The 56525-nt window shown below is 69.8% G+C and carries 53 protein-coding genes and 4 pseudogenes (2 of these 57 only partly in view); 33 read left to right on the forward strand and 24 right to left on the reverse strand.

The features are described 5' to 3' along the window. From HD596_RS43155 to HD596_RS43195, 9 genes and pseudogenes are all read left to right on the forward strand, one after another. On the forward strand, positions 1-467 hold the 3' portion of the coding sequence (locus tag HD596_RS43155) for a transketolase (RefSeq protein ID WP_221519815.1). The gene continues 445 nt to the left of window position 1, outside the view; only the last 467 of its 912 coding nucleotides appear in the window; its start codon lies beyond the left edge, outside the window; its stop codon occupies positions 465-467. After that, positions 467-1423 (forward strand): transketolase family protein, encoded by a 957-nt coding sequence (locus HD596_RS43160; RefSeq protein ID WP_185075175.1) that lies wholly within the window; start codon positions 467-469, stop codon positions 1421-1423. Before HD596_RS43155 ends, HD596_RS43160 begins: the two co-directional genes overlap by 1 nt. After that, positions 1416-2882, forward strand: a complete 1467-nt coding sequence (locus HD596_RS43165; protein WP_185075176.1) for an FGGY family carbohydrate kinase — start codon at positions 1416-1418, stop codon at positions 2880-2882. The genes HD596_RS43160 and HD596_RS43165 overlap by 8 nt, the downstream gene beginning before the upstream one ends. Continuing rightward, positions 2879-3526 (forward strand): DUF2291 family protein, encoded by a 648-nt coding sequence (locus HD596_RS43170; RefSeq protein ID WP_185075177.1) that lies wholly within the window; start codon positions 2879-2881, stop codon positions 3524-3526. The genes HD596_RS43165 and HD596_RS43170 overlap by 4 nt, the downstream gene beginning before the upstream one ends. Next, a complete protein-coding gene (locus tag HD596_RS43175) occupies positions 3523-5052 on the forward strand; it encodes a sugar ABC transporter ATP-binding protein (protein WP_185075178.1) in 1530 nt (509 codons plus the stop codon). Before HD596_RS43170 ends, HD596_RS43175 begins: the two co-directional genes overlap by 4 nt. Beyond that, positions 5049-6146, forward strand: coding sequence for an ABC transporter permease (locus HD596_RS43180; RefSeq protein ID WP_185075179.1), 1098 nt, complete (start codon positions 5049-5051; stop codon positions 6144-6146). Before HD596_RS43175 ends, HD596_RS43180 begins: the two co-directional genes overlap by 4 nt. Positions 6147-6163: 17 nt before the next feature. Next, on the forward strand, positions 6164-7174 hold the full coding sequence (locus HD596_RS43185; RefSeq protein WP_185075180.1) for a D-ribose ABC transporter substrate-binding protein: 1011 nt from the start codon (positions 6164-6166) through the stop codon (positions 7172-7174). A 42-nt stretch (positions 7175-7216) separates the two neighbouring features. Next, complete coding sequence (locus tag HD596_RS43190) at positions 7217-8800, forward strand: DUF1593 domain-containing protein (RefSeq protein WP_185075181.1); 1584 nt, start codon at positions 7217-7219, stop codon at positions 8798-8800. A gap of 288 nt (positions 8801-9088) precedes the next feature. Continuing rightward, positions 9089-9586: pseudogene (locus tag HD596_RS43195) on the forward strand (MFS transporter); the annotation flags it as partial. A gap of 210 nt (positions 9587-9796) precedes the next feature. Here HD596_RS43195 and HD596_RS43200 read toward each other — a convergent pair. The 5 genes from HD596_RS43200 to HD596_RS43220 form a co-directional block, all read right to left on the reverse strand. Next, the gene (locus HD596_RS43200; protein ID WP_221519817.1) at positions 9797-10885 is read right to left on the reverse strand and encodes an MBL fold metallo-hydrolase; all 1089 of its coding nucleotides are present in this window, start codon (positions 10883-10885) and stop codon (positions 9797-9799) included. Positions 10886-10967: 82 nt separating this feature from the next. Further along, complete coding sequence (locus HD596_RS43205; protein ID WP_185075182.1) at positions 10968-11360, reverse strand: universal stress protein; 393 nt, start codon at positions 11358-11360, stop codon at positions 10968-10970. Continuing rightward, the gene (locus HD596_RS43210) at positions 11357-12841 is read right to left on the reverse strand and encodes a tripartite tricarboxylate transporter permease (RefSeq protein WP_185075183.1); all 1485 of its coding nucleotides are present in this window, start codon (positions 12839-12841) and stop codon (positions 11357-11359) included. Before HD596_RS43210 ends, HD596_RS43205 begins: the two co-directional genes overlap by 4 nt. After that, positions 12841-13347, reverse strand: coding sequence for a tripartite tricarboxylate transporter TctB family protein (locus HD596_RS43215; protein ID WP_185075184.1), 507 nt, complete (start codon positions 13345-13347; stop codon positions 12841-12843). Before HD596_RS43215 ends, HD596_RS43210 begins: the two co-directional genes overlap by 1 nt. Then, positions 13344-14360 carry a Bug family tripartite tricarboxylate transporter substrate binding protein gene (locus HD596_RS43220; protein WP_313046324.1) on the reverse strand — a complete coding sequence of 339 codons (1017 nt, stop codon included), beginning with the start codon at positions 14358-14360 and terminating at the stop codon, positions 13344-13346. The genes HD596_RS43215 and HD596_RS43220 overlap by 4 nt, the downstream gene beginning before the upstream one ends. A gap of 97 nt (positions 14361-14457) precedes the next feature. Here HD596_RS43220 and HD596_RS43225 point away from each other — a divergent pair, with 97 nt between their 5' ends. Together HD596_RS43225 and HD596_RS43230 are read left to right on the forward strand one after the other, a co-directional pair. Beyond that, positions 14458-16086: a sensor histidine kinase gene (locus tag HD596_RS43225; protein WP_221519819.1), complete on the forward strand. Its 1629-nt coding sequence runs from the start codon at positions 14458-14460 to the stop codon at positions 16084-16086. Beyond that, a complete protein-coding gene (locus tag HD596_RS43230; protein WP_185075185.1) occupies positions 16083-16760 on the forward strand; it encodes a response regulator in 678 nt (225 codons plus the stop codon). Before HD596_RS43225 ends, HD596_RS43230 begins: the two co-directional genes overlap by 4 nt. Before the next feature lie 8 nt (positions 16761-16768). On the opposite strand, the gene HD596_RS66190 is transcribed toward HD596_RS43230, so the two are convergent. After that, positions 16769-17572, reverse strand: a complete 804-nt coding sequence (locus HD596_RS66190) for a citrate/2-methylcitrate synthase (protein ID WP_185075186.1) — start codon at positions 17570-17572, stop codon at positions 16769-16771. Positions 17573-17830: 258 nt separating this feature from the next. Here HD596_RS66190 and HD596_RS43240 point away from each other — a divergent pair, with 258 nt between their 5' ends. Beyond that, complete coding sequence (locus HD596_RS43240; RefSeq protein ID WP_185075187.1) at positions 17831-18430, forward strand: TetR/AcrR family transcriptional regulator; 600 nt, start codon at positions 17831-17833, stop codon at positions 18428-18430. 19 nt (positions 18431-18449) lie between these two features. Here HD596_RS43240 and HD596_RS43245 read toward each other — a convergent pair whose 3' ends face one another. The 6 genes from HD596_RS43245 to HD596_RS43265 all read right to left on the reverse strand — a co-directional run bounded on the left by HD596_RS43245 (position 18450) and on the right by HD596_RS43265 (position 28540). Next, a complete protein-coding gene (locus tag HD596_RS43245; RefSeq protein WP_221519820.1) occupies positions 18450-19778 on the reverse strand; it encodes an MATE family efflux transporter in 1329 nt (442 codons plus the stop codon). A 28-nt stretch (positions 19779-19806) separates the two neighbouring features. Continuing rightward, positions 19807-20598 carry a phosphotransferase family protein gene (locus tag HD596_RS43250; protein ID WP_221519821.1) on the reverse strand — a complete coding sequence of 264 codons (792 nt, stop codon included), beginning with the start codon at positions 20596-20598 and terminating at the stop codon, positions 19807-19809. A gap of 649 nt (positions 20599-21247) precedes the next feature. Continuing rightward, on the reverse strand, positions 21248-22135 hold the full coding sequence (locus HD596_RS43255; protein WP_185075189.1) for an alpha/beta hydrolase family protein: 888 nt from the start codon (positions 22133-22135) through the stop codon (positions 21248-21250). Positions 22136-22166: 31 nt separating this feature from the next. Then, positions 22167-24287, reverse strand: coding sequence for an alpha-L-rhamnosidase (locus tag HD596_RS43260; RefSeq protein ID WP_221519822.1), 2121 nt, complete (start codon positions 24285-24287; stop codon positions 22167-22169). After that, on the reverse strand, positions 24284-25222 hold the full coding sequence (locus HD596_RS65220; RefSeq protein ID WP_221519823.1) for a glycoside hydrolase family 78 protein: 939 nt from the start codon (positions 25220-25222) through the stop codon (positions 24284-24286). The genes HD596_RS43260 and HD596_RS65220 overlap by 4 nt, the downstream gene beginning before the upstream one ends. A gap of 108 nt (positions 25223-25330) precedes the next feature. After that, a complete protein-coding gene (locus tag HD596_RS43265) occupies positions 25331-28540 on the reverse strand; it encodes an ATP-binding protein (protein ID WP_185075190.1) in 3210 nt (1069 codons plus the stop codon). Positions 28541-28645: 105 nt separating this feature from the next. On the opposite strand from HD596_RS43265, the gene HD596_RS43270 reads away from it, so the two are divergent. The 3 genes from HD596_RS43270 to HD596_RS43280 all read left to right on the forward strand — a co-directional run bounded on the left by HD596_RS43270 (position 28646) and on the right by HD596_RS43280 (position 31147). Next, positions 28646-29287 (forward strand): hemerythrin domain-containing protein, encoded by a 642-nt coding sequence (locus tag HD596_RS43270; RefSeq protein ID WP_185075191.1) that lies wholly within the window; start codon positions 28646-28648, stop codon positions 29285-29287. A 50-nt stretch (positions 29288-29337) separates the two neighbouring features. Continuing rightward, on the forward strand, positions 29338-29748 hold the full coding sequence (locus HD596_RS43275; protein ID WP_185075192.1) for a DUF4267 domain-containing protein: 411 nt from the start codon (positions 29338-29340) through the stop codon (positions 29746-29748). Positions 29749-29836: 88 nt separating this feature from the next. Continuing rightward, the gene (locus HD596_RS43280; protein WP_185075193.1) at positions 29837-31147 is read left to right on the forward strand and encodes an FAD-binding oxidoreductase; all 1311 of its coding nucleotides are present in this window, start codon (positions 29837-29839) and stop codon (positions 31145-31147) included. A gap of 613 nt (positions 31148-31760) precedes the next feature. Here HD596_RS43280 and HD596_RS64195 read toward each other — a convergent pair. After that, on the reverse strand, positions 31761-32396 hold the full coding sequence (locus tag HD596_RS64195) for a VOC family protein (protein WP_313046326.1): 636 nt from the start codon (positions 32394-32396) through the stop codon (positions 31761-31763). Positions 32397-32462: 66 nt separating this feature from the next. Between HD596_RS64195 and HD596_RS62735 the strand changes: the two genes are divergently transcribed. Together HD596_RS62735 and HD596_RS43295 are read left to right on the forward strand one after the other, a co-directional pair. Further along, positions 32463-32780 (forward strand): hypothetical protein, encoded by a 318-nt coding sequence (locus HD596_RS62735; protein ID WP_185075194.1) that lies wholly within the window; start codon positions 32463-32465, stop codon positions 32778-32780. 11 nt (positions 32781-32791) lie between these two features. Further along, a complete protein-coding gene (locus tag HD596_RS43295) occupies positions 32792-32953 on the forward strand; it encodes a hypothetical protein (RefSeq protein WP_185075195.1) in 162 nt (53 codons plus the stop codon). A gap of 272 nt (positions 32954-33225) precedes the next feature. Here HD596_RS43295 and HD596_RS43300 read toward each other — a convergent pair whose 3' ends face one another. Next, the gene (locus tag HD596_RS43300; protein ID WP_185075196.1) at positions 33226-34134 is read right to left on the reverse strand and encodes a LysR family transcriptional regulator; all 909 of its coding nucleotides are present in this window, start codon (positions 34132-34134) and stop codon (positions 33226-33228) included. Between the two features lie 139 nt (positions 34135-34273). Between HD596_RS43300 and HD596_RS43305 the strand changes: the two genes are divergently transcribed. From HD596_RS43305 to HD596_RS43320, 4 genes are all read left to right on the forward strand, one after another. Beyond that, complete coding sequence (locus HD596_RS43305) at positions 34274-35425, forward strand: FAD-dependent monooxygenase (protein ID WP_185075197.1); 1152 nt, start codon at positions 34274-34276, stop codon at positions 35423-35425. A 112-nt stretch (positions 35426-35537) separates the two neighbouring features. Then, positions 35538-35597 carry a hypothetical protein gene (locus tag HD596_RS65875; RefSeq protein ID WP_185079060.1) on the forward strand — a complete coding sequence of 20 codons (60 nt, stop codon included), beginning with the start codon at positions 35538-35540 and terminating at the stop codon, positions 35595-35597. A gap of 13 nt (positions 35598-35610) precedes the next feature. Beyond that, positions 35611-35958: a DoxX family protein gene (locus HD596_RS43315; RefSeq protein WP_185075198.1), complete on the forward strand. Its 348-nt coding sequence runs from the start codon at positions 35611-35613 to the stop codon at positions 35956-35958. 316 nt (positions 35959-36274) lie between these two features. Beyond that, positions 36275-36694 (forward strand): serine integrase family protein, encoded by a 420-nt coding sequence (locus HD596_RS43320; protein WP_185075199.1) that lies wholly within the window; start codon positions 36275-36277, stop codon positions 36692-36694. Positions 36695-36709: 15 nt separating this feature from the next. Here the strand turns inward: HD596_RS43320 and HD596_RS43325 are convergent, their stop codons facing one another. Together HD596_RS43325 and HD596_RS43330 are read right to left on the reverse strand one after the other, a co-directional pair. Continuing rightward, positions 36710-36907: a three-helix bundle dimerization domain-containing protein gene (locus HD596_RS43325; protein ID WP_185075200.1), complete on the reverse strand. Its 198-nt coding sequence runs from the start codon at positions 36905-36907 to the stop codon at positions 36710-36712. A gap of 517 nt (positions 36908-37424) precedes the next feature. After that, entirely contained in the window at positions 37425-37736 is a 312-nt protein-coding gene (locus HD596_RS43330) for an ArsR/SmtB family transcription factor (protein ID WP_313046323.1), read from the reverse strand. Here HD596_RS43330 and HD596_RS43335 point away from each other — a divergent pair. Beyond that, complete coding sequence (locus tag HD596_RS43335) at positions 37726-38883, forward strand: quinone oxidoreductase family protein (protein ID WP_246555283.1); 1158 nt, start codon at positions 37726-37728, stop codon at positions 38881-38883. The genes HD596_RS43330 and HD596_RS43335 overlap by 11 nt on opposite strands. Positions 38884-39074: 191 nt before the next feature. Here the strand turns inward: HD596_RS43335 and HD596_RS43340 are convergent, their stop codons facing one another. From HD596_RS43340 to HD596_RS43350, 4 genes and pseudogenes are all read right to left on the reverse strand, one after another. After that, on the reverse strand, positions 39075-39332 hold the full coding sequence (locus tag HD596_RS43340; protein ID WP_281398313.1) for an ATP-binding protein: 258 nt from the start codon (positions 39330-39332) through the stop codon (positions 39075-39077). Between the two features lie 186 nt (positions 39333-39518). Further along, positions 39519-40982 carry a tyrosine-type recombinase/integrase gene (locus HD596_RS66195; protein WP_185075201.1) on the reverse strand — a complete coding sequence of 488 codons (1464 nt, stop codon included), beginning with the start codon at positions 40980-40982 and terminating at the stop codon, positions 39519-39521. Positions 40983-41047: 65 nt separating this feature from the next. Continuing rightward, positions 41048-41431: pseudogene (locus tag HD596_RS65225) on the reverse strand (Tn3 family transposase); the annotation flags it as partial. An 8-nt stretch (positions 41432-41439) separates the two neighbouring features. Then, positions 41440-43038, reverse strand: a complete 1599-nt coding sequence (locus tag HD596_RS43350; protein ID WP_185075202.1) for a DUF4158 domain-containing protein — start codon at positions 43036-43038, stop codon at positions 41440-41442. A gap of 262 nt (positions 43039-43300) precedes the next feature. Between HD596_RS43350 and HD596_RS65895 the strand changes: the two genes are divergently transcribed. From HD596_RS65895 to HD596_RS43375, 5 genes are all read left to right on the forward strand, one after another. Beyond that, complete coding sequence (locus HD596_RS65895; protein WP_185075203.1) at positions 43301-43513, forward strand: DUF4158 domain-containing protein; 213 nt, start codon at positions 43301-43303, stop codon at positions 43511-43513. A gap of 337 nt (positions 43514-43850) precedes the next feature. Then, positions 43851-44273: a hypothetical protein gene (locus HD596_RS43360; RefSeq protein WP_185075204.1), complete on the forward strand. Its 423-nt coding sequence runs from the start codon at positions 43851-43853 to the stop codon at positions 44271-44273. Positions 44274-44455: 182 nt separating this feature from the next. Beyond that, positions 44456-45604, forward strand: a complete 1149-nt coding sequence (locus HD596_RS43365) for a sensor histidine kinase (protein WP_185075205.1) — start codon at positions 44456-44458, stop codon at positions 45602-45604. Further along, the gene (locus HD596_RS43370; protein WP_185075206.1) at positions 45601-46266 is read left to right on the forward strand and encodes a response regulator transcription factor; all 666 of its coding nucleotides are present in this window, start codon (positions 45601-45603) and stop codon (positions 46264-46266) included. Before HD596_RS43365 ends, HD596_RS43370 begins: the two co-directional genes overlap by 4 nt. A gap of 136 nt (positions 46267-46402) precedes the next feature. Then, positions 46403-47359 (forward strand): tyrosine-type recombinase/integrase, encoded by a 957-nt coding sequence (locus tag HD596_RS43375; protein ID WP_246555292.1) that lies wholly within the window; start codon positions 46403-46405, stop codon positions 47357-47359. A gap of 28 nt (positions 47360-47387) precedes the next feature. On the opposite strand, the gene HD596_RS43380 is transcribed toward HD596_RS43375, so the two are convergent. Continuing rightward, on the reverse strand, positions 47388-47699 hold the full coding sequence (locus tag HD596_RS43380) for a hypothetical protein (RefSeq protein WP_185075207.1): 312 nt from the start codon (positions 47697-47699) through the stop codon (positions 47388-47390). A gap of 181 nt (positions 47700-47880) precedes the next feature. On the opposite strand from HD596_RS43380, the pseudogene HD596_RS62745 reads away from it, so the two are divergent. The 4 genes and pseudogenes from HD596_RS62745 to HD596_RS43390 form a co-directional block, all read left to right on the forward strand. Next, positions 47881-48024: pseudogene (locus HD596_RS62745) on the forward strand (sigma factor); the annotation flags it as partial. A gap of 10 nt (positions 48025-48034) precedes the next feature. Then, a pseudogene (locus tag HD596_RS62750) lies at positions 48035-48259 on the forward strand (hypothetical protein); the annotation flags it as partial. 138 nt (positions 48260-48397) lie between these two features. After that, complete coding sequence (locus HD596_RS43385) at positions 48398-49360, forward strand: hypothetical protein (protein WP_246558556.1); 963 nt, start codon at positions 48398-48400, stop codon at positions 49358-49360. A 596-nt stretch (positions 49361-49956) separates the two neighbouring features. Then, entirely contained in the window at positions 49957-50535 is a 579-nt protein-coding gene (locus HD596_RS43390) for an NADPH-dependent FMN reductase (RefSeq protein ID WP_185075208.1), read from the forward strand. Positions 50536-50582: 47 nt separating this feature from the next. Here HD596_RS43390 and HD596_RS43395 read toward each other — a convergent pair whose 3' ends face one another. Continuing rightward, entirely contained in the window at positions 50583-51893 is a 1311-nt protein-coding gene (locus HD596_RS43395) for an MFS transporter (protein ID WP_185075209.1), read from the reverse strand. Between the two features lie 86 nt (positions 51894-51979). Between HD596_RS43395 and HD596_RS43400 the strand changes: the two genes are divergently transcribed. Together HD596_RS43400 and HD596_RS43405 are read left to right on the forward strand one after the other, a co-directional pair. Continuing rightward, the gene (locus HD596_RS43400; protein WP_185075210.1) at positions 51980-52660 is read left to right on the forward strand and encodes a TetR/AcrR family transcriptional regulator; all 681 of its coding nucleotides are present in this window, start codon (positions 51980-51982) and stop codon (positions 52658-52660) included. A 22-nt stretch (positions 52661-52682) separates the two neighbouring features. Next, positions 52683-53594, forward strand: a complete 912-nt coding sequence (locus HD596_RS43405) for an NADP-dependent oxidoreductase (RefSeq protein ID WP_185075211.1) — start codon at positions 52683-52685, stop codon at positions 53592-53594. 397 nt (positions 53595-53991) lie between these two features. On the opposite strand, the gene HD596_RS43410 is transcribed toward HD596_RS43405, so the two are convergent. Together HD596_RS43410 and HD596_RS43415 are read right to left on the reverse strand one after the other, a co-directional pair. Further along, the gene (locus HD596_RS43410) at positions 53992-55431 is read right to left on the reverse strand and encodes an MFS transporter (protein WP_185075212.1); all 1440 of its coding nucleotides are present in this window, start codon (positions 55429-55431) and stop codon (positions 53992-53994) included. 710 nt (positions 55432-56141) lie between these two features. Further along, on the reverse strand, positions 56142-56525 hold the final stretch of the coding sequence (locus HD596_RS43415; RefSeq protein ID WP_246555294.1) for an NAD(P)H-binding protein. 471 nt of this gene lie beyond the right edge of the window; only the last 384 of its 855 coding nucleotides appear in the window; its start codon lies off the right edge, out of view; its stop codon occupies positions 56142-56144.

Here is a 56525-nt window from a genome sequence, read left to right on the forward strand (position 1 = left end):
GGCACGGGCTGCCGGTGGCGGTCGGGCACGCGCTGTCGGCCAAGCTGGACGTGTCGCTGCGCCGTACGTACGTGCTGGTCGGCGACGGCGAGCTGCAGGAGGGCAGCAACTGGGAGGCCATGATGGCCGCCTCCCAGCACCAGCTCGACCGGCTGACCGTGATCGTGGACCGCAACCGCCTCCAGCAGGGCGCCACCGTCAAGGAGACCAACGACCTCGACCCGCTGCCCGACAAGGCCGCCGCCTTCGGCTTCGCCGTGGTCGAGGTCAACGGGCACGACCACGGCGAGCTGCTGGACGTGCTGTCGTCGGTGCCGTTCCGGCCCGGCAAGCCGACGTTCGTGATCGCCCACACGCACAAGGGACATCCGATCTCGTTCATGAGCAACAACGTCGCCTGGCATCACAAGGTGCCGAACGAATCCGAGTACCACCAGGCGCTCACCGAACTGGAGAAGGAGCGTTGATGCCGTCCACCTCGGTCGCCGACCGGCCGCGTTTCGACTGCCGGGACGCCTACGTGGCGACCCTGTCCGAGCTGGCCCACGCCGACCACCGGATCGTGGGCGTGGTCAACGACTCGGTCGGTTCCAGCAAGCTCACCAGCTTCCGCAAGTCCTTCCCCGACCGGCTGATCAACGTCGGCATCGCCGAGCAGGACATGGTCGGCGTGGCCGCCGGCCTGGCCAACGGCGGGCGGATCCCGTTCGTGTCGGCGGCCTCGTGCTTCCTGACCGCCCGGGCGCTGGAGCAGATCAAGGCCGACGTGGCCTACTCCAACCACAACGTGAAGCTGTGCGGCATGAGCCCCGGCGTGGCCTACGGCGAGCTCGGCGCGACCCACCATTCCATCGAGGACATCGCCTGGCTGCGGGCCATCGACAACCTGACCGTCATCGTGCCGGCCGACCCGATCGAGACCAGCGCCGCGCTGCGCTGGGCCGCCGAGGTGGAGGGGCCGGTGTTCGTCCGGGTGAGCCGCATGAGCGTGCCCCAGGTCAACGCCGACGACTACACCTTCACCCCCGGCAGGGCCGTGACGCTGCGCGACGGCGACGACGTGACGCTGATCGCCAACGGCACCGTGCTGTGGCGGGCGCTGGTCGCCGCCGAACAGCTCGAAGCCGAAGGCGTCTCGGCACGGGTGCTGTCCATGCCGACGGTCAAACCGCTCGACGTGGACGCGGTCGTGGCCGCCGCCCGGGAGACCGCGGGCATCGTCACCGTCGAGGAATCGACCATCGTCGGCGGCCTCGGAGGCGCCGTCGCCGAGACCGTCGTCCAGCACCATCCGGCCCGGGTCACCATCCTCGGCATCCCCGAGTTCGCCCCCACCGGATCGGCCGCGTTCCTGCTCGACCGCTACGGCATGTCCCCCGAGGGCATCGCCGCCTCAGCACGAGACCTGCTCCGCCATGACTAGCCCGCTCATCCTGGCCATCGACCAGGGCACCAGCTCCACCAAAGCCCTTCTCGTGGACGACACCGGCCGGGTCGTCTCCCGCGCGTCCGCGCCGCTCACCGAGACCCAGCCCCGCCCCGGCTGGGTGGAACAGGACCCCGAAGAGCTGTGGCAGAGCGTGCGGCGGGCGGTCGCCGAGTGCGTCAGCACCGAGCAGGCCGCCCGGGTCGCCGGTGTGGGGTTCAGCAACCAGCGCGAGTCGCTGGTGCTGTGGGAGCGCCGCACCGGCGAACCCCTCGGGCCGCTGCTGAGCTGGCAGGACCAGCGCACCGCCGGCCACTGCCACGAGCTGGCCGGCTCCGCCGAGCTGGTGCGTTCGGTGAGCGGCATGCCGCTGGACCCGATGTTCTCCGCGCTCAAGGCCCGCTGGCTGCTCGACGCGTACGATCCGGACCGGCGCCGGGCCCGGGCGGGTGAGCTGTGCCTGGGCACCGTCGACTCCTGGCTGCTGAGCCGCTTCGGCGGCGAGCACCTCATCGAGGTCGGCAACGCCTCGCGCACCCAGCTCCTCGGCGTCCAGGCCGGGGCCTGGGATCCGCGGCTGCTGGAGCTGTTCGGGGTGCCGGCCGAGGTGCTGCCGCGGGTGGTGCCCTCGTGCGGACCGTTCCCCGCCGTCCGCGACCTGGCGCCGCTCCCTGACGGGGTGCCGGTCCTGGCCGTGCTGGGCGACTCGCACGCGGCGATGTTCGCCCACGCCGGCTGGCGGCCCGGCGTGGTCAAGGCCACGTACGGGACCGGTTCGTCAGTGATGGCCATCGGCGCCGGCGGCTCCTCCGCGGGGCTGTGCCGCAGCATCGCCTGGGACGTCGGCGGCGGCCCCGTACCGGCCGTGGAGGGCAACATCCGCGCCACCGGCCGCACCATCACCTGGCTGTCGGAGCTGCTGGACGTGCCCGCCGAGACCCTGCTGGCCGAGGCGGAGGACGCCGACCCCGGCGGGGTGCTCTTCGTGCCCGCGTTCGGCGGGCTCGGCGCCCCCTGGTGGGACCCGGACGCCACCCCCGTCATCACCGGCCTCACCCTGGGCACCCGGCGCGCCCAGCTCGCCGCCGCCGCCCTGGAGGCCGTCGCCTTCCAGGTCGAGGACGTCGTGACCGCCATCGAGCAGGCGGTCGGGCAGGTACGCGTTCTCATGGCGGACGGCGGGCTCACCCGCAGCGCCTGGCTGATGCGGACACAGGCCGACCTCAGCGGGCGCACCGTCGCGCGTTCCGGCGAGCACGACCTGTCCGCGCTGGGCGCGGCCGACGCCGCCGGGCTCGCCGCCAAGCTCTGGACGACCGAGCAGCTGGAGCACCGCCCCAGGCCGGTCGAGGAGTTCCGGCCGGCAGCGGACCACGCCTGGCGCCAGGCCCGGAAAGCCTCCTGGCGCCAGGCCGTCCGCCGGGCCCGGCCTGACGAGGAAAGGAGTATCGCATGACCACGACGGAGCCGGCCCGCCGACGGCGGGTCCCGCCCCGCTGGATCGCCGCGGCGGCCGTGGCCGTGCTGGTCGTGCTCATGGCGGTGGACACCGAATACCGGACCGTCGAGACGGCCGCCGCGGCGGCACCGAAGAAGTTCGACCCGGCCGCCTTCGGCGCGCAGAACTACCAGGCCAAGGTCGTGCCCGCCATCCAGCAGTCCGCCGTCGACCTGCCCGTCCTGCTCAAGGCGCTGGCCGCCGACAAGGACGCGGCCGGGCAGAAGTACGGCAAACGCCCGGGCAGCAGCGGCCCGTACACCTTCGCCGTCAAAGGCACGGGCAAGGCCGGCAAGGCGCGCTCGGGCCTGCTGCCGGTCACCGTCGAGGGCGTGCCGGACGACACCAGGGTGTCGCTGCAGATCGGCCCGGCCATCAACGGCACCGCGCTGCGCGACGCCGCCGGATACATCACCTTCGGCCAGTTCACCAACCAGGTGGAGTACGCCGACGCGGCCACCGCGCTCAACAACGAGCTGCGCGCCAAGCTGCTCAACGGCCTCGACGCGGCGGCGCTGGACGGCAAGGAGATCACCTTCACCGGCGCGTTCACGCTGCTCACCCCGCAGACCGTGACCATCACTCCGGTGGCGATCACATGAGCGGGCCAGTGCTGCGGGCCTGCGCGGTCACCAAGGTCTACGGCGGCACCCACGCGCTCAAAGGGGTCGACTTCGCCGTGGCCAAGGGCAGGGTGACGGCCCTGTTCGGCGAGAACGGCGCCGGCAAGTCGACGCTGATGAAGATCCTGGCCGGGATCGAGCAGCCCACCACCGGCCACGTCGAGCTGGACGGCCGCCAGGCGCGGCTGGTCTCCTCGCGGGACGCGGCCGACCAGGGCATCGCCATCATCCATCAGGAGCTGAGCCTGTGCCCGAACCTCAGCATCACCGACAACCTGTTCCTGGCCCGTGAGCTGCGCACCACGTACGGCGCGGTGGACCGCAGGGCGCAGCGCGAGCGCACGCTCGCCGTCCTGCGCACCCTGGAGGAGGACCTCGACCCGGACACGCCGGTGGCCGACCTGCGGCTCGGCCAGCAGCAGATCGTGGAGATCGCGCGGGCCCTGCTCCAGGACACCAGGGTGCTGATCATGGACGAGCCCACCTCCGCGCTCACCGCGCCCGAGGTGGAGGTGCTGTTCAAGGTCATCCGCGACCTCACGGCACGCGGGGTCGCCGTGGTCTACATCTCCCACCACCTGGACGAGGCGCTGGACATCGCCGACGACGTCGTGGTGCTGCGCGACGGCACGCTCGTCGCCACCGCCGAGGCCGCCGAGGTGGACCTGCGGTGGATCGTCGAGCAGATGGTCGGCCGCGACCAGGACACCCTGTTCCCCGACCGCGCGGCGCAGGCCGGGGAGCCGGTGCTCGACCTGCGCGAGCTGGTCGTGACCGACCCCGCCAACCCCGACCGGCTCGCCGTCAGCGGCGTGACCCTGACCCTGCGCGCCGGGGAGATCGTCGGCGTCTACGGGCTCATGGGGTCCGGGCGCACCGAGCTGCTCGAAGCGCTCGCCGGGCGCATCACGCCCGCGTCCGGCGAGATCGTCCTCGCGGGCGAGCCGCTGGCGCCGGCGGGCATCCGCGACCGCATCCAGCGCGGCCTGGTGCTCGTGCCCGAGGACCGGCAGCGCGACGGGCTCGTGCAGACCATGACCGTGGGCGAGAACCTGTCGCTGGCCGGGCTCTACCAGTACGTGCGGCGGCTGTTCGTCTCCGCGGCGCGCGAGGGCGAGGCCGTGCGGCGGGTCATCGCCGACATCACCGTCAAGACCAGCGGCGCCAAGGCCGCCATCGGCTCGCTCAGCGGCGGCAACCAGCAGAAGGTCGTCATCGGCAAGGCGCTGCTGACAGGCCCGCGCGTGCTGCTGCTGGACGAGCCGTCGCGCGGCGTGGACGTCGGCGCCAAGGCCGACATCTTCCAGCTCATGGCCGAGCAGGCGCGCCGCGGGCTGGCCGTGTTGTTCACCACCTCCGAGGCCGAGGAAGCACTGCACATCCCCGACCGGCTGCTCGTGCTCGCCCGCGGCGCCGTCGTGGGCGAGTACCGGCGCGGAGAGATCGATCGGGAGGAACTCATGCGCGTATCCGACGGCGCCACGAACGGAGGTGCCGTCCGATGACCTCCACAGCGTCCAGGCCGGCGGCCGAGACCGCCCGGCCGGACCGGGCCGCCGCCACGGCACGCCGGCTGTCCCTGCTGAACGTGGCCTTCGAGCTGCGCGCGTTCATCGCGCTCGCCGTGCTCATCGTGGTGTTCAGCGTGCTGTCCGACGCGTTCCTGACCGTGCCGAACCTGATCACCATGACCAAGCACGTCGCCATCAACGGCGTGATCGCGCTGGGCATGCTGCTGGTGATCCTCAAGGGCGGCATCGACCTGTCGGTCGGCTCGATCGTCGGCCTGTCCGGCGTGGTCGCCGGTGAGCTGCTGGGCGGCCTGCACGTCGGCGGCGTGATCGCCTACCCGCCGGTGTGGGTGGTGATCGTGCTGTGCGTCGCGGTCGGCATGGCGGTCGGCGTGATCAACGGGATCCTCGTCACCCGCTTCAACGTGGCGCCGTTCATCGCCACGCTCGGCATGCTGTACGTGGCCCGCGGCGCGGCGATGCTCATCTCCAACGGCGCCACCTACCCCAACCTGGGCGGCAACCCGGCGCTCGGCAACACCGGCTTCGAGCTGCTCGGCAGCGGGCGCCCGCTCGGCCTGCCCACCTCCATCTGGATCATGATCGCGCTGGCCGTGGTGGTCACGCTGCTGCTGGCCAAGTCCCCGTTCGGCCGCTGGCTGTACGCCACCGGCGGCAACGAGCGGGCCGCGGACCTGTCCGGCGTGCCGATCAGGCGGGTCAAGACGATCGTGTACGTGATCTCCGGCGCGTGCGCGGCCGTGGCCGGGCTCATCATCGCCTCGGAGCTCACCTCGGCCGCACCCCAGGCGGGGGAGACGTACGAGCTCAATGCCATCGCGGCGGTGGTCATCGGGGGCGCCGCGCTCAGCGGCGGCCGGGGGACCGTGCGCGGCACCCTGGTCGGCGCGTTCGTCATCGGCTTTCTCGCCGACGGCCTGGTGATCCTGGGCGTGTCGACGTTCTGGCAGATCCTCATCAAGGGCGCGGTCATCATCCTCGCCGTGATGCTCGACCAGGGCCAGCAGCGATTCAAGCGACGGGGAGCCGCCGCGGCGGCGGTCGCGGCAAGCAAGAAGCACGACTGAACCACAAGGAGACACCCATGCCCCCTACCCGTGTCATCACCCTGGCCCTGTCCGTCCTGCTCGGCTGTACCACGCTGGCCGCCTGCGGCAGCGGCGGCAGCGGCGGCAGCAGCGCGGAACAGCCCGCCACCAGCGCGTCCGCGAGCAGCGGCGGCGCGACCGCGGGCGGCCTGATCGCGATCATCACCCCGTCGCACGACAACCCGTTCTTCAAGGCCGAGGCCGAGGCGGCCAAGGCCCAGGCCGAGAAGCTCGGCTACCAGACCTCCGTGGCCTCCCACGACGACGACCCGAACAAGCAGAGCGAGCTGATCGACGCCGCCATCTCCCGCCAGGCCAAGGCGATCATCCTGGACAACGCGGGCGCCGACGCCTCCATCGGCCCGGTCCGCAAGGCCGCGCAGGGCGGCATCCCGGTCTTCCTGATCGACCGGGAGATCAACGCCACCGGCGTCGCCAAGGCCCAGATCGTCTCCAACAACTCCCAGGGCGCCCAGCTGGTCGCGCAGTCGTTCGTGGAGGCGATGAAGAGCAAGGGCAACTACGTCGAGCTGGTCGGCAAGGAGTCCGACACCAACGCCAGCGTCCGCTCCAAGGGCTTCGCCGACGTGATCTCCCAGTACCCGGACATGAAGCCGGTGGCCAAGGAGAGCGCCAACTGGGACCAGCAGGAGGCGTTCACCAAGATGGAGACCATCATCCAGAAGAGCCGTGACATCCAGGGCGTCATCGCCGGCAACGACACCATGGCCCTGGGCGCGGTCGCGGCGCTGAAGGCCGCGGGACTGCTGAAGAAGGTCGTGGTCGTCGGCTTCGACGGCAGCCCGGACGCCATCGCCGCCATCAAGGCGGGGGAGATGCACGCCACCGCGCTGCAGCCCGCCGCGCTCGGCGCGACCAGCGCCGTGGACCAGGCCGACCAGTTCATCAAGACCGGCAAGACGGGCAAGGACGAGAAGCAGTCCATCGACTGCGAGCTGGTTACGGCCGACAACGCCGACGAATTCGGCGTCTTCGCCCGGAAGTAGTCGGACGAGGCCGTAACCAGACAGAGAAGGAGCGGAACAGAAATGAGAAGGACCGTGGCGTTAGTCGGCCGCGTGTTGAAAAGAGCCGCCATCCCAGCGCTCGTCGTCCTCGTCACCTGCGGCACGGCGCTGCCCGTGGGGGCGGCCGCCGCCCCCGCCGTGGACGACGTCCGCCATGGGGACGGCGGCGGCAAGCCCCGTGTCATCCTCATGCACGATCCCGAGCTGGACGACCAGAACACCCTGATCCGCTACCTGCTCTACAGCAACGAGTTCGACACCGAGGGCCTGCTGTACGCCAGCAGCGGCGTCCACTGGGCGGGCGACGGCAAGGGCACCAAGTGGTTCGTGCCCGGGCGCGAGTACGACCGGATCGGGCGCGACATCTGCCCGTGCACGTCCTGGCGGTGGAAGCCCGGCGAACGCTTCATCCACGAGGCCGTCGACCTGTACGCGCAGGCGTACCCGAACCTGCGGACACACGCCAAGGGGTACCCGAGCCCCCGGGAGCTGAAGTCCAAGATCCTCGACGGCAACATCGAGTTCGACGGCGACATCTCCAAGGATTCCCCGGGCTCCGACCTCATCAAGCGCAAACTCCTCGACAACGAGCCCGGCCCTCTGTACCTGCTCACCGGGGCGGGCCAGAGCACGATCGCCCGCGCCCTGAAATCCATCAAGGACCAGTACGAGCAGACGCCGTACTGGCCGGAGATCTACCGCAAGGTGTCGCAGAAGGCGATCATCCAGTCGTTCGGCGACCAGGACGACACCTACGCCAAGTACATCGGACCCAACTGGCCGGACCTCGAGTTCCGCCAGATGGCCACCACCATCTGGGGTTACGGCGCTCGCCGGGCCGTCCTGCCCGCGGACGCGGAACTCCTGTCGGCCGAGTGGACCAGCGCCAACGTGTCCGGAGTCGGGCCGTTCGGACCGTTCTACCGGGTCTGGGGCGATGGCAAGCAAATGGTGCCCGACGACATCTTCGACTTCTTCGGCTTCTCCGGCGTGACCGCCGAACAGCTCAGGGAGAAGGGCTACGTCGTGTGGACCTCCCTCCAGGAGAAGGGGTCGTGGATCTCCGAAGGAGACACCTCGATCTTCATGAACCTCCTCGACAACGGCCTGCGCGCCGGCACCGACGCAAGCTGGGGCGGCTGGGGCGGCCGCGCCGGGACCGACGTCGCCCCCGACGGCACCGCCTCCGCCAACTACGCCTCCACCCGCTGGTTCCGCGCCGCCCAGCACGACTTCGCCGCCCGGCTGAAGTGGACCACCACCCGCAGGTACGACGAGGTCAACCACGAGCCGGACGTCAGCGTCTCCGGGCCACTGGACCGTGACGTCCGCCCCGGCCAGGTGGTGACGCTCAACGGGCACGTCACCGACCCCGACCGGAACGCCGTCACCGCCAGGTGGTGGCAGTACACCGACGCCGACACCTATCCGGGCACCGTCGAACTGGCGCAGAGCCGGCTCACGCGCGGCCTTACCCAGGTGCGGCTCCAGATTCCCCGCGACGCGGCGAACGGCCAGACCATCCACCTCATCCTGCAGGGCGCGGAAGACGGCACCCAGCCCCTCACCTCGTACCAGCGCGTGGTGCTGACCGTGCGGAGCTGAGCATCTCGCATGTACCACGAGCAGGGCATCCGCCGGCCGGCGATCGCCCGCTCAACCTCTCCCGGCCCCGCGTGCCCCGCCCTCCTCAAGGGGGCGGTCACGCGGGGCCTCGTCCGCACCGTGGTCACCCTCCCTCAGGAGGATGTCGTCCCACCGCTCGCCACGGCGGCGAGGTGGTCGGCCTCGCCGCCTGGAGCCGGACCCTGCAGGCTACGGTGCAACGCCTGCCGCAGAAGAGCGTCCAGGTCGCCGACCGGCTGATGCGGCTCGCGGGCGGGCTCGGCGCTGCTGTTCTGGACCTCGGCTGCCGTCGGCAGCGTCGCCGTGGCGCTCGTGCTCGTGCTCGTGCTCGTGCTCGTGCCGGAATCCCCGGTCCGCACCGGCGGGCGCTTCGACCTGACCGGTGCGGCAGGGCTGTCGGTGGCGCGGCCGGCAGCCGCTGGTCAACCTGCGCACTGCCGCACGCCCCCAGGTGCTGCTGACCAACCTCGCCGCCGGCGCCTTCGGCTTCGCCACGTTCGCCATGTCGGCATCGTGTCGATGTCCGCGATCTGGCAGCTCGTGCTGGCCTCCTGTGTGATCGGCGCCGGGATCGGATTCGTTTACGGCGCCCTGCCCTCTTTGATCATGGCGGCGTTACCGGTGTCCGAGACCGCCGCCGCCAACAGCCTCAACACCCTCATGCGGGCCATCGGCAGCTCCGTCTCCAGCGTCGTGGTCGGCGTCGTCCTGGCCCGGATGACCATCACCTTCGGCAGCGCGGCCCTTCCACCGTTGAACGGTTTCGGGGGCCAGACCAAGTACAAGGGAAAGGGGCAGTGTCCCTCACCCTCGGAGAAGTTGCTGATCAGTGGGTACGGCGACGCGGTGCCAGGACCTCGGTGACCTTGGCGATGGCCTCAGCGCCGGGTTGACGTAGCGCATGGCGGTGCGGGGATTCTTGTGCCGGATCTTGCCCATGATGAGCTGCGGTGGCCGCGGCGCCCGGACGGCGGATCAGTCCTCGGGGCCTTCCATCTCGCCGCTGCGCGGGTTGGGGCCCTGGGGGTTGGGGCCCGGCCCGGAGGCGGGCAGGCCGAGGGCGCGCTTGACCCGCGAGTTGTCGACGGATCGCAGTCCCCGCTTGTCGTAGACCCAGGCGTCGAAGTAGTTGATCGGCGGGACGAGCGTGACGTCGAAGTCGGCCAGGACCTTCATGAGCTTGGGGACCTCGGCGGGGTCGAAGGCGTAGTGCAGGCCGCCGAACAGGTTGAAGCCGCCGCGGGCGCCGATGTGATGCGGCATGAGCGTGGTGGGGCGGAAGGTGGGCACGATCACCCGGGCCTGGGTGACCACGCGTGATTCCGGGCCTGGCTGCCACAGTTCGAAGGTTTGCAGATCGGCGGCGCGCATGGCCTTGCCGAGGTTGGTGAGCGGTGCGCCGCGGTTCTCGCCGCCGACGATGTGTTCCTTGGTGAGCTCGGCTCCGCCGGCGCCGCTGTCGGACAGGAACATGGTGAGCGTCTTGCCGGGGGTCTGCACCTTGAACAGGAAGCCGAAGGTCTCGATGCCGCCGTCGGGGCCGCTGGTCTCTCCGACGTCGACGCTGTGGACCCATTTGATGACGTGCATCTCGACGTGCTTGCTCAGGCGGAGGACCTCGCCGCCCTTGACGGGGCGGCACTGGGAGCGGGGGACGCCGTAGGCGATTGCCTCCTCGCAGGCGGCTTGGGAGGCGATCAGCGGGACGCCGGTCTGTTTGGCCCATTCGGGGGTGTCGACGGAGTGGTCGCCGTGCTGGTGGCCGAGCAGGATGTAGTCGATGGTGCCGGTCTCGGCCAGGGCGGTGCGGACCTTCTGCACGACGGCGGGGTCGGGGGTGCGGGCAGGGTAGCCGACGGCGCCGTCGAGCAGGATGCCGACGTCGCCGATCTGGTAGTGCCAGTTGGTGATGCCGAACCAGGTCATCCGGATCTCGCGGGGCATGCCCCGCTGGGGGCGGTAGTGGTCGTCGGCGTGGGCGGGGGTGGCGGTGGTGGCCAGGGTGGCGGCCACGGCGGTGGCGGGGATGCCGGCCAGGATGGCGCGGCGGGGGATGTCCTGCATGGGTGCCTCTCGTACGAGAACTGGGGGGTCTGCGGCGCGGGCCGGTTGGGGCCGGGCACCGTGCGGGTGGGGGCCGGAGGGGTCAGCCGGCCTTGACGGCCAGGACGGGGCAGGTGGCGTCCAGCAGGACGCGCTGGGCGGTGGAGCCCATGATCAGCTTGCCGACGGGGGTGCGGTGACGGATGCCGATGACGAGCACGGACGCGGCCAGTTGCTGCGCCAGCTCGACGAGCTGTTCGGCGGTGTCGTCGCCGCCGAACAGCTGCCGGACGTCGTAACTGACGCGCGAGTCCGCCAGCGCCCGGGTGATGCGGTCGAGGTCGGGCTGGGGCGCCAGGTGCGGGTCGACGGGGGCCTCGCCGGTGGAGGTGTTGACCACGATCAGGGGTTCGGCCCGGCGCTGGGCTTCGGCGATGCCGGCGTGCAGGGCCGCTTCGCCTTCCGGGGTGGGGACGTAGCCGACCAGGACTGTCACGAGGGCCTCCGGACGATGCGCTTGATCAAGGGCCAGGCCAGCACGATGAGGATGATGGCGTAGATGGCGTAGGAGACGGGCCCGCCGAGCAGGCCCGACAGCTCGCCGCCGGACAGTTGCAGGGAGCGGCGGCCTTGCAGCTCGGCGCGGGGGCCGAGGATGACGCCGACGATCAGCGGCAGGACGGGCAGTCCGAAGCGGCGCATGCCGAAGCCGAGCAGGCCGAGCGCGAGCAGCAGGATCAGGTCGAACGGCTGGGCGTTGACGGCGTAGGCGCCCATGGAGGCGAAGAACAGGATGCCCGCGTACAGGTAGGGACGCGGGATGCGCAGCAGCCGGGCCCAGGCGGGCGCGAGCGGCAGGTTGAGCACGAGCAGCAGCAGGTTGCCCACGAACAGGCTGGCGATCAGCGTCCAGACCAGGGTCGGCTGGCGGTCGAACAGCAGCGGCCCGGGCTGGATGCCGTAGGACTCGAAAGCGGCCAGCATCACCGCGGACACGGCGGTGGTGGGCAGGCCTATGGCCAGCATCGGCACGAGCGTGCCGGCGGCGGAGGCGTTGTTGGCGGCCTCCGGCCCGGCGACTCCTTCGATGGCGCCGTGGCCGAACTCCTCCGGCCGCTTGGCCAGCCGCTTTTCGGCGGCGTAGGACAGGAAGGTCGGGATCTCGGCGCCGCCGGCGGGCAGCGCGCCGAACGGGAAGCCGAGCGCGGTGCCGCGCAGCCAGGGCTTCCAGGAGCGCTTCCAGTCCTCGGCGCCCATCCACGGGCGGCCGACCGGGACGACGGGGGCGGCCTTGCGGCGCAGGTGCGCGGCGACCCACAGCGCCTCGCCGACGGCGAAGATGCCGACGGCGACGACGACCACGTCGATGCCGTCCGCCAGCTGCGGGATGCCGAGCGTGAGCCGTTGCTGGCCGGTCACGCCGTCGATGCCGATCGTGCCGATGACCAGCCCGATCAGCAGCGCGGCGAAGCCGCGGACCCGGGAGCTGCCGAGCGTGGCCGAGACGGCGACGAAGGCCAGCAGCATGATGGCGAAGTAGTCGGGCGCGCCGAGGCTGATGGCGAAGCGGACCACGAACGGCGTGACGAGCACGAGCGCCAGGGTGGCGATGGTGCCGGCGACGAACGAGCCGATCGCGGCGGTGGCCAGGGCCTGGGCGGCGCGGCCGGCCTTGGCCATCTTGTTGCCCTCGATGGAGGTGATGACCGAGGAGGACTCGCCGGGGGTGTTGAGCAGGATGGAGGTCGTGGAGCCGCCGTACATGCCGCCGTAGAAGATGCCGGCGAACAGGATGAACGCCTGGGTCGGGTCCATGCCGTAGGTGATGGGCAGCAGTAGTGCGACGGTCATGGCGGGGCCGATGCCGGGCAGGACGCCGACGGCGGTGCCGGCGATCACGCCGATGAGGGCGACCAGCAGGTTGCCCGGAGACATGACGTTGGCGAAGCCGTCGAGCAGCAGGTTCAGGTTGTCCATTACAGAATGCCTTGCAGCACGCCGGCCGGGAGGTTGACGCCCAGGCCGATCGCGAACGCGTAGAAGGTGATCAGGGCCAGCGCGACGGCGATGATCAGGCCGCGCAGGTGGTGCCGGTTGCCCAGGGCGAAGGCCGCGCCCCAGAACAGGAGGGTGCCGCTGATGACCCAGCCCAGCCAGTCGATCAGCGCCGCGTTGAGCAGGAAGACGCCGATCAGCAGCAGCACGGTGCGCCAGTCGATGCGGGTGGCCAGGTCGATGTCCTCGCCGGCCTCCGGTTCGCCGCGGCCGCCGCGGGCCACGTCGATGCCGTACACCAGCGCGACGACGAGCAGGCACACGCCCAGCAGGATCGGCACCGGGCGGGGCCCGATGGGGTCGTTGCTGCTGGTCAGGTGGGTGATGCGGAGGGCGTCGGCGATCACCAGGAGTCCTGTGACGGCCAGGACCGCGCACACGCCGTACTGTGCGCGGTCCTGGACCGGCGCCGAGGTGTCCGGGCTCATGCCAGCCCGAGCTCGGACAGGATGTCGGCGACGCTCTTGTCCTGTTCGGCGAGGTAGGTGGTGAACTGCTCGCCGGTGAGGAAGGAGTCGGTCCAGCCGCGCTTGGTCAGCTCGCTCTTCCATTCCGCCGAGTCGTGCATCCGGGTGATGGCGTCGATCCACATCTTCCTGTCGGCGTCGCTGATCCCGGGCGGCGCGACGATGCCGCGCCAGTTGCTGAAGACCAGGTCGATGCCGGAGGCCTTGAGCGTGGGCACGTCCTTGACCACGTCGATCGGCTCGGCGCTGGTCACCGCGAGGATCCGCACGGTGCCCGCCTCGACCTGGTCGAGGAACTCGCCGTAGCCGCTCGCGCCGAAGCCGATCTTGTTGCCGAGGATCGCGGGCAGCAGTTCGCCGCCGCCGTCGTAGGAGACGAAGTTGACCTGCTTGGGGTCGATGCCGACGGCCTTGGCCAGCTGCATCGGCAGCAGGTGGTCCGGCCCGCCCGGCGAGGAGCCGCCGCCGACGGTCACCTTCTTGGGGTCCTTCTTCCACGCCTCCACCAGGTCGCCGATCGTCTGGTACGGCGAGTCCTTGGCGACGACGATCGCGCCGGCCTCCTCGATGAGCTTGGCGATCGGGGTGGTCTGGGTGAGCGTCGCCTTGGACTTCGACGCGTAGGAGGCGCCGGCCACGCCCAGGCCCATCAGCAGCGCGAGCTTGCCGTTGCCCTTCTCGTTGATGGTGCGCTGCAGGCCGACCGTGCCGCCCGCGCCGGGCAGGTTGAACACCTGCACCCCGGCGGCGATCTTGGTGTCCTCCATGACCTTGGCGGCGGTGCGGGCGGTGGTGTCGTAGCCGCCGCCGGGCGTGTTGGGCACCATGATGCGCAGCCCGCTGAGGGGCTCACCCGCCGCGTTGGCGCTGGCGCTTGTGCCGTCCTGCTTGGGTGCGGTCGCTCCGCAGGCGCTGACCGCGACCATCGACAGCGCCGCCAGGGCGCCGAGCACGACGCTGATCCGATTTCTCACAGTTGTCTCTTTCGCATTGAGAAGTGCAGCGCCATGATTATGCGAACTCGGCCCGCGGGCCGTCTTCCTTGTGTGACCAGCGGAGATTGTGTTCATTGTGTTCATCAGACGCCGCCGTGCGACCCTGGCCGGCGAGATGCTCATCCTGCAACTGGCCATCGTCGTGGTGGTCCTGCTCGCCGTCGGCGCGATCTCGCTGGCGCAGTCGGCGGCGACGTTCGACCGGGTCGAGGGGCGGCGGGTGACCGCGCTGGCCGAGCAGCTGGCGTGGAACCCGCTGCTGCGCGCCCAGATCGACCGGCCGGCGCCGCGGGAGGTGCTCGCCCCGCTGCTGCACTCGACGCTGAACCAGTCCGGCGTCACCTCGGTGACCGTGGCCGACGTGCGCGGCACCATCATCAGCTCGACCAACCCCACCCTGCTGGACACGGCGCTGCCGCTGGGCGATGCGGGCGTGGCCCGCGCGCGGGGATGGTCCGGCCACCTCGTCCTCGACGGAACCCCGGAGGTCGCCGCCCAGGTGCCGGTCCTGGACGACGCCCCTGGCCGCAACGGCCACCACCTCGGGACGGTCTCGATCGGGGTGGCCGCCCCCACCGTGTGGCAACGGCTGGTCGGCGCCTCCTCCTACCTGCTGACCTACCTCAGCGTCGCCAGCCTGCTCGGCGGCCTCGGCTCCTGGCTGCTGGCCCGGCGGGTCAAACGCCAGACCCTCGGCATGGAGCCCCGCGAGATCGCCGGGCTGGCCGAGCACCGCGAGGCCATGCTGCACGGCATCGCCGAAGGCGTCATCGCACTCGACCAGCAGCGCCGGCTCACCATGGTCAACGACATGGGCCGCGCCCTGCTGGACCTGCCCGAGCACTGCGTCGGCATGAGCCTGCCCGCGCTCGGCATCCACGAGCGCCTGTACGACGTGCTGACCGGCGCCGGCGAGGCCCGCGACGAGATCGCCATCCACCGCGGCCGCGTGCTGGTGATGAACCGGATGACCATCCGCGCGGACGGACGCCGCCTCGGCTCGGTGACCACCTTGCGCGACCGCACCGAGCTCGCCCAGCTCGAACGCGAACTCGGCTCCTTCCGCAGCTCCACCGAGCTGCTGCGCGCCCAGGCCCACGAGTTCGCCAACCAGCTCCACGTCATCTCCGGGCTGATCCAGGTCAAGGAGCACGACGAGGTCGTCCGCTACATCCGGGCCATCCGCAAGCACCGCGAATCCCTCGACCTGAAGCTGAGCAGCGGCATCGGCGACACCTCGGTGGCGGCGCTGCTGATGGCCAAATCCTCGCTCGCCGCCGAACGCCGCGTCGAGCTGCGTCTGTCCGAGCGCACCGCGCTGGACCGGCTCGACCCCCTGGACGCCGCGGACGTGGCCACCGTCACCGGCAACCTCGTCGACAACGCCATCGACGCCGCCAGCGGGGCGGCTGACGGTGCCTGGGTCGAGGTCGAGTTGCGCCAGGACACCTCCAGCGTCGAGATCGTCGTCCGCGACTCCGGCCCCGGCGTCGCCCCCGAGCTCGCCCGCGAGGTGTTCACCCGCGGCTTCACCACCAAAGCCGCCCAAGGCGGCGAACGCGGCATCGGCCTGGCGCTCACTCAGCTCGTCTGCCACCGCCGCGGCGGCGAGGTCACCGTCACCAACACCACCGACGGCGCCATGTTCACCGCCCGCCTGTCCATCGGACAGCAGATCCACGAGACGATGGAGACCCCCCGATGATCGACGTACTGGTCGTGGACGACGACTTCATGGTCGCCAAGGTCAACAGCGGCTTCGTCAGCCAGGTCGACGGCTTCCGCGTGATCGGCACCGCCAGCACCGGCGAGCAGGCCCTGGACCGCATCGCCGCGCTGCGCCCCGACCTGGTGCTGCTCGACCTCTACCTGCCTGATGTGTTCGGGCTGGAGGTCATCACCCGGATGCGCGCCGCCGGCCACGACTGCGACGTCATCGTGATCAGCGCCGCGCGTGAACTGGACGCGGTGCGCGGCGCCGCCCGCCGGGGCGTCAGCAACTACCTGCTCAAACCGTTCGACTTCGACGACCTGCGGGTCCGGCTGGAACGCTACGCCGCCCAGCGCGCCGCCCTCGGCACCACGGTCATCACCAGCCAGGCCGACGTGGACCGGCTGCTGGCCGCGGGCGGCTCACCCGTGCCCGCCGCGCTGCCCAAAGGCATGAGCGTCGAGACCGCCGAACTGGTCAAACGCGTCCTCACCGAGACCGGCGGCACCCTGTCGGCCACCGAATGCGCCACCCAGGTCGGCATCTCCCGGGTCAGCGCTCGCCGCTACCTCGAACACCTCACCGCCATCGGCGCGGCCGAGGTCTCCCTGCGCTACGGTGGCACCGGCCGCCCGGAACGCCGCTACCGGTGGCATCATCCCGCCTGACAGAGGGGTCAGGCCGGGCCGTGGTCGTACCCCTCCAGCGCGTGCGCGATCCACCCGGCGCTGCGGGCGATCACGAAGACCGCTTCACCCGCGCCGTTGGCGAGGTCATGGGCGAAGCAGAGCGCCCCCAGCGCGAACTCGACGTTGGGGTGCAGCCGGCGCCGCTCGATCACCAGCTCCACCGTGGCCCGGATGATGTCCAGCTCGGCGAGGCGTTGACCACGTCGGCGATCGTGGCGTTCAGCTTTTTCAGGGTGATGTGCCGGTTGCGGACCATGTACAGCTCGCGGGCGGTGACGCCGGCGATGTGCTTGGCCGCCTCGTAGGGGCCGATGTTGATGCTGCCGGTGAACACCGCCGGCGAGTACCGCCCCAGCTTGTCCTTGATCTTGGGGCCGGAGCCCGGAAGCCGGGCCGAAGCGGCGATACCAGGTGAGCCAGTGGGCGGTGCGCGCGACGATGGACAGCAGCGAGCGTTCGGGCATGCGCCGCTCGATCTCGGCCGCCAGCCGTTCGGCCTCGGCATCGCTGCCCTTGCCGCGGCGGCGTTTGAGGGTGGGCACACCGCCCTCGTCGACGATCAGGTCGGCGTTGTCGAGGTAGCCGGCGTCCAGGTGTGCGGCCGCGCTCAGGTGGGCGTCCTTGAGGTCGGCGGGGGTGTCGAGCAGGCCGACCTTTTCGCAGAAGGCGGCCGGCTTCGGCTGGCACTCTTCCCAGGGCAGCAGGTGCGCGTTCCAGTCGGCGTACTCGTCCGTGCCGAGCACGGCCACGTCGCCGGTGCGCAGTTCCTCGGCCAGGTAGCAGAACACCATCGCCTCGATCCCGGCCTCCAGACCCCGGGAGAAACGGGCCGCGTACGGGGTTGAGGAACCGGCAGACAGGATGGCTGCCGATCAGCGTCCCCGCCAGTGCCGCGTACGCGGTGGAGCGGCCGATTTTGCGGGTGCGGGCAGCGTCAGCGACCGGGACACCGTCGTCGACCAGGCGGCTCGGGTGTCCTTGAGCCGCTGAGGGCCGGTGTCCGGCGGGTATCTTCGATGGTGCCAACGTGCAGCCAAGGGGGTCGATCGATGAGCGCGGGCTATCCGAAGGGGCGACGGCGACGTGCTGAGATCGTCGAGGCCGCGTCCGCCAAGTTCGCCTCGGTCGGATACCGCAACGCGAGCATGGTGCAGATCGCCGCGGACTGCGGGGTGTCGCGGATGGGCCTGGCGCATCACTTTCCGACAAAGGAAGCGCTCCTGGCCGCCGTGCTCGAAGAACGGGATCGGGTCAACGGCGAGTTGTTCTTCACCGGATTCGACGCGACGGCGGATGGCTTGGACTATTTCTCCAGGCTCGCCCGGCTGGTGGAACACAACGCGACAGTGCCGGAGCTCGTGAGCCTGTACGCTGTGCTGTCGGTCGAGGCCGCTGATCCGGCGCATCCCGCGCACACGTACTTCGTCGACCGGTACACGCACATCCGCCGGGATATCCGCGACGCGCTTGAGGAACTCCACGCCCGAGGACTCGTGCGGCCCGGGACGAGCATCGCGGGTGCCGAATCGGATCTCATCGCGTTGATCGACGGCCTGCAGGTGCAGTGGCTCCTCGACCCGACCAGCGTGGACATGGGTGCCCGCTTCCGGCAACGGCTCAGCGAGATGCTCCTGGTCGAGGTGCCCTGACGACTGGCTGCGCGGCGGCTCACGCCGTCAGCGTCTTGGGCCGGGAGAACCTCCAAAGAAGGCCGGCGGCGACGACCGAGAGCGCTTCACCGATCGGCAGGCTGATCCAGATCCCTGTGGGCCCGCGCGTCCCGAGCGCCAGGACCAGCGGCGCCTTGATGATCACGAGCGTGCCGATCGAGATCAGGTACGACGGCGTGGCTCTGCCGAGAGACTGAAAATAGGCGGAGACCAGCGGCGGGACACCGGCGAAGACGAATCCGACCGCGATGATACGCAGCGCATCCACCGTGACGGCCGCGGTCTCCGGATCGCTGATGAACAGTCCCACGAGCGGCCGCGCGAGCAGCGCGACGAGCGCGGCGGTGGTCGCCCCGTAGATGACGGTGGCGCGCATGGCCAGCGTGAGGGTCCGGTTGACGCGGCCGGCCAGCCGGCGGCCGGCGTTGTAGCCGACGATCGGCTGGATGCCCTGGGTGATGCCGATCTGCGGGGTGAACACGAAGGTCTGCAGCCGCGCGCACACCGCGTACGCGGCCAGAGCGACCGCGCCGGTGGCGGCCAGAGTCGTGTTGATCAGGGCCGCCAGCAACGTGGCGCCGAAGCCGGCGAGGAAGGAGGGGGCGCCCACCGCGAGCACGGCCCCGATCGTCGCCGGGTGCGGGCGCAGGTCAGCCAGTCCGATCCGGTACGGACGACCGCGCTGGACGAAGAAGAACCAGACCGCCATACCGGCCGACACGGCCTGGCCGCCGACCGTGCCGAGAGCCGCGCCGGCGACACCGAGGCCGCAGACGAAGATCAGCAGCGGATCGAGGGCGATCTGCACCAGCACGGGTACGACCCACAGCATCGTCGAGAACCGCAGCCGCCCTTCCGCGCGTACCAGAGCCGAGAACCCGGTCGAGAAGATCGCCCCGCCGATGATCACTGCCGCGTAGGGCCGCGCGTACGCGATCGTCGGACCGGATCCACCCAGCAGGGCCAGCAGCGGATCGAGCGCGAGAAGACCGGCCACGGTGACGGACAACGCCACGAGCCAGAACACCACGAACGCGTTTCCCGCCGCGCGCGCGGCCTGATCGGGCCGACCGGCACCGAGCATGCGCGAGACCACGGACGCGCCGCCGACGCCGACGGTCGTCGAGACCGCCCCCAGCATCAAGATGACCGGTGCGACGAGGTTGACCGCCGCCAGGGCTGCCTCGCCGACGCCCCGGGCGACGAACCAGGCGTTGGTGAGTGCGTAGATCCCGTAAACACCCACCGAGAGCGTCGTCTGCGAGCAGGTCCACCACAGCAGCCGCCCGATCGGGCGGCTGCCCAGCGATTGCGTGTGATCGCGCACTGCCGGTCCGCGCCGGTCCATCAGCGTCTCACCGGGTACGGCCGAACTGCGCCATCAGCAGGTCAAGCTGCTCGCGGCCGAGGTCGTAGGTCGTCGTGTCGGTGTGGCCGCGGTACTTCGTCTCGAAGATCATGATGACGGCCAGGTACAGCGAGTACAGCCGGCGGCGCACTCGTTGCGCCTCGGATAATTCACCAAGCCCGTATCCCTGCATGAAGTCGGTGGGATCGCCGAAGACCGGCAGGTCGATCCCGGTGAGGCCGGCCTCGAGCGCGCTCGCGTTCTTGGCGAGCACGGCGCGGATGTCGTCGTAGTCCCAGCCGATGTCGACCTGGACGCGGGCGCCGTCGGCGAGCGTGTCCTCGATCATCTTGGTGAACGCTTCTCGCCATGTTGCCGATCCCGGGCCTTCCAGCGGCCCGAAGTGCGGTCCCACGATGGAGTTCAGTTCCCGGTTGAGCGCGCCGAGTTGCCGCCCGCCCGCAGCGATGACGTCGGCCGTCAGGCGACCGTCCGCCGCCGCGAGGCCGAAGTTGTCGGCGTCGACGTACCCCATGAAGAAGTAGTCCGCATCGATCAGCTCCCGCGACAGATCCGCGTGATCGACCCGCGGCACCGGAACCCCGGCGCGGTCCCGGACCAGCGCCATCGCGGCGAGCTCGTTGCGCATCATGTTCCGCTCACGGGTCAGCACGGCCACATCGCCAGGAGGGGCGATTTTCAGCACCACCTGCTGCCCGTCACGAAGCCGAATTCGATACACCACGTTGCACCAGCCGTGCGTGATCTCCTCGGCCGTCGGGCCCCCGGGCGATCCCATAGGCTCGCTCGATCATCGCCTGAAGCGTCTTTGGCGGCTGCCGGTTCTTCGTGATGCTCTCCATCGGACCTCCCCGTCATCGCCGTGCCTCAGCTCTATTACCTGCCGAGGGATCCTACAAGAAACCGGCAGAGGTGACGGGATTCGTCGATACAGCCCTGCGGGCGCAGACGATGGTGACGGTGCCGTCCAAGGCGACGGACAGCAGCACGTGCTGACCATGACCTTCCCCGCCGGCCAAGGCCCTGGAGGGTCGCCGCAGCCCCGGCGTCATCACCGCCACCGGCGACGCCGCCCCCGACGCCTGGCGCCGCACTCTCGCCCTGATGATCCAGTCCTACCAGGCCCCGGCCCGCGCCCCGCCCCCTGCCCCGCCCGCGCACACCGCCCTGTACCGGGCCATGATCAATCTCGGACGCGCAAACTCACCTTCCCGCGAACCGGCCGGAAGCTGATCCCGGCCGGGCGCTCCCACAAACGCTTCGATCCCGAGAGCCGGTGCGCAGCCCGGTCTCGGTGAGCATGTCCAGCAGCGGCAAAGGCGCGGAGGTCGGTCCGCCCGTCCCACTCGTGCAACGCCAGGTCGGAGGCCGGGACCTGCACCGCGGCGGCGACGTACCCGAGTACGCCGCCAACGCGGTCGTGCGGTCTAGATCAGGGGGCAGCTGTCGCGATACTGCGAGATGCCGTCCCGGTTGGTCAGCGGGCAGAGGAATGGGCTGTAGCGGGCGTCATCGTCGATGAATATCTTCATCCAGGGGATCATGGTGCGCGCGAGGGTGGTGCTCGGCTGGCCGATGTAGTTGTGGCCGGCGCCTGCGACCTCGATGTACGCCTTCTCCGTCGTCGCCGGGATGGTGTTGTACAGGGTGGTCAGGCGCGACGGCGGCACCAAGGTGTCGTTCTGCATCGCGTAGATGAGAGTCGGCACCCGGTCACTGGAGAGGCTCCCCGAAGGCAGATGGGGCGCGTTCCCGATGGCTGCCTGGAGTGAAGGACGCCGCAGGGCGGCGTCGAGAGCCCCGCCCCCGCCCATGGAGTGTCCGGCTACCGCCAGCCGGGTCGCGTCGACCCGCCCGCGTACGGTGCTGCGCTGGGTCAGGTAGTCCAGCGCTGCCAGGAGCTGCGTGCCATGGCTGGTGGGACTGTCGTTGAGGTTGTTGGTCTCGATGCCGAAGACGACGAAACCCTGAGAGGCCAACCGCGGTCCCAGCCAGGCGATGCCCGCCCAGGTGCCATTGAGGCCGGGCGAGATGGCTATCGCTCCGAAGGTGCCCTGGTCGGTAGCTGTCGGGTAGTAGATGGTCCCGCCGCCGAAGCCGTTGCCGCGCGGCACCCCGACTGACGCTGTCGCGAAGGGGCCGGTGGGGGCCGCAACGCTGGCGGCCGTCGGATCGGGGCCTCGCTGGTACGGGTTCTCCGCGGCGGACGCGGCGCGTGTCGTCGCCGTTGGGGCGAGGATGCTGAGGACGATCGCAGTCCCGGCGAGGACCTTACGGGGTAACCACGCGCGCGGCTTGCTCTCCAGTTGTGGCATGTTCTCCTCCTCGATGGACCGGTGTATGGGGTCAGCCGGGCGTTGCCGCAGTGAAGGTGAACGAACCGGAGGGGACGCTGTAGACGGCGTAGGTGCCGTCCATACGCTGGAACGCGGCCCGGTGCGGTGCTGCGACCAGGCGCCGCTCCTTCGCCGGTACCCAGACCTCGGCCGTGGTGTTCGGCGGGATCTCGACCGTCAACTTGAACGTTCGCTGCCCGCGGCTCCACTCGGACCGCACCACACCCTGCGGCGTGGTGTAGCTGCCTCTGACGTAGGTGAGGTCCCCGACCGGCTTGGGCTGGATGAGGAGGTCGCGGTAGGCGGTCGAGCCGGCGGCCTCGCGGATGCCGGCCAGGCCGGTGTGGAACCACTCCTCGATCTGGGCGAGGATCATGTGGTTCTTGGACGCTCCCCGGTCCCAGCGCTCCCCGATCGTGGTCATGCCGCCCGGGTTGGCGCTGGTGGACTGCATGAAGTAGCCGTAGCCGGGCTGGTCGTCCTGCTGCAGGACCTCCCGCAGGACGTCGCCCTGGCCGCCGGCGGCCAGGGCGCGGACGATCGGGCCCATGCCGATGGTGCCGCCGCTGAAGTGCGGCCCTTCGCCGTTCGGGTGGTAGGCGCGGACGAGCTCGACGAGGGCGTCGAGGACGGCCTGCCGTTCACCGTCCGGGACGAGGCCGGCGTCGAGGGCCAGCGCCTGGGCCGTCTGGGTGGCGCCGGCGGTCCCGGCGTCGCCGCCGGTGGTGTAGCGGCGGAGCTGCTGGTTGTAGAAGTGGGCGTTGAAGGCGTTCTTGATGTCGGCGGCCAGCGTCCGGTAACGGGCGGCGTCGTCGGCGTGGCCGGTGAGCTCGGCCATCTTCGCCAGCTTGGTGATCATGACGTAGTAGCCCCACGTGCCGGTGATCCGGCCCGAGGTCTCGTCGGCGGCCACCCAGTCGGCCAGGGCGGCGTCCACGATGTGCGCGTCCGCTCCAGTGCCGACCTTCTGGCGCTGGATGTAGTCGGCGAACAGGACCATCTGCTCGTAGTAGCGGGCCATGGTCTCGGTGTCGCCGTACAGCTCGTACAGCATCGCCGGGACGAGGATGATGGCGTCGCCCCAGTTGATCTCGTCGCCGAACCGCCCGCTGAACCCCCAGTCGTAGACGGGCGTCTTCAACGCCACGTTGCCGCGCATCGGGGTGTCGGCCATGGACTGGCCTTCGGCGAGGTGGCGCATGGTGGTCTTCAGGTACGCGCCCAGGTCGTGGTTACGGTGGATGGCGCCCATCGGCATCGTGTAGTCGGCCGGGTAGGACAGCTTTTCCCGCCCCGGGCAGTCGGTGAAGACCGACATGAGGTTGGAGGCGAAGGAGTAGCGGGCCATCGTGTGGATGCGGTTGATCCGGGCGTTGGAGGTGGTCACCTGGCCCGCGACGGGCGTGTCGGCCTGGAGCCGGATGCCCTTGATGAGGTCCTTGCCGGGGGTGTAGCCCTCGGGCAGGCCGGTGACCTGGACCCACTGCATGCCGAAGTAGTTGAAGTCGGGGTGCCAGCTCTCGCCGCCGGGCAGTCCGGCGGTGGTGTTGGTGTTGAACAGGTCGCGGCCCCGGTTGCCGCCGCCGCCCATCAGGGAGGCCTGGTCCACGGTGCCGTCGGGGGCCAGGGACTCGGCGGGGGACATGCGGATGGCGATCCCGGCGGGCAGGCGGCCCTTGAGGTTGAGCTGGGGCCAGCCGGTGATGTTCTGGCCCAGGTCGAACACCCAGACGCCCGGCGCCGGGTTGGTCAGGGAGACCGCGGGGAAGGTCTCGACGGCTTTGACCGGTTCGGCCGCGCGGGCGACGAGCTTGGTGGCGAGGTTCGGCGGTGGTGCGATGCCGGCGGCCGTCCAGGCCATGAGGGTGCCGTCGAGGCGCTTGGCGGTGGGGGAGAGGTCGGCGCCGGGGAAGTCCCAGCCGGGCTGCTCGCGGCGGGCGTCGTGGTCGGAGCCGGAGTACCAGGCGTCGGTGACCAGAGGGCCCAGGGCGGTGCGCCAGCTCCGGTCGGAGACGATGACGTCCGGCGAGCCGTCGGCGTAGGTGATCTCCAGGCGGGCGATCAGGCGGGGCGTCACCGCGGCGCCGGCGCTGGCGTCGCTCGCGGCGATGTTGTTGCCTGAGCCGGTCACCGTCGCGCCCGCCGGGTGCGGCTTGTCCAGCGCGGGGGTGAAGGTGATGCCGGTGCTGCTGATCGCGGTGATCGTGCGGGATTCGAGGTTGTCGCCGCCGTCGCCGGTGTCGATGTTGATGGTGCCGCCGACGTGGTAGCCGGTGACGCTGTTCGGCGTGACGGTGGTGGCGCGGCGCGCAGGGCGCGGGTGACGTCATAGGTGCGGTACTCGCTGGAGAGCTGGTAGTTGGCGTTGCCGGGGGCGAGCACCTCGTCGCTGAGCGTACGGCCGTTGAGGGTCGGCAGGTGCAGCCCGACGCCGGACAGGTAGAGGCGGGCGCTCGCCACGCGCCTGCGGCGGTCGAGGTCGAACGCGCGGGCGAAGATCGGCATGGGCTGGCTCTCGGCGCGGCCGGGGTACTCGATCCAGCGCGCCGCGCCCCAGTCACTCTGCTGGAGCAGGCCCATCTCCCAGGACGACGGCCTGCTCCAGGCGGAGGGCTGCTCGTTCGCGTCCCAGACGCGCACGTGCCAGCTGACCTGCTGCCGCGATGTCAGCGGCTGTCCGCCGTAGCGGACGCCGGACTGGGTGGCCGAGCCCACCTTGCCGGAGTCCCACAGCAGCCGCCCGCGCCTGAGGTCGCTCTCGCTCGCGGCCACCTGGATCTGGTACGCGGTCTGCGCGTCGGCCGGGCAGGCGACCCGGGAGCCGGGCCGACGGCACGGGTGGTCGGCGGACCGCCGGGTGGGGGTCATCCGCCACGCCGGCAAGGGGGCGGCGCTGTCGATGCCGAGGGGCTGATCGTGCCGGCCGTCCACGCGCAGGTCGACGACCTCGACGTGGGGTTGCCTGCCGGCGGCCGCCGGTGGGGGGTTGAGGGGCTGTGCGAGGACGAGGGTGAACGTCACTCCCAGCCCTGCCAGGACGCGTATCCGGCGACGTAATGAGGACACAAGTCACTCCCCTGGTGGTGACGGAGTTCTCTCAGAGGTGAGGGGCGCGTGGCGTTGTGCTGCTTGTGTCGGCGAGGGCATGAAACGTTTTGTCCCCGTCCGGGCTGGTCAGAGGTGGGCGCGGGCTGGGGCGGACCAGTGGGGGGCGTTCCAGCGGTCGGCGATGGCGGCGGCCCGGGCGAAGTGGGCGGCGGCCTCGTCGTCGCGGCCGAGCAGCAGCGCCAGCTCGCCGAGCGTGTGGGCGACCGGGCGCACGGCCAGCGACAGGCTGGTGGCGCCGGCCGGAGGACCGTCGCGATGGGGGAGCAGGGCCGCGTAGCACTCCTCAGCGGCGGCGGTGTCGTTCAGTGCGATGGCGGCCATGGCGCGCAGGGTGGTCAGAAAGGTGAAGAAGAAGTCGGGCCGGATCGGGCTCGGTGACGTGCGGACCCGGCGTGCCTCGTCGCTGCGACCGGCGGCGTGGAGGGCGAGCGCCAGCAGGTCGGCGACCATCGGGCCGAGCGCCTCGTGGAGAGCGCGCACGTCGTCCACGTGGTCGCCGAGCGTGCCGTCGTTCACCCAGATCGCCGCCAGCGCGAGGCGGGCGAAGCCGACGTGCACCGATCCGGCGCGTTCCATGCGTTCGGCGGCCTGGACGTAGAGGCGCTCGGCTTCGGCGAACCGGCCCTCGATGAGCACCAGGGACGCCAGCGCGATCTCGATGGCGCCGATCGCCTCCGGCATCCGGTAGGCGCGGGCGAGGTCGAGCGCCTCCCCAGTCACGCGGCGCATCGTCGCCGGGTCGTTGGCCGCGGCGGCGTTCAGGGCCTGGCTGAGCAGCCCGGTCACGCGGTAGACGGGCAGGTCGTGCTCGACGCCGATCTTCACCAGCTCGCGGGAGTACTCCTCCCGCCCGGGGTCGCCGGCGAGGACCAGCAGCGCCGCGGCCCGGAGGCGGGGATCGGTGGCGAGGTCGAGGGCTTCCCGCGCCGCCGCCATGACCGTCGGGTCGTCCTCGCCCACCAGCTCGTTGGCGTACGCGATGAGGAGGCGGGACCGTACGTCGGGGGCGAGATCGGTCCGCTTGAGCAGGCGGCTGAGGCGGTCGACGACGGGACGGTCGACCGTGCCGTACGTGCGAGCCTGCCAGGGGGTGGGCTCGGTCCAGGCGGTGAACGCGGCGATCATCAGGTCGTCGCGGCCGATCGACTCGGCGTACTCCACGGCCTGCTGGCGCGTGTCCCTGGCCGCGGCGACGGCCCCGGCCCTGATCTGGGCCCGGAGCAGCCTGCCGAGCAGGTCGACGCGCTCGTCCGGTTCGCTGGAGTTGGCGACCGCGTCGGTGAGGAGGGCGGCCGCCACGTCGTGGGCGTAGCGCGCCTCGGCCAGCTCGGCGGCCCGTACGCAATAGCCGACGGCCTTCGGCGATCCCGCTCGCGCATAGTGATGGGCGAGCGCCGCGACGTCGCCGGTGCCCTCCAGGGCGGCGGCGATCCGGGCGTGCATCCTCGCGGCCCGCAACCGGCTGACGTCGGCGACCAGCGTGTCCCTGACCAGCGCGTGAACGAACCGGACGCGCCCCGGCCCCGGCTCGTCGAGCAACCCGGCGATGACGCCCGCGTCCAGCGCGTCCAGCACGCCGTCCGCGTCGGAGTCGGCGGCCTGCACGAGCACGTCCACCGAACTCTCCCGGCCGGCCACCGCCGCCAGCCGCAGGACGGACACGCTGCTCGCGGGGAGCCTTGCCAGCCGGCGCCGCAGCACGTCCCGTACGCCCTCGGGGACCTCGGAGAGCGCGACCAGCGCACCCTCGCCGTTCAGCAGCCGCGCGCTCTCCCGCACGTAGAACGGGTTGCCGCCGGTGCGCTCGGCGATCCCCGCCACCGTCGCGTCGTCGGCCTCGCTTTCGGCCCGTACGAGCTCGGCCACCGCCGCGCCGTCGAGCCCGGGCAGCGCGATCCGGAGCGGTGCGGTGCGGGCGAGCGCACCCAGCGTCTCGGTGAGGTGCTCGCTCTCGTCCGGGCGGTACGCCGCGACGACCAGGATCGGGGCCCGCACGCCGACGCCGCCGCCGAGCAGCCCCAGCGTGGTCGTGTCCGCCCAGTGCAGGTCGTCCAGCATGACGGCGACCGGCCGTTCTGTGGCGGCCGCCGCGAGCCAGCCCCACACGGCCCGGCGCAGCCGGAACCGTCCGGCGGCGGCGTCGCCGTCCACCGGCATGGAGTCGGAGAGCAGCGGCGCCAGGTCTTCCGCGAACTCCCCCGGAGGAACGGTCGCGGCGACGGCCCGCAGCGCCTCGACCCACGCCCACGCGGGCGGCGCGCCGTCGACCTCCGGGCACCGCCCGGCGGCGACGAGCCAGCCGTCGCGCTCCAACCGCGCGCCGAGGTGCTCCAAGAGGGTCGACTTGCCCAGCCCCGCTTCCCCGGTGACAAGAGCGACGCGCGCCCCATCGGCGGCGGCCTGCCCGGCGGCCGAGACCAGCGCGGCAAGCTCGCCCTCCCGCCCCACGAAAGAGGCAGCACGTCGCGAGGGCTTGGCGTGCGGGGGTTTGGTGGCCGGGGGTGGGGGGACGGCCGTGCGGAGGATGTCGATGCGCTGGGCGAGGATCGCCTCTTCCAGGGCGACCAGGTCGGGGCCGGGGTCGAGACCGAGTTCGTCGGCGAAGGTGGCGCGGGCGCGGCGGAGCGTCGCCAGGGCGTCGGCCTGGCGGGCGCTGCTCCACAGCGCCAGGGCGTGAAGGCGCCAGCCCTCTTCGCGCAGGGGTTCGTCGCGGGTGAGGCGCTCGGCCTCGGGGACCACCGAGGCGGGGTCGCCCGTCCGCAGGCCCGCCGCGACGTGGAGCTCGCGGGCGACCAGACGCAGCTCGTTCAGGCGGGCGGTCTCGGCGACGGCCCACGGCTCGTCGGCGACCTCGGCGAACGCGGGTCCCTGCCACAGGCCCAGTGCCTCGGCCAGCCGGGCGCGGGCGGCCTGAGGCTCGGTGAGCGTGCGGGCCTCGTCGAGCAGGTGCTCGAAACGCCACGCGTCCACCGACTCCGGCGGCAGCCGCAGCGCGTAGCCGGGGGAGGCGCTCACCAGGAGGCGGGCCGGGGTTCGGGGCGGGCGGCCGGGCTCCAGCAGCCGGCGCAGGTTGGAGACGTACGCCTGCAGGGAGGCCAGCGCACGGGATGGCGGCTCGCCACGCCAGAGGTCCTCGATCATCCGGTCGACCGACACGACCTGCCCGCGCGCCGCGACCAGGAGAGCCAGGACGCCGCGCTGCCGCGGCCCACCCAGGGGGACGGACTCGCCATTGACCTCGGCGCCGAAAGAGCCCAAAACCCGGATCAAGACCATGACGTGGAACATCATACGCGCGCGGGTGTTCCAAATCGGTTCCAAGTGCCTTCCAAACGCCGTCGGCAGGCTTAACACGTCGAACCGATGAAGGGCAGGAACGAAATGAGCGTCAACACCCAGGACATGGAGATCGTCCACCGCGCCTTCCGTCGCGAGTCGCGGCTGCTGATGGAGCTCGTCGCGGCGGTCGCCCCAGGTGACACCGCTCGCGCCAAGGTGATCGCCGACCACTTCCGCGACTATCGGCTGGGGCTGAAGAACCACCACGAGGGCGAGGACGAGCTGCTGTGGCCGCCGCTGCTGTCCCGGGTCGATCTGGAGGCCGACATCGTGCTGCGCATGGAGGCCCAGCACGAGCGCGTCGCGGCCACGCTGACCAGGCTGGACGCGGCGGTCCCCGCGTGGGAGGCCGCCGCCGGGGCGGACGAGCGCGACACGCTCGTGGCCGCCCTGGCCGACCACCGGGCCGTGCTCCTCGAGCACCTCGACGACGAGGAGGCCACCCTCCTTCCGCTCGCGGCCGAGCACATCACCGAGAAGGAATGGGCCTCCCTGGGCGAGCACCTGGTGGCCAACACGCCCAAGTTCACCCTGCTCACCCTCTTCGGCCTCGTCCTGGAGGATGCAAACCCGGCCGAGCGCGCCATGCTCCTGTCCGCCCTCCCCGCTCCGGTACGCGGCATCTGGCACATCATCGGCCGTCCCCGCTACGCCCGCCACATCGGCCGCGTCCGCGCCGCCTGACCGGACCCACACGACCCCCAAGCTCACGAAGACTCGCAAGGAGAAGAACAATGTCGCTGAAGAAGATCAACACCGTCCTGGCCGCCGCCTTCGTCCTCTTCATCCTCTGGTTCGGGACGGAGTTCATCCTGAGCCCGGAGACGACGGCGCCAACCTTCGGCCTGCCGAGCTGGCCGTCCGGCGACGGCGGCGGCTTCCTGATCATCAAGGGGATCCGCGACGTCGTCCTGGCCCTGGTCCTGGGCGTCCTGCTGGTGACGGGCCACCGCCGGGCGCTGGGCTGGGCACTGCTGGTGGGGGCCCTCGCCGCGTACGGCGACATGACCACCGTGCTGGCCCACCACGGCTCCGTGGCCACCGCTCTCGGCGTCCACGGCCTGACCGCGACGCTGATGGTGGTCAACGGCCTGCTGATGCTGCGCGAGACCCGCAAGGCCCCGGCCGCTCCGCAGCCCGCCTGACGGTCACCAGCGTCCCGCCATTCACCAGCCGGTCGAGCTGGACCAGAACAGCACGGCATTTGTGAGAACTCGAAAAAGGGAGACGACGATGACTATCCACGATTTGCGCGGTGTCCTGAAGGGGCGCGTGCTCCTGCCCGATGACGACGGCTTCGAACAGGCGGCCACCGCGTGGAACCTGACCGTCAGGCAGCCGGTGGCGGCCGTGGCGGAGGCCGCGGATGCCGAGGACGTGGCGGCGCTCGTGCGTTACGCGCGGCGGGCGGGTATGACGGTGACCGCGCAGCCGAGCGGGCATGGCGCCTCGGGTGATGTGGAAGGCCTGATCCTGCTGCGTACCGGCCTGCTGAACGAGGTGGAGGTACGCGCGCAGGAGCGCGTGGTCCGGGTGGGCGCGGGCGTGAAGTGGGGGCAGGTGCTGGCGGCGGCCGGTCCGCTGGGTCTGACCGGCCTGTCCGGCAGCGCGCCGGGGGTCAGCGTGACCGGCTACACCCTGGGCGGCGGGGTCGGCTGGTTCAGCCGCAAGTACGGCTTCGCCTCAGACAGCGTGCGGGCTGTCGACATCGTGGACGCCGATGGCGAGCCGGGCCGGGTGACCGCCGAGTCCGATCCCGAGCTGTTCTGGGCGCTGCGCGGCGGCGGCGGGGACTTCGCGGTGGTGACCGCCCTCGAACTCGAGCTGTATCCCGCGCCAGCCCTGTACGGCGGGCGCGTGATCTGGCCGGAGCACCGGACCAAGGAGGTGTACGACGCGTTCCTGGAGATCACCGCCGAGGCGCCGCGCGAACTCAGCGTCTGGATCAACCGGCTCCAACCCCCCGGCGCGCCGCCGATGGTGACGCTGGATCTGGCCTACCTGGGCGAGGCGGCTCAGGGGGAGGACCTGCTGGCGCGCATCGACAAGATCGAGGGCGCGATCTCCGACAGCCGCGGCGTCGTCCCGGTTGCCGACCTGGGTGGCATCACCGCCGAGCCCACCGATCCGGCCCCATCCATCGCTCGTGCGGAGCTGCTCACCGGCCTGGACGCGGACGCGGTTGACCTCCTGCTGGCCAAGCCGCTCGAACCACTCATCAACGTCCAGATCAGGCACCTGGGCGGTGCGCTCGCCGAGCCGGGCGCCGGGGCCGGCGCGAGCGGCGCGGTGGCTGAGCCGTACCTGCTCGGCCTGCTGGGTCTCGGCCTGCCACACGTGGCCGATGCGACGCGCGCCAAGCAGGCCGAGGTCGTGGCCGACCTGGAGGCCTACATCAGCGGCCGTAAGCCGTACACCGTGCTGTCCCCCGGCGACACGGCAGCGAAGTCCTTCTCCGGCAGCACGCTCGCGCGGCTGCGGGAGATCAAGCGAGCCCGTGACCCGCACAACGTGTTCCGCGCGAACTACCCGGTACTCGGATAGATCGGTTCCAGCGGCCTTGGCCCCTCCGCCCACCGGGGCGGCGGGGCCGCACCGTGCCCGAGCGACAGATGCCATCAGAGCCGGTCCGGCGAACCGCCGCTGAGCACCCGCACCGAGGTCGGCCGCCTGTCCGTCGCCCTGGACCGTACGCTCGACCAGCTCCAGGCCTCGGCCGCCTCGGCGGAGCGGGGCGCGCTGCTGGGAGGCGGCGGGCCGCAGCGGGCTGGGCTCCGCTGTGCTCCATGTCTCATCCGCAGGCCGCTACACCGGCTGCGTGGCTGGTGTCTCAATGCCGAGTCCACAACACGGGGGAGACATGATGAACGGGAACGTCGAGGTGGCGGATCCGCCTGCACCAGCTCGTGCCCGGCTCCGATGACGCGGTCGAGGGCTTCGGTGGGGTTCTGGGCGGGAACGTCCGGCTGGTGGTCGACGCCGCGACCCGGATCGACGCCGCCGAGCCCTTGCCGTCCTTGGGGAAACGGCGGTCAGAGAGATTTGGAACGGTATCCGGCGTTAACGGGGTTCTCCCAGGTCAGCGAACCTCCTGTGTTGCGGTCTTCCGGACGTGGTTAACGCCGGGTTCCGTTCGATCTCACAGCGCGACTTTGATCTACGTCGTGTGACGGTAGTCGCGATTGGTAACGGTTGTATTGCTCTGATGACGCTGTTTCTGTTGGGTCATACGTTGCGTGCATGCCTGTCGGCTTCCTGAGCGACTCAGAAGCGGCGAAGTACGGCCGTTACGACGGCCCGCCCTCCCCGGGTCGAGCCGAGATAACGGGAATTCCGGCCATGGGTGGATCTTGAGCGCTCTGACCTGCTGCAACGTCGAGCAGGCTCGAGCTCCGCCGTACGACTCGGGGCCTCGAATAACTGTCGGCCTCCGCTCAGACTTCCGCTCGCCCAGGAAGCAGAACTCGTTGCCCTCCGGGTCGAGGAGGGTCACCCAGTGCTGCTCGTCCTGCACGGTGTCGACGCGCCGGGCACCGAGGGAGAGCAGCCAGGCGACCTCGGCCTCCTGGTCGTCGGGGCGGAAGTCGGGGTGGAGCCGGTTCTTAGATGTCTTACCCTCGGCGACAGGCACGAAGAGCAGCCCCGGCATCCGGTCCGGCTCAGGCCGGATCTCGATGATCTCCTCAGATTCGTCGACGACGACAAACGCGCCGCGATCCTCGACCGCCGCCAGCGCGGGGAATCCATCCGCACCATCGCCGCCGGGGTGAAGGTCTCCGTCGGCGTCGTCCACAAACCCTCGCAGCCGCTGCCGAGGGCCACCCCACTGACCAGCCCCCGACTCCCTGAGGAGCACGCCATGCCACTGCCGCAGATCCCGCTCGACGACCCGCGCGTCCTGGCCCTGGCCAAGGCCCGCCAGCAGCTCGCCCACGGCTGCACGTTTCTGCCCACGTGGGACGAGCTGACCGACAAGGAACGCGAGGACTCCCTGCCCAACGCCCGCAACTACCTGGAGTCGACGGTCAACGCCGGGCTTGTTCCGGCCGTGGAACTGATCGACAGCGGGTGGCGCGAGCCTGACCAACATCAACGACGAGATCGAGCGGCAGGCCACCGCGGCCGCCGACCCCCGCTGCTGCTCTACCGGTTCCGCACCACCCCACCGGCGGGATGAGCGTCGGGGCCGTGCTGAACAAGCTGGCCGAGACCACCGTGCACGTCGGCGAGTTCGTCCGGGAGTTCGGCGAACAGAACTGGGTCGACATGGACGAGGACGAGACCGCGGACTGGCGCAAGGTCCTCGCGGACCGGGAAGCCGCCGCCGCCGCCACCTCCGCCGCACCGTGAATCTCATCAGCTAAGCCAAGGCCCCCGTGGGCCCACCGACATCAGGACGGTCAGTCACGAAAGACGGAGCCTGCCGGGTTCCTTAACGTGACTTACCGTAGTGGTGATTACAGGGAGCTACTTTGGGGCTGGTCGCGCGGACCCGAGCGACGGGCCATGAGGATCTGTCGATTCTTCATCTGGATTTCTCAGTGATGGCCCTCCGCTCCCGACGTGTCCCCAGCCGCCAGGGGGCCACGATCCGCGCATACGGCCTGAGCGTGGTGGTCGGCTCAGAAGTCACGGTACGTGGGGGCGTCGCGGGTGTTGGCCACGGCATCGGCGGTATTGGCGAGGGCTCGGATGAGTGGAGTTTCGTCGGCGGTGCGCCAGACCAATGCCCACTCGCAGAGCCGGGCGTCGCGGATGGGCAGGAAGGCGAGGCCGGGCCATGAATAGAAGTCGGCGGTCTCATCGGTGACACCTGCGACGACCTGACCGGAGGAGACTACGGTGAGACACTCCTGCCAGGTGGAGACCTTGGGGCCACGGCGGATGGGGCGACCGGCGGGGGTGCGGTAGGGGTTGAAGGTCTCCTCCATGTAGGGAGGGATCGATCCCCCCTGGACCACCGCGCAGTCACCGAGGTCTTCCAAGCAGATCGAGTCTCGTTCGGCGTAGGGATGGGTGTCGGCGACCATCAGCAGTACTTGGGAGGTATGTAGTACCGGGCCGACGGTCAGGTCTGATTCGCAGACCGGTAGCCACAGCACCGCCACGTCGACATCACCAGAGCGGAGTAGCTCCAGCGGGGAGGGGGGCTGGATCTCGCGATGTTGGAGCCGGGCGCTGGGATGGCGGGTCCGGAAGAGGTCGAGAACGTGGCTGATGGCCAGGGAATGCGGGCCGATGGTGCCCAGGGTCAGCACGCCGGAGGTGCCGCGGGCGGCGTCGGCCGCGGTCTCGATTCCCCTCCTGATCTGGCGATATCCGGCACTCAAATCGCGATGGAGCTGTTCACCGATCGGAGTGAGCCGCACCGCGCGGTTGGTCCGTTCGAACAGTAGGGCGCCGATCTGCCGTTCCTGCTTCTTGATCGCCTGGGTGATCCGGGAGGGAGAGACGCACAGTCGCTCAGCGGTTCTGCCGAAGTGCAGTTCCTCGGCCAGTGCCAGGAAGATCTCGATGTCGCGTAGCTCCACTTCCGGCCTGCCTTGTTAACTCAGCAATTAATGCGTCTTGCGGGATTCGTCGTTGTTGTGGCTGTTCACCGTACTCGATCCTAAGAACCGCGGAATCGAGGTCAGGGGTGGCCGCGATGACTTTCAACGGGAGCGGCTGATGAACATCCTCTTTTCCGGTGTCGGCGTCGCCGGGTCCGCTCTGGCGTCCTGGCTGCTCCACCATGGATTCACACCCACCCTGGTGGAGCGGGCGCCGCGCGTCCGTGGCGGCGCGTACGGGGTCGACTTTCGTGGTGAGGCGTTGGACGTGCTCGACCGCATGGGCCTGCTGGAGCAGGTGCGCGCGCTGAACACGCACATGGGCGACGCGGCGATGGGGGACCGCGACGGCAATCAGTACGCCACCTTCCCGGCCGTGATCGTCGCGAGTGACCTGGAGATCAGCAAGGGCGATCTGACCTGGGTGCTGCACGAGGCCACCCGCCACGACGTCGAGTACATCTTCGGCGACTCCATCGCCATCCTGGAGCAGGACGAGTCCGACGTGCAGGTGACCTTCGAGCGCGGCGAGCCGCGCCGGTTCGACCTGGTGGTGGGCGCCGACGGGCTGCACTCCCGCACCCGGGAACTGGTTTTCGGCCCCGAAGAGCGGTTCGTACGGCACCTCGGTATCTACACCGCGATCTTCAGCCTGGACAACTACCTGGGACTGGAGAACATCGGCCAGCTGTACGGCGTGCCGGGCAAGGCGGTCAACATCTTCAGCGCGCGCGACGGCACCAGGGCCAGGGCCGCGCTTCACTTCGCCTCCGAGCCGCTCATCTACGATCGCCACGACACCGAGCAGCACAAGCGCATCGTGGCCGGGCGGTTCACCGGAGAAGGCTGGCAGGTACCCCGGCTGCTGGAGGAGATGCGCAAGGCGAACGACTTCTGCTTCGAGGCGAACGCGCAGATCGAGATGGACCGCTGGTCGTCGGGTCGGGTGGCGCTGCTAGGAGACGCGGGCTACTGCTCGGCGCCGACCTCGGGCCGGGACACCTCCCAAGCGCTCATCGGCGCCTACATCCTCGCCGGCGAGCTGGCCGCCGCCGGAGGTGACCACACCGCGGCCTTCGAAGGCTACGAGCGGCACATGCGCGGCTACGTCACCGAACACCAGCAGGCAGGCCGCGAGGGGGCGAAGCACTTCTTCATGGCCACGTCCGCGCAGAAGACGCTCAGCATGATCGCCGCCAACGCGCCCGAGGTGGCCCACGCGCAGATCGTCAGACTGAAGGACTATGCGCCTAACTTGTCCGCAAGGTAAGTGCGCGCATTCCCGCAAAGGGCGGCATCCGGCTGCCGAGGCTACACCTTCCTGATCCCGGGAGAAGGCGGCCCAAGCCTTACCCGCGTAGACGCTCACCCGGCTACGCGAGATCAAGACAGCGCGTGACCCGCATCAGGTGTTCCGCGCCAACTTCCCCACCCATGAATGACAGGAGATCTCCCATGTCCACCGCGCATGTCATCGTCACCGTCCTCACCGCCGCCTGGGTCGGCTTCTCCGGCTTCTCGCTGCTGCGCAGGGCCGATTTCGTGGCCAAGCCGCTGATCGAGTACGGGGTGCCGCAGTCGTGGTGGCCCTGGCTGGGCACGGCCAAGGCCGCCGGAGCGATCGGCCTGCTGGTCGGTCTGGCGGTTCCCGCGATCGGTGTCGCCGCCGGGATCGGCTTGGTCCTGTACTTCGTCGGCGCGGTCATCACGGTGCTGCGGGCCCGCTCGTACAAGACCGTCGTCTTCCCGCTGCTGTATCTGGCGCCCGTGGTCGTCACCATGGCACTGGGCACGGCGGCATGACCCCGATCGCATCTGCTCTACCGAGGTTCCCATGAGATCACCCCTGACTCCTTCCGCCGATCCCGGTCCTGAACAGTGGAACGCGGCATGGGCGGCGGCGATGATGCGCCCCTCCGGCTCTCCCTGGTTCTCCACTTGGGCAGAGCAGGGCTTCACCGACCAGTCCGTGCGACAGGGGGTGTCGGTAAGACTCGTGCAACCAGGTACACCCGTTTGAGTTCGCCCAGGTCAGCGGTGCCACTGCCGGGCCGTTGAGGGGTCTTTCGTTGATCGTCGGACGTGCGTGATCGCGAACGGCCAGTATTGATCCGGATGCGTGGGGTTTGCGGCGGCGTGGGCGGCGGACATCGAGCTGGAACTGCTGAGCGGCCCGCTGCAGGGCACCTACAACCCCTCAAGGCACGGGGCGGCATTGTTCGCCTTCTTCGCGGGGATGGCCGAGTCCGAGCGGGAGTACATCCGGGAGAAGTCCCTCGAAGGCCCGGCCTCGGCACGCGAGCGCGGCCGCCGCGGCGGCCGGCCCAAGGTGTTCGACGACGACATGATCGCCACGCGCAGGTCGCTGCGCGCCCGGGGCGTGGCGGTGCCCGATATCGCCCGCAAGCTGGTCATCCCGGCTGGAAAGAACAAGGGCAAGCATCCCTCGGTGGCGAGCGTCTACCGGGTGCTCGCTGACGGTGATGCTGCTGTGGGCGGCACAGTGAGAATTGGTCCTGGCCGGCTGGTTTGCGGGTGACGGCGAGGCCCCGGGTCAGTGTGCCAGCCGGTCCCGTACCGCGCGTTCGATGGGGACGGGGAGATAGGTGTCCGTGCCGACGTTGGCGCCGGCGGATAACTCCTGACAGGCCTGCCGCGCATAGGCCTCAATGGCGGCGCGCTCCTGCGCCGGGTAACGCGCGGCCAGGTTGGCGACGATCGGTGCCGGCAGCGCGTCGTTGTCGGCGGCCATTGATGTCCTCCATCGATATCGGTTTCCGATATCCATTGACGATAAGATCCTGCGGTCAACGCCGCTAAAACGCCGGATGAGCACGATCCTTCCCGGAAGGCCGGGGGCAGGCTCGGCCTCGGCATCCGATATCGGTTTCGTCATATGCTGGAGGGTGTGCCGACTCGGGATGGTGGGTGAGGATGAGGGAGTTCCAGCGTGGGTCGGTGCGGCTGCACATCCTGCACCATGCCGCCGAGCAGGACATTCACGTGTCAGCGATCGTCTAATTGAGCCAGGCAACGCTCACAGAATTGAGCCACCTGAAGACGCTGACCCGCGCGGAGCCGATGCCCAATGTCTGCCGTTGTGACGGCATGTCTCATGTTCGGCACTGCGCTTGGGGCTTCGGTTGCCTCGGCTTGATCAGGAGGGATGAGAAGGTAAACCGTTGCCGTGCAGCGAGCGCCGTGCGCTGCTCAGCCATTCGATCAAACGCCTGCGCTCCCCGACGATGAGATGGCACCGTGCAGCTGATTTAGGCGATTTCTGCTCGCTCAGTTGAGGCGGTGGCCGGGGTGATCTGATGGTCGTATGCGTTGATGATGGCGTCGAGGAGGCTGGGGAAGCGGGCGTCGAGATCTTCGACGCGGAGTGTGGTCCAGCGGCGGTTGCCGTCCTCCCGTTGATGGATGACGCCGGCCTCGCGGAGCACCCGGAAGTGGTGGGTGAGGGTGGAGGGCGCCACATCGACCGGGAAGGTGCCACAGGCTCGTGCGAGGTCGGCGCGCAGTGTCCGCACGATGGTCATGCGGGTGGGGTCGGCGAGGGCATGCAGGATGTCCAGCACGTCGAACTCCTCGGGGTCCGGATGGTTCAAGGTCGCGCGGCGGCCGTGTGATCGGGGCATTCTCGCACCTCTCTTTCGACAAACATCGTACATCCATGATACGACTTTCGTTGTACGACGAACATCGAAAGAGGAGAACGGCATGCGCGCTCTGATGATGACCGCACCGTCACAAGGATCAGACCGCACACAGGTTCAGGAGATCGGCGAACCCCGTCCGGGCCCAGGAGAGGTCACGATCGATGTCGCCTACGCCGGGGTGAACTTCATCGACGTGATGGCACGTCGCGGCGACCCTGGATACGCCAGCACCTGGCCATACGTGCCCGGGCTGGAGGCCACCGGGACCATCCGCGAGCTCGGCGCGGGCGTCAGCGGTCTCACCGTGGGGCAGCGAGTGGCCGCGTTCACCCCGGGAGGTGGCCTGGCTGAAGTCGCGCTTGCGCGGGCGGCCCTCACCGTACCGGTGCCGGACCAGGTCTCGCTGCTGACCGCCGCAGGCGCCCCGATGATGTTCGCGACCGCGTTGCTCCTGTTGACCGACGCCGCCCGGCTGGGCTCCGGCGAGAGTGTGCTGGTGCATTCGGCCAGCGGCGGCGTGGGCAGCGCCATCGCGCAGCTGGTGCCCGCGCTGGGCGGGGGACTGCGCCTTGGCACCGTCGGCCGTCCCGACAAGGTCGCCGCAGCCCAGCAGAGCGGCTACGACCTGGCGTTCGCTCGTGGCGATGACCTGATCGAGGCAGTACGCGCTGCCACCGGCGGGAGCGGCGTCGACGTCGTACTGGACCCGCTGGGCACCAGCATGCTCGACGTCGATCTGGCGGTCACGGCGCCCGGCGGGCGGATCGTGCTGTTCGGCAACGCCGGCGGCGGGCAGCCCGCTCCGCTCCCTCCCGTGGGGAAGCTCATCGGCGGAAACATCGCGATCGGCGGGTTCAGCATCAGCAGCCTGAGCGTCTCCGCCCCCGAGCGCGTCGCCGCGGCTCTGCGCCGCGTTCTCGACCTGATCGCCGCCGGTCGGCTTGACGTCGTCGTCACCGAGATCGACTCACTCGCCGACGTGCCTGCCGTACACCAACTGCTCGCCGACCGTCGCGGCAATGGCAAGTACGTAACACGACTGACCACTGAGTTCGATACTCCGTGAACGCGCGCCTGGATGTGCGCGCCAAGGCCATGAGTGCACCGCCGCGCCGCGCGTCCTGGCGGCTGAGCCGATGAATCTTGCCCCTGTCCTGCCCCCTAAGTACGGGCCCATCGCCTACAGGCACGCCAACTTCCGCCACCGTCATGCTGGGTGGATCATGGCTGCGACCGATATTGATAGGCAGGCTGAGCTCAGGATCGGCTCTTGGCCCGGTTGGTCGTAGGCGTCTGGCCAGGGCGTTTGTTGGGGCGGTAGCTCGGGCCGTCCATGAAGATGCGGTAGCTGGTGTTGATCAGCCGGTCCAAGAGGGACTCGCCGACCACCGGGGTGGGAAACAGCTTGTACCACTCCTCCGGGGCCCGATTGGAGGTGAGGATCATCGACTTGCCGGAGCGTTCGGAGACCAGTTCATAAAGGTCGTCGGCTTGGGCGGCGGTGAGTTCTCGCATGCCCCCAGTCGTCCAGGATGAGCAGGGCGGGTTTGGTCAGTTCGGCCAGGCGTTTGCGCCAGGTCTGGTCGGCATGCCCGCCTGCCAGGTGAGCCGGCGCGCGGGAGGTTTTGATTGTGACGTGCCACAGTTAGCGTCGCTATTCCTGCCACGCTTTCGTCGTGTTGGGGTGTCCGGGTCTGGCGGTCATAGGTCTTCGACGTAGTCGGCGGCGATGTCGTCGGGTGGGTTGGTGTAGAGGCGCAGGTAGCGGTCGTTGGCGTGGCCGAGGCGGCGTTCGAGTTCGGCGCGGTTGTGGCCGGAGGCCTGCGACAGACCGTAGGCGAAGGTGTGCCGGGCGTCGTGCGGGCGCAGTGTGCCGAGCTTGCGGTCGGGGTCGGGCATCTGGGCGTCGTGCAGGCGGCCGATCTCGCCGACGATGGTGTTGATGGAGCGGGCCGAGAGGTGGCCGTCGGGTTGGCGGGCGGCGATGGAGGCGGCGGACAGCAGTAGCGCGGCCGGGCCGGTGCTGGCGGCGGCGTCGCCGGGCCGCTCCTGGTCGAGGTAGTCGGCCAGGGCCTGGCGGGCGTCGCGGCCCAGGAACACGGTGCGGCTGGTGCGGCCCTTGCCGCGCACGCCGATGAGGCGCGCCTTCTTGGCCTGGCGCAGCCGCTCGGGGTTGGCCGGCTCCAGTTGGTCCAGGTTCAGGCCGACTAGCTCCGCGCGGCGCAGTCCGGTGCCGAACAGCAGGTAGATGATGGCCCGGTCGCGCAGCGGGAGGGCGTGGGCGTGCACCCGGGGCGTGGCGGCGCCGCGGTGACGGCGGCCCTTGAGCTCGTGGAAGGTCTCGATCCGGTCCACGACGTTCTTGACGGTGCGCACCTGGGCGGCGGCCAGCGCTCGCGGCTGCGGGGCGGGCAGTGGTAGCGGGGCGACTTTCTTGGTCGGGTCGCCGTGGCGCAGCAGGCCTTCGGGGGCGTGCGCGGTGATCCAGGTGAACAGCGCTGACAGGTGCGCGAGGTGGTTGTTGACGGTCGCCGGCGCCATCGGCGCGGGCGTGTTGTCGCGGCCGCGGTTGCCGGCGGTGGTCAGGTGGTCGCGCCAGGCGATGATCTCGCGCGGGGTGACGGCTGAGAGCCGGTCATGCCCGAGGCCGCCCGTGCAGTGAACCGGCGCAGGATCGCCTCGGTGGAGGCGGTGCCCTGCTTGATCGCGGTGGTGTACTTGATCATCTGGTCGTAGTTCTGCTCGATCAGGTCCCACCGGAGTCATCGCCGGCGTCAGCCGCGGGTACAGGTCGCCTTCGCCGCTCTCGACCCGGTACAGCTTGACCTTCTTGATCTGCTTGATGCGCGGCAGCAGGTCAAAGCCCAACACCCGGGTCACGCCGAACCCGATCTCGGTCTGGCCATGGGAGTCGACGTAGTTGCCCTCGACCTTCATGGTGGTGCCGTGCCGCACCGCGCCCTCGATCATCGCGTGCACCTCCGAGGCCGAGGCGCGCAGGGTCTGGGAGTGCACCACCATGGACCCGCGTTCGATGTGCCAGTAGATGAGGATGCCGCGGCCGCCGTACCGGGAGTGCCACTCAGTGAAAATATTCTGATCGTAGGCGCGCACGTGCGTGGAGTCGGAGGCGACCGTGGTCGTCCCCTCGCCCCACAGCGCCACGTCCCGGGCGGTGAAGGTGGCGTTCGCGATGGGATCGCGATGTCGGTGGCGACCTGCGGGGTCAGATAGCGGCGCCGAACGTAGCGGATATCGTCCTCACTGTGGGCGTGGCCGCCGGAGGCCACGGCCCGGATGCCGGTGTTGGTGCCGTATCCGAAGATCGCGAGCATCAGCCGCTCGGCCAGGACCTCGGGCTTGAGGCTGGAGGTGCCCGCCACCGAGGTGACCGCCTTCAGGCAGCCGGTGCGCAGCACCGCCTCCTTGAGCATGTCGATCAGCGGGACCGAGCCCCAGCGGCGGCCCACCTCGTTCTTGATCCGGCGCAGGTTCCGCGGCTCATCCGCCGGGCCGAGCTTCGTCAACTTGATCGCGCCGGACTTGCGCTCGGAGATCGCCAGCCAGTCCAGCTTCGGCAGCGCGGTGTCGAGCGCCTCCAGTTCGGCGCGCATCTCGGCCTTCAACTCGGCGATGAAGTCGGCCGGGTCCAGCGGCTTGCGCAGTTCGGCGTAGTTCTCCACGCGGCGGGCAGCGAAATCCTTGGGCAGTCCTCCTCCGGGTCGCGGAAGGAATGGGCACTGACCACCCAGATCTCCTTGCACCGCAGGGCCTCGCGCAGCGCCTGGAAGGTGACGATCTCATACACCATCCGCACCACCCGCCGGCGTCCGCGCTTGTCCTTCTTGAACACCAGGTCCTCCCAGTCGCCGGCGGTGCCGCGGTGCTCGGGCACCACCTCACCGCGCGGGTAGTAGGTGGTGTTGCCCGCCTTGGCGTAGCGGCGGATCAGCCCCAGCGCCTCGATCACCGGCTGGAAGGCGGTGTTGTTGCTCCTGAACTCCAGCGTGTCCAGCAGCGCGATCAGGCCGCGCCGGTAGTGGTTGGTGTAGGAGGCACGCAGCGTGGTCTGCACCGTGGTGCGGTAGGCCGGGCCCTCGATCTTGAACTCGTGCACCAGATCGCGCAGCGTCTGCTCGCCGCCGCTGACAGCCGGGAAGATGACCTGGCGGACAGAATCGTCGGGCTGATTGAGCGCGGCGTCGGCGACCTTGAACAGGATGTTCTCCTTGCCGGTCACCCGCTTGAACGCGTTGATCAGTTCCTTGGTCACCTTGCTGTCGGCCCGCGCCTTGATCCGATGCACCGTGGCGATCAGCAGTTCCACCAGCGCGTCGGTGATTTCCCGCTCCCGCTCCTGGACCAGCGCCGCCAGCAGCAGCACCGTCAGCTCGCGCGGATGCGTGCGCATGTGGGAGGGCGCTTCCACTGCCGCCCGGGCCCGCCAGGCGGCCAGCACCTTGGGCGCCACGTCGGCGAACAACCCGGACGGCAGTTCGATCGAGCGCGCCGCCGCCAGCTTGCGGATCTCGGTCATCATCGACTCCAGGCTCACGTTGCCCGGCGCGGACTTGATCAACGCCAGCAGGTCGGAGTCGATGTCGTCATCCTCGGCAGGCGCCTCACCCGTGGGCTCCTGACGGTCACCGGCCCCCTCGGCCACCGCGCGGCTGGCATCGTCGATGCCGACGAGCGCGTAGATCCGCTGCGTGGTCTCGGAACTCAACCGGGAGGCGATCCGCACCGACCAGGCGACCTCCGCGTTGTGCAGGGCCGAGGCCACGATCCGCGAGATCCGCCCAGGCGCCGGCGGTTCGATCCGCTCCTCGCGCAGATGCTTGAGCAGTTCCTCCCGGACCCGTTCGGGCCGTCGCTCGGCGTGCGCGACCTCCTCGGCCAGCCACACCGCCAGCTTCGTCGCGTCCTCCGTCGTGCAGATGCGAAAGCCCAGGTGCGTGCGGATCTGATGGCGGTGGTACTCGATCGTGGAGCCGGACCACTCGTAGAAGCCGAACTCCGAGGCAGGAACTCGGACCTGCTTGGCCACGTGCTCAACCACGTCGTCCGGCAGCTCTGAACGGCCGCGCGGGAACCGGCCGTGCTGCGTGTAGAACTTCAGCAAGATCGCGAAGCCGAGTCGAGTGGCATCGCGCTTTCCGGCGATCAGGTCGCGCTCTTCGTCCAGGATCGTCCAGTGCTCGACCAGATCGTCGATGTGCATCCGGGGTGTTTCATGACCAACCAGCATTGACCAGGCAAGTCACGGCAAGATCAACACCGTTTGGGGCTCATGACACGTTTCTTACCGGTACCCCAAGTTGGACGGCGGTGGCTGGAGACCGCTGCGCCCGGCGACTGCGGATGTGACGGTGACGTGACCCGTTGAGGCAGGAGGGCCAATTCCCGGGTACGAGGACACGCGCCCGTCGTCGATGCCGATCAGGATATTGGGCTGGCGCTGGACCGCGAGCGGATTCTCGGTCATGAACACCCATGTCTCTGACGAGCAAGCCGCCCGGCATGGCCGCTTCCCCGGGGAGCCGTCAGCGGCGGAGCTGGAACGGTTCTTCTGGCTGGATCGTGGCGCGCTGGAGGTGGTGGCCGATAAGCGCCGTCCTGCGACCCGTCTTGGGTGGGCGGTGCAGTGGGGACCGGTCCATATGCCCGGGTCCGAAAGGCATGGTCCAGGAACGTAAGCCCCAGCCAGGCCTAACCTGTCGCGTCATCGAACCGAAACGAAGATCACGTTCTTAGCGTCAATTTCTGCACTCAGCCTCCGGTCACCAGTACCGAAGGGGAAGAAGTCGGCCTCCCGCGTCATGCCCGGCGCGACTGCCTGGACCTGCCCATCCTAAAAGCCCTGACAGTCTCGGCCTCGTGCGGTCGGTTGAGGCCTGATGCCTACTCCCTTCGGTGTAATGCGTACAGCGAACGGCGCAAGGTCAAGTGACGATCAACGGACGACGCGCTCCCGCTGCGGCCCGGCCTAGCGTTTCTCCTCGAGATAGTCGGATGAGAACGGGAGTAATCGCCATGGGCAAGAGAGTGATGACTGCGATCGCTGGGCTGAGCTTGACGGCCGGTTTGCTGGGATTGGCCGGCGCGCCGGCTGGTGCCCAGGCCGGCACGGCCAGCGCTGCCACCGCTGCGATGGCCGCGCCGAAGCCGCCGAAGGGCGCCAGGGCGGTGGTTCAGGTCAGCCCCAATCCCACCACCAAGCGCAGCGAGGAGGTGACGATCACCGGCCACTGCGGCGGCGGCAAGGGGCTCAAGGCCGTGCTCGCCGGGCTCGACAGGGAGCACCCGGTGCTACAGAACATCCGCATCATCAAGGATGATCCGAAGGGATTCGTGGCCAAGGCGACCCTCAACCCCAAGATCGGTAACGGCGTCGGCCCCGTGTTCGTCGACTGTGGCGGCGAGGCAGGCGTGACCCTCCTGGTCACCCACGTCTGATCCGAACCTTCCCACCCGGGCTGGTAAACAGATCCAGAGCTTCCGCAGTCCTTGAGCCCGGTCCACGCGAGTAGGGAAGCCGAACATCCCGACGGCGTTGCCCATGTGACCATCTGGGCGACGCCGTCCGGTACACCCCGGCCCGGCGTTACTCCCGTCACCCCTCGAGAAAGGGCCTCCATATGGCCGAGCCGTCCCCACGGCGCGAACCCGCTCTTGTCCGGCACTTTGCCCGGATCACCGACGTCGCGCTCGCCGCTCTCACTTTGGTCTTCTTCGTCGCCGTAGCCCTCGCCACCGGGGTGCATTCCCCCTGGCGGGGCACGATTCCCCTCGGGCTGCTTCTCGGAGCGCTCCTGCTGGTCAGACGTCGCTGGCCGATGACCGTGCTGCTGCTGTCGATCGGCGGGATCTTCGTCTATCACCTCACCGGACATTGGTCTCCCGCTGGTTGGATCTGGCCGGCCGCGGTTGCCTACTTCACCGCCGCCACCACGCCACGGGTGCGCTGGGTGGTCGCCATCGGCCTGGCCCAGCTGCTCTACTCGGCGGTCGACTTCCGCTTGGTCCTGGACCGGAACCCGACCTGGTACGCGTTCCACGTCGCGGGGGAAGGACTGCTCCTGGTGATCCTCATCGCCGCGGGCCTCACCTCCGCCGCCGCGATGCGCTGGCGCGAGCGGCTGCGCGAAACCGACAGCCGTGCTCGCGCCGCCGAGGAACGGCTGCGCGTCTCGCACGAGGTTCACGACGTCATCGCGCACACGCTGGCTGTCGTCGGCGTGCAGCTCAATGTCGCCGCCGACGCTCTGGAGGAGGACCCGGCAGCGGCCGCCGCCGCGCTGCGCCTGGCGAAGGACGTCAGGAACCGAGCGATGGCCGACCTCCGCTCCCTCATCACGGTCCTGCGCGACAACCCCGCTGACACCGCACCCCAGGCGGATCTGGCCTCCTTGGACACTCTCATCGCCGACGCTCGCGCCGCCGGGCTTGAGGTGACCCTCGACGAGCATGGCGACCGCGCGGCCGTCCCCGCCATTACCGCCATCGCCATTCACCGTGTCGTACAGGAGTCCCTCGCCAACACGCTCAAGCACGCAGGGGCGAGCAAAGCCAAGGTGACGATCGGCTACCAGCCTCGCTCGATCACCGTCGAGATCACCGACAACGGCCGCAGCGTCCCAGGCGGCGCCGATGTCACTGAAGGCCATGGTCTGGCCGGCATGCGCGAGCGGGTGAGCGCACTCGGGGGCGCGCTCACCGCAGGACCTGTCCCCGGCGGCGGCTTCGCCGTGCGGGCCGACATCCCTGTGGCAGGCTCGACGGCATGACGATCAAGGTGCTCCTCGCCGACGACCAGGCACTCGTACGGGCCGGCTTCCGCAGCCTGCTGGCCCGCTCCCGGGATATCACGGTCGTCGGCGAAGCCCAGGACGGCGACGAAGCCGTACGGCTGGCCGTGAGCACCCGCCCTGACGTGATCCTCATGGACATCCGCATGCCGGGCACCGATGGGATCACCGCCACACGCCGCATCGTCACCAACCCGACCACTCTGGGCTGTCGCGTCATCATCCTCACCACGTTCGACACCGACGAACACGTCTTCGCCGCCCTGCGCGCCGGAGCCAGCGGCTTCCTCACCAAAGAGGTCGAACCCGCCGAACTCCGCCGGGCGGTCGCCGCCGTCGCCGGCGGAGATGCGCTCCTATCGCCCGGCGTGACCCGGCGCGTCATCGAGCAGTTCGCCCACCGGCAGGACCTCACGCCTAGTGCGGGGCAGCGGCTGTCCGCCCTCACCTCCAGGGAACTGGAGACGGTCAAGCTCGTGGCGCTCGGGCTCTCCAACAACGAGATCGCCGAGCGCCTCGTCATCAGTCCGCTCACTGCCAAGACTCACATCACCAGGGCCATCGCCAAGCTGGACGTGCGCGACAGGGTCCAGCTGGTCATCCTGGCCTACGAGAGCGGCCTGATACGGCCCGGCGCGTGATATCGCTGTGTGACACAGAATATGAATTATCTGTCACATCGACTGGTAGCCGATCGTGTCCGCCCAGCTCGGCATCCGCCAGGCCGGGTGCGACTCGGTAACGTTATGTGTCACATCGGCGTAGGAGGTGCTTGGCTTGTCCGTCGTCGCGTTCCCCGGCCAGCCCGACCCGGCCCCGGTCGGCCCGACGACCGCGACAGCGGTCGACGGCTTCCTCGACTCCCTCACCGCGGCCACGACCCGCGCCGGCTACGCCGAGACCCTCAGGCGCCTGCTCGCCGTCACCGGCACCCCATTCCCGGCCGCCGCCCTCCAACCCGAGCACTACGCCGCGGCGATGGAACGCTGGACGGCGGCCACACCCGCGACGTGGAACCGGCACCTGTCCGCGCTCACGTCCTTCACCACCTGGGCCCAGCGCCAGGAGATCCTCGCCACCGACCCGGCCCGGCGGCTGGAGCGCCGCAAGAGCGCCCGCCGCGGTGACCGCTCCATCCCCCGCGCCCGGCTGGAGACGCTGTTCACCGACACTTCGCATGCCCTGCGAGAGCGCGTGCTCTGGCGGCTGCTGTATGAGACAGCCGCCCGCGCCGAGGAGATCCTCACCCTCAACGTCGAAGACCTCGACCCCGAGTTCCGCCGTGCCCGCGTCACCTCCAAGGGCGGCGCGATCGAGTACGTGCACTGGGCCACCCCCACCGCCCGGCTGCTGCCCCGGCTGCCGGCCGGCCGCACGAGCGGGCCGGTGTTCCTGGCCGACCGGCGCGCTCCCACCTCCGGCCCCAGAGTGCCGGCGGACGGCGACATCGACCCCACCACCCGGCGCGGCCGGCTGTCCTACCCGCGCGCCGAGTACCTGTTCAAGACCGCCTCCGCCACACTCGACCCACACCGCCAAGGCTGGACCCTGCACCAGTTGCGGCACTCGGCGCTCCAACATCTCGCCCAGGCCGGGCGCAGCGCGCCCGAACTGCAAGCCAAGAGCCGCCACCAGCACCTGGCCAGCCTCGGCCACTACGTGCGACTCGGCGAAGAGACCTCCGCCCGCATCACCGCCGAAGCCGACCCCGTCCAGCGTCGCCGTACCCGCTGACGCCCACACCACCCGGTAGACCACCGGGTCACGAGCCGTCCCGCACCAGCAGCACCTGATCATCGTCAGGGTCGGGCTCGACTCGATACCCGGCCTTCACCAGATCGACCCGATACCGCATGAGCTCCGGCGCGGAACCCCGGGCCTCCTCAGTGCAGGCGACCAGGAACGGCGCCCCGTCGCCCCCGCCTTCCACGACGAACCCGTCATGGCGTTCGCTGAACTCCCGCCGTCCCGCTTTGCGCAGCACCGTCCGGATGCCCTCAGCATCCCGATCCCGCACGCTCCATAGCGGCCGTCCGCCCGCGCCGTACCCAAACTCCGGCTCGTCGTCGCTCACGCCTTCACCGTAGCGAATCGACACCACACTCACAGAGCCGTACATCGTCGCAGGTCAGGCAAATCCGTTGGAAATTTCCCCAGGACTACAGCGAGGCCTATGAAGGAGGCGGCCATGGGGATGCCGAGGAGACCGGACGCGGGACCAGCCCGTGGGTAGTGGGCTGGCCAGGTTCGAGTCCATGTACCGGGAGACGTATGGCCAGATCACGGCGTACGCGGCCCGCCGCTGCCACTCGCCGCAGGATGCGGCGGACGTTGTGGCGGAAACCTTTGCCATCGCCTGGCGGCGAATGGGCGAAGTGCCGGATGGCGAGCAGGCCACGCTGTGGCTGTATGGCGTGGCGCGCAAGGTGCTGGCCAACCACTATCGGGTCGAGGGGCGCCGCCAGGCCCTCAGCGTGGAGCTCGACGCCGAAATGGCCGACCTCTACCAGGCCGCGCCCGACAGCGGGGTCGAGCTGGCGGCGATCGCGCAGATCTTCCGCGCCCTTACCGGACACCGATCGGGAGCTGTTGTCCCTGGTCGCGTGGGAGGGACTGGACCGGCAGGAGATCGCCACCGTGCTCGGTATGTCGCGCAACGCCGTACGCATCAGACTCCACCGCGCCTGCAGGCGTTTCGCCCGCGCACTCGTCGAGGCGGACGTGCACTTCACATCGGAAGGCCGGTTGGCCCCCCGCGGAGGGACATCTGTGATGAAGAACATCGACGGCATCGACGAGATCACGCGTGCGCTGGCCCGGGTGGAACCGGGCAAGCCGGGAGGGCGCGCCTCTGATGTGGGGGCGCGGAAGCTGCTGGCCTCAATCGCCGCCGAGCAGCCCGGCCCGTCCGCCGTCCGGCCCCGCTGGCGCCCTGCCCGGCGGCTGGTCTTGGGGCTGGCGGGCGCGGGGCTGCTTGCCGTGGGCATCGTGGTGGGGCCGAGCCTATTGAAGGAGAGCGGCACCCCCTCCTACGCGGTCACCAAGGAACCCGACGGTGTCTCGTACGTCCAGATCCGGGATTTCCGCGACAAGGCGGGGCTGGCGAAGCGGTTGAAGGAACTCAACGTCCCGGCTACCGTCGACTACGCGCCCCCGGGCAAGTGGTGCCAGGAACCGCGCGGAACGCATGTGCAGGACATTCCCCGCGGCCTGTACTCCGTGCCGGAGAACATCCCCGGGGAGGAACACAGCCAGGGCTGGCAGATGCGGATCGACACCAAGCTCTTCAAGCCCGGCCAGACGTTCGTCTGGACGATCAGCGACCACAGCACCAGCACGATCCTTATGAGCGGCCCGGTCGCCCCTTGCGTTCTCGTGCCCGACAGGTCACACGAACCGAAGGCGGGGGTCAAGTCCGACTACCGGCTGGCAACCACGAAGGGTCGCTCACTCGCCGGCTTCCGGGTGGATGAGAAGACCGTCGGCGAGGTCCTGCCCGAGCTCAAGAGGCGCGGGTTGAAGATCGAGTACCTGATCATGGCGGTCGCGCCGGACAACCCGGGCGGCTTCGGCGAGCTTCGCACGCAAACCGAACCCGTCGGCGACAACTGGATCGTCTGGGAGGCGGAGGAGTCCATCCGTAACCCGGAACTGATCCGCCTGCTCGTCACCGACAAGCGCTTCGACAGGAACCCTGTCTACGCTGGTCCACGCGACAACGTCATCAAGGAATAGGTGCTGTCCGGGCAGCCATGACACATGGGCCGGCTGACACACGGGCTACCGCCGGCTCTGCCCTTGACCAGGCTCGGCATGGAAATCGCGCTGGAACTCGAGGCCGTGAGCAAGCGCCCCGGCATCACCGCGGCACCCGGCGGATGCGGATGTGGCGGCGGGGCAGAACGTCCCCGTCGACCACAGCTGCGACAACCGGAGTCGGGTTCAAGCTGTGGGAGACCGCTGAACACCTCGACGTGTGCCTGGTAGCGCGGCCAGGACTGGGCTGATCGGCGACCCGTTGCCGCGGCGGACTGAGCGGTTCCCGCTATGTGCGGGTAGTCGCAACCGTGGCGCCCGCGGGTGTGGTGGGAATGGTGCGGTGGGGGGTCGCCCACGGCCAGCGCCTTGGCGCAGGCGGCTTCCAGCCGTGCGGGTGTGGCGTAGTTGCGGAGCGGGTCGCTCCGCTATAGAGTGCCAAATTGCGGAGCATTTCGCTCCTCATCGGTGAGGACTGCCTCGACCGAGGAGCGGGAGAGCTGAGAGTGCGGTGGAGTCGCCGGCCTCGGCGCGCACCCGTTTCCGCACAATCACGATCGAAGGGGCAATGACCCGTGATCAATGTCGCGATCATCATCGGGAGCACACGTCCAGGGCGCAACGGGGAGGCGGTTGCCCGCTGGGTTCACGATCTCGCGGCGACGCGCGATGATGCCCGGTTCGAACTCGTCGACCTCAAGGACTTTGGCCTGCCGCACCTGGATGAGGCGATGCCGCCCGCGATGGGGCGCTACGACCTTCCCCACACCAGGAAATGGGCCGACAAGATCTCCTCCTTCGACGCCTACGTGTTCGTCACGCCCGAGTACAACCGCTCGACCTCCGGCGCGTTGAAGAACGCCATCGACTTCCTCTACGCCGAATGGCACAACAAGGCGGCCGGGTTCGTCGGCTACGGCAGTCTGGGCGGTGCTCGGGCGGTGGAGCATCTGCGCCTGATCATGGGCGAGCTCAAGGTGGCCGGCGTAAGCTCCCAGGTCGCCCTGTCTCTGGCCACCGACTTCGAGAACTTCAGCGCCCTCAAACCGGCCGCTCACCAAGAGCGCGCGGTCTCCGCCATGCTGGATGAGGTCGTCGCATGGGGCGGTGCGCTGAAGGCGCTGCGCGACGGCACCACGCCCGCCCGGCCGTGATGCCCGCACATGGCCCCGCCTCTGAGCCTGACTGCGGCGTGACCTGCTTATCGCGCGCGGGTGAGAGGGTGGTCGATCTCGTCACGCCGGAGGCGGGCAAGCGCGATGGCCAGTACGGCGACCGTCAGCGGGGCGACGGCTGCCACGAGGAAGACCGGCCGGCTTCCCCAGGCGGCCGCCGCCGGCCCGACCAGCGCCATGGACAGGGGAGCCGCGCTGAGTGAGACGAAAAAGTCGAGGCTGGAGACCCGGCCGAGCATGGCGGGCGGGACGCGACGTTGCAGCAGTGTTCCCCAGATGACGCCCGCGCCGGACGTGAGGGCGCCGCACAGGAAGAGCGCGGCGATCACGACCCACAACTGGTCGGACGCCCCGAGGACGGCGAGCGGAAGACAACCTCCACCCCAAGCCAGGAGCATCACAGACAGGTAGCGCCGGGGAAGGGCCAACGCGGACATCGCGAGCGAGCCGCTCACCCCGCCGAGACCGTAGCAGGCCAGGGCCAGCGCGAACGCCTGCGGCCCGCCCGCCCCCTGATCGCGGATCGCGAACGGCAGCAGGATCTGGATCGGCCCAACGGTGACCAGGACGAGCGTGACGGCGAACGTCGGCGTGGCGACCAGCCACGGCGTCGTGAGCAGATAGGCGAACCCGGCCCGCAGGTCGCCCACCACCGACCGGACAGGGCTGCCCGGCCGCGCCGTACGGTCGCGCGTCTCGGGCTCGCGCACGATAGCGGTGCATGTCGCGGCCAGCAGATGCACGCCGGCGATCCCGGCGAACGCCATGCTCGGCGCGATGACACTGATCAGTGCGCTGGCGGTGCCCGGCCCGGCTGCCTGCATCAGCGTCGGCCTCAGCATGCCCTCGATCCCATTGGCCGCGAGCAGATCGTCTTGCGGGACGACGGAGGGGACGAGCGCGGAGTAGGCGGGATAGAAGAACCCGTCCGCGATCCCGAGCACCACGGCGACCACGATGAGCTGTCCGGGGGTGAGCAGGTCCATGGTGGCGGTGACCGCCACCGAGCCGGCGGCCATCGCCTTGGCGGCCTGGGCGAGCACGATGATGCGCCGCCGGGACGCGCGGTCGGCGACGACGCCTCCCAGCAGGGCGGTCGCGACCAGTCCGACGCCGCCCGCGGTGGCGATCAAGGAGAGTTCGGACGGACCCGCGCCGATCGCGATCACCTGCCACACCACCGCGACCGTCCACATGCCGCTGCCGGCCAGGCTCAGGCCGAGCGCGGTCGCCAGCAGCCGGTACTGGCCCGTCCGGAATGGCCGAAGCGGCCGGGGGAGCCGGGCGCGCCTGGGTGCCGGATCGGTGTCGCCGATGTCGGATGTGCTGGTGGCCATGCCGCCTCCTCTTCTACGGAGCGAATCGCTCCGCGTTGCACCATAGTTGCGGAGCGAATCACTCCGCAACTGTGTAGACTGCCGTCATGACGAGTTCGCGTTCATGGCGCAGCGAGGAGGTCGCCCGAAACGACCGGGCTTTGCTGCGAGCGGCCCGCGAGGTGCTGGCGGTGGACGGCGCGCACGCGTCGGTGGCATCGATCGCGGCCCGAGCCGGAGTCGGGGTCGGGTCGCTGTATCGGCGCTACCGCACGAAGCAGGAGCTGTTCCAGCGGCTGTGCCTGATCGCGCTGCGGGAATACCTCGACGCGGCGACGGAGGGCCTGGCCATGGACGACCCGTGGGAGGGCCTGATGCACTACGCGATGGCGTCGATCCGGTCGGGCCCCGGTTCGCTGGCGCCCGTGGCCGGCACCTTTGAGCTCACCGACGAGATGACCGAACTGGCCGGGCAGGGCGACCGTGCGGTGGCCCGGCTCGTCGAGCGCGCCCACCGGGCCAAGGTGCTCCGCGCCGGAGTGACCCCGGTCGATCTCGAGCTGCTCATCGAACAACTCTCCAAGTCCCCGCTCCAGGAACAGCTGCAGCGGCAGGGACGGACCGGACTGGACGACGCCGCCCGGAACGCGAGAGAACGCGTCATCGCCATCGCGCTCAGCGGCCTCAGGGCCGTTCCCGCGGGGCCGGTGCCCGGCCGGCCTCCCGGATACGAGCTGTTCGCCATGAGATGGGCGCCTCCAGCAGATGGCGCCCAGCCCCCCGAGTGAAGGTCGACAGAAGGAGACACCAGTGAAAGCCGCCGCCTTGTCCTCGTTCGGACCCCCAGAGGTGCTCCGCGCCGTCGAACTGGACGAGCCCCACGCGCAAGCAGGGCAGGTACGTGTGCAGGTCAAGGTCGCCGGGGTCCAACCCTTCGACTGCGGCGTCCGCGAGGGACGCTTCCCCCGCGCGCTCGTGGGCGACTTCCCGATCGTGCCGGGAAACGAGTTCGCCGGCACGATCGACCAGGTCGGTGCGGGCGTCACGAGATTCTCGGTCGGCGACGCCGTCCTCGGGTTCAGCACGCTCGGCGGCTACGCTGAATGGGTCGTGGTACCGTACGACCAGGTCGCGCCGAAGCTGGCCGACATGCCGTGGAAGATCGCCGGCGGGTTCTCCGGGGCCGCCCAGGGTGCCCGCAATGCCCTCAATCAGATGCGCGTGACCATCGGCGACGTCGTCCTGATCAACGGCGCGTCCGGCGGGCTGGGGACGATAGCGGTCCAGCTCGCGAAGGCGATGGGGGCGAGCACCGTGATCGGCACCGCCAGCGAGGCCAACCATGACTACCTGCGATTCCTTGGGGCGGTCCCGGTCGCCTACGGGCCCGGGCTCGTGGAACGGCTTCGCGCCATCGCCCCCAACGGCGTCGACGCCGCTCTTGGATTCGAGGTCGACGGACTCCGCGCGGCACTCGCAATCGCCCACGACCCGGAACGCGTGGTGACCATGGTCTTCTCCGACGAGATCGCCGCCCTCGGCATCCGCGACTGGACCGGCGTCCGCAGCGCCGAAGGTCTCACCGAGATGCTCGCTTACCACGAGAAGGGCCAGATCTCCGTGCACATCAGAGCGGAATACACCCTCGACCACGCCGCAGAAGCACAGCGCGACGTCGGGAGCGGGCACAGCCGTGGCAAGGTCGTGATCAACATCAGCTGAGCGCACACGCCGATCGGGCGCGTGCGCTCAGACACATAATCGGCCAAGTCGATTACTCGACCTGGCTCATAGCCGGTTCGCCGGCGCTGCCGTGGCCTGCTCACGACCGTAGAAGATCTCCGTGTCCGCGACCTGGAACGGCAGCAGGTGCGTCCTGACGGCTATGTCGCCTGGACAGAACGGCCTGCGAGAAGTAACGCCAATCCCGAGGGTGAGCGGATGCTGGCGGCGATGAAGGCGCTGCTCGCCGCGCTGGCCCACCCTCCGCGCAACCACTCGGCGAGCCCACGCGCAAGGACGGCCGGGCCGACTGTAACGCGTGCGTGTTCTGTGTGCTGGAGCAATTTCACCGCAGGCTGAAACGGCGCAGCCTCGAGGAAGGACACGAGACGACCAGTCACCCCGGAACGCCGTCGCTGACCTCGTCGCGGGCCGCGGGCGCCGCGCCTTTCCGCTGGCCGGCGGGCCTGGCGCTGCGTAGGCCGAAGGCGGAGACCGCTGCTCCCAGCAGCACCATGACCACCGGAACGACGAGCGCGGTGCGGTAGGCGTCCAGCACCGCGCCCGGCGAGCCATCGGTGCCGGCCGCGGCGATTCCGTACACCGCGGTCACAGCGGAGATCCCGACCGCCGAGCCGAACTGGGTGAAGGTGTACAGCAGACCGCCGGCCAGGCCCTGCTCCTCCTCCGCCACGCTGTTGGTCGCCGCGATCGTGAGCGGACCGTAGGCGAGGGCGAAGGCGGTGCCCGAGATGATCAGGGTCGGGAACATCGCCGCGTATGACCAGTCCATCTCCACCGTCAGGAAGAGCCCGTAGGCCACGATCGCCAGCAGGAAGCCGCCGAAAATCACCCGGGCGTGGCCGTAGCGGTTCACCAGGCGAGGGGTGAGGATGGGAGCCAGCACGGCGTCGCAGCCCATGGCGATCAGCGCGATCGCGGTCTGCAGGGAGGACCAGCCGCGCAGTTCCTGCAGGTAGAGCGTGACGATGAACTGGAAGCCGAAGAACGCGCCCAGAAAGAGCAGCGCGGCGAGGTTGGCCCGGACCATCGCGGCCTTGCGGAAGATCCCCAGCCGGACGAGCGGCGTTTTGGCGCGCCATTCGATCACGATGAACATCGCCACTAGCGCCAGCCCGGCGGCGAACGCGCCGATGGTCAGCCCGAGCCCTTCGCCGCGGTGCTCGAGCCGGACGATGCCGTAGGCGAGTAGCAGCATCGCAGCGGCGGCGCTGGCCGCGCCTGCCAGGTCGTAGCCGCGATGCGCGGGCTCAGGGCGGGCCTCGGCGGGCAGGAGCCTGAGCGCCGCGAGCAGGATGGCGCCGGCCAAGAACACCGGGGCGAAGAACACCCAGCGCCAGCCGAGTTCGGTCAGCAGCCCGCCGATGACGAGGCCCAGCGAGAAGCCGCCGGCGCCGACGCCGGCGAAGACCAGCAGGGCCTTATTGCGCTGCGGCCCCTCCGGATACGAGGTCGTGATGATCGACATGGCGGCGGGGGTCATGAAGGCCGCTGCCACACCGGTGACGAAGCGGGCCACGACCAGCATCCACCCGTCGGTCGCGAAGCCGCCCAGCATGGAGAAGACCAGGAAGACGCCCAGCCAGGTGAGGAACATCCGTCGCCTGCCCAGCAGATCGGCGGCACGGCCGCCGAGCAGGGTGAAACCGGCGTAGCCGAGCACGTAGCCGCTCATCACCCACGCCGCGGTGCCGGTGGTCAGGCCGAGGTCGGCGCGGATGGTGGGGATGGCAACGGCCAACATGGCGACGTCGCTGCCCTCGAGGAAGATGGTGCCACACAGGACGAGCAGCAGGGCCCAGGCTCGTCCGCTCATGCGGGCCGCGGGAACGGTGGACACGGATGCGCTCTCAGCCGTTGAGTCGGTTGGTCACGTCCGGTTCATCAGCAACGGACGCTGTCCGTCGGGCAAGCTGTACGAGCCCAGCCGCATCGCCCGTGTCCGCGCGTCGAACCATCCATCCCAAGGCCTTCACGATCAACATGGCCGCGACCGTACCAAGCAGCCGACGACCCGGACCACACCTTTTATCTGTACCCGCAGGTTCGCGCGGATGGTCGCCGCAGAGAGATGAAGAACAAGCTTCGACGCGCTGGCCTCCTTCCAGCGCCAGCCATCTTCACGCCACTATCGGTAATCACCGGAACACACTAGATGAGCATCCGGGTCTCTGGGTGCTGCTAATTCTCGCCAACATTCCAGAACCGATCAGCCCCCGAGTGCTGTCCAAACTCACCGATAAACGCTGCTGCTACTCATCAGCAGAATCAGCTGGAAAGAGACGGGCTCGGACCAGGGCAGTCTCTGCAGGCCGGTCAGGCCGCGTCCCAGGCCCCGTGCAGCATCGCCGCCATCTCGTCGTCGCTCGCGGCACCGTCGATCAGCCGACGCCCGTCGATGACGAACGAGGGAACTCCGAGACACCCACCTTTGAGGCCCAGGCCTCGTCCACCAGTACGTGCTCGGAGTAGGCGCCCCCCGACCACCCGGCACCCTGACGGATCACCAGCCCGGCCGGTACGCGGCTATGGGGCTGGCATCGGGCTTGTCCTCCATTGGTCGAGGTGGGCGTCGATGAACTCGCCTATCGACGTGGGCTCACGGCCGATGATCTGCTTCACGGCCGGTGAGAGCTCGCCGAAGCCGCCGTGTCGGACGCGGCGGTAGAGGTCGTCGAGAATGTCGGCTGTCCAGGGGTCGAGGCCGTGGAGGGTCTCCTGCGGGGGCGGATCCTCGGCGCGGATCCGGTGACCGAGGCGCGCGGAGAGCTCCTGCGCAACGGACGCGACCGGAACCGGCTCCGGGCCGGTGATCGTGTGCGCCTGCTCGTGATGCTCCTCCGGCGCGCTCAGGGCGGCCACGGCGACGTCGGCGATGTCGCGTGCGTCCACCCACGCGATCGGGGCACC

The sequence above is a fragment of the Nonomuraea jabiensis genome (genome assembly GCF_014204795.1).
Lineage (GTDB): Bacteria > Actinomycetota > Actinomycetes > Streptosporangiales > Streptosporangiaceae > Nonomuraea > Nonomuraea jabiensis.

What these genes read in the sequence shown, in the direction of transcription:
- HD596_RS43160 (WP_185075175.1), top strand. Translation starts at nt 467, where the DNA reads ATGCCGTCCACCTCGGTCGCCGACCGGCCGCGTTTCGACTGCCGGGAC.
- HD596_RS43165 (WP_185075176.1), top strand. Translation starts at nt 1,416, where the DNA reads ATGACTAGCCCGCTCATCCTGGCCATCGACCAGGGCACCAGCTCCACC.
- HD596_RS43170 (WP_185075177.1), top strand. Translation starts at nt 2,879, where the DNA reads ATGACCACGACGGAGCCGGCCCGCCGACGGCGGGTCCCGCCCCGCTGG.
- HD596_RS43175 (WP_185075178.1), top strand. Translation starts at nt 3,523, where the DNA reads ATGAGCGGGCCAGTGCTGCGGGCCTGCGCGGTCACCAAGGTCTACGGC.
- HD596_RS43180 (WP_185075179.1), top strand. Translation starts at nt 5,049, where the DNA reads ATGACCTCCACAGCGTCCAGGCCGGCGGCCGAGACCGCCCGGCCGGAC.
- HD596_RS43185 (WP_185075180.1), top strand. Translation starts at nt 6,164, where the DNA reads ATGCCCCCTACCCGTGTCATCACCCTGGCCCTGTCCGTCCTGCTCGGC.
- HD596_RS43190 (WP_185075181.1), top strand. Translation starts at nt 7,217, where the DNA reads ATGAGAAGGACCGTGGCGTTAGTCGGCCGCGTGTTGAAAAGAGCCGCC.
- HD596_RS43200 (WP_221519817.1), bottom strand. Translation starts at nt 10,885, where the DNA reads ATGCAGGACATCCCCCGCCGCGCCATCCTGGCCGGCATCCCCGCCACC.
- HD596_RS43210 (WP_185075183.1), bottom strand. Translation starts at nt 12,841, where the DNA reads ATGGACAACCTGAACCTGCTGCTCGACGGCTTCGCCAACGTCATGTCT.
- HD596_RS43215 (WP_185075184.1), bottom strand. Translation starts at nt 13,347, where the DNA reads ATGAGCCCGGACACCTCGGCGCCGGTCCAGGACCGCGCACAGTACGGC.
- HD596_RS43230 (WP_185075185.1), top strand. Translation starts at nt 16,083, where the DNA reads ATGATCGACGTACTGGTCGTGGACGACGACTTCATGGTCGCCAAGGTC.
- HD596_RS66190 (WP_185075186.1), bottom strand. Translation starts at nt 17,572, where the DNA reads ATGGTGTTCTGCTACCTGGCCGAGGAACTGCGCACCGGCGACGTGGCC.
- HD596_RS43240 (WP_185075187.1), top strand. Translation starts at nt 17,831, where the DNA reads ATGAGCGCGGGCTATCCGAAGGGGCGACGGCGACGTGCTGAGATCGTC.
- HD596_RS43250 (WP_221519821.1), bottom strand. Translation starts at nt 20,598, where the DNA reads ATGGGATCGCCCGGGGGCCCGACGGCCGAGGAGATCACGCACGGCTGG.
- HD596_RS43255 (WP_185075189.1), bottom strand. Translation starts at nt 22,135, where the DNA reads ATGCCACAACTGGAGAGCAAGCCGCGCGCGTGGTTACCCCGTAAGGTC.
- HD596_RS43265 (WP_185075190.1), bottom strand. Translation starts at nt 28,540, where the DNA reads ATGGTCTTGATCCGGGTTTTGGGCTCTTTCGGCGCCGAGGTCAATGGC.
- HD596_RS43270 (WP_185075191.1), top strand. Translation starts at nt 28,646, where the DNA reads ATGAGCGTCAACACCCAGGACATGGAGATCGTCCACCGCGCCTTCCGT.
- HD596_RS43275 (WP_185075192.1), top strand. Translation starts at nt 29,338, where the DNA reads ATGTCGCTGAAGAAGATCAACACCGTCCTGGCCGCCGCCTTCGTCCTC.
- HD596_RS43280 (WP_185075193.1), top strand. Translation starts at nt 29,837, where the DNA reads ATGACTATCCACGATTTGCGCGGTGTCCTGAAGGGGCGCGTGCTCCTG.
- HD596_RS62735 (WP_185075194.1), top strand. Translation starts at nt 32,463, where the DNA reads ATGCCACTGCCGCAGATCCCGCTCGACGACCCGCGCGTCCTGGCCCTG.
- HD596_RS43305 (WP_185075197.1), top strand. Translation starts at nt 34,274, where the DNA reads ATGAACATCCTCTTTTCCGGTGTCGGCGTCGCCGGGTCCGCTCTGGCG.
- HD596_RS43315 (WP_185075198.1), top strand. Translation starts at nt 35,611, where the DNA reads ATGTCCACCGCGCATGTCATCGTCACCGTCCTCACCGCCGCCTGGGTC.
- HD596_RS43325 (WP_185075200.1), bottom strand. Translation starts at nt 36,907, where the DNA reads ATGGCCGCCGACAACGACGCGCTGCCGGCACCGATCGTCGCCAACCTG.
- HD596_RS43335 (WP_246555283.1), top strand. Translation starts at nt 37,726, where the DNA reads ATGTCCAGCACGTCGAACTCCTCGGGGTCCGGATGGTTCAAGGTCGCG.
- HD596_RS43340 (WP_281398313.1), bottom strand. Translation starts at nt 39,332, where the DNA reads ATGCGAGAACTCACCGCCGCCCAAGCCGACGACCTTTATGAACTGGTC.
- HD596_RS43350 (WP_185075202.1), bottom strand. Translation starts at nt 43,038, where the DNA reads ATGCACATCGACGATCTGGTCGAGCACTGGACGATCCTGGACGAAGAG.
- HD596_RS65895 (WP_185075203.1), top strand. Translation starts at nt 43,301, where the DNA reads ATGAACACCCATGTCTCTGACGAGCAAGCCGCCCGGCATGGCCGCTTC.
- HD596_RS43360 (WP_185075204.1), top strand. Translation starts at nt 43,851, where the DNA reads ATGGGCAAGAGAGTGATGACTGCGATCGCTGGGCTGAGCTTGACGGCC.
- HD596_RS43365 (WP_185075205.1), top strand. Translation starts at nt 44,456, where the DNA reads ATGGCCGAGCCGTCCCCACGGCGCGAACCCGCTCTTGTCCGGCACTTT.
- HD596_RS43370 (WP_185075206.1), top strand. Translation starts at nt 45,601, where the DNA reads ATGACGATCAAGGTGCTCCTCGCCGACGACCAGGCACTCGTACGGGCC.
- HD596_RS43385 (WP_246558556.1), top strand. Translation starts at nt 48,398, where the DNA reads ATGAAGAACATCGACGGCATCGACGAGATCACGCGTGCGCTGGCCCGG.
- HD596_RS43395 (WP_185075209.1), bottom strand. Translation starts at nt 51,893, where the DNA reads ATGGCCACCAGCACATCCGACATCGGCGACACCGATCCGGCACCCAGG.
- HD596_RS43400 (WP_185075210.1), top strand. Translation starts at nt 51,980, where the DNA reads ATGACGAGTTCGCGTTCATGGCGCAGCGAGGAGGTCGCCCGAAACGAC.
- HD596_RS43410 (WP_185075212.1), bottom strand. Translation starts at nt 55,431, where the DNA reads ATGAGCGGACGAGCCTGGGCCCTGCTGCTCGTCCTGTGTGGCACCATC.